Annotated in this window: 59 protein-coding genes and 7 tRNA genes (1 of these 66 running past the window's edge); 53 read left to right on the top strand and 13 right to left on the bottom strand. The window is 43.8% G+C overall.

Translation table 11 applies throughout. The features are described 5' to 3' along the window. The 11 genes from recO to QYF49_RS17575 all read left to right on the top strand — a co-directional run. Nucleotides 1–537, top strand: partial view of a DNA repair protein RecO gene (gene recO / locus QYF49_RS17625; protein ID WP_290400901.1) — the 3' portion only. It extends 207 nt beyond the left edge of the window; only the last 537 of its 744 coding nucleotides appear in the window; its start codon lies beyond the left edge, outside the window; it ends in the stop codon at nucleotides 535–537. 92 nt (nucleotides 538–629) lie between these two features. Continuing rightward, nucleotides 630–1,280: a transcriptional regulator CcpN gene (gene ccpN / locus QYF49_RS17620; RefSeq protein ID WP_290400900.1), complete on the top strand. Its 651-nt coding sequence runs from the start codon at nucleotides 630–632 to the stop codon at nucleotides 1,278–1,280. 22 nt (nucleotides 1,281–1,302) lie between these two features. Continuing rightward, nucleotides 1,303–2,127 carry a pyruvate, water dikinase regulatory protein gene (locus tag QYF49_RS17615; RefSeq protein ID WP_290400973.1) on the top strand — a complete coding sequence of 275 codons (825 nt, stop codon included), beginning with the start codon at nucleotides 1,303–1,305 and terminating at the stop codon, nucleotides 2,125–2,127. Between the two features lie 248 nt (nucleotides 2,128–2,375). Next, nucleotides 2,376–2,870 (top strand): YaiI/YqxD family protein, encoded by a 495-nt coding sequence (locus QYF49_RS17610; protein ID WP_290400899.1) that lies wholly within the window; start codon nucleotides 2,376–2,378, stop codon nucleotides 2,868–2,870. A gap of 68 nt (nucleotides 2,871–2,938) precedes the next feature. Next, nucleotides 2,939–4,750: a DNA primase gene (gene dnaG / locus QYF49_RS17605; RefSeq protein WP_290400898.1), complete on the top strand. Its 1,812-nt coding sequence runs from the start codon at nucleotides 2,939–2,941 to the stop codon at nucleotides 4,748–4,750. Between the two features lie 36 nt (nucleotides 4,751–4,786). After that, nucleotides 4,787–5,911, top strand: a complete 1,125-nt coding sequence (gene rpoD / locus QYF49_RS17600; RefSeq protein ID WP_290400897.1) for an RNA polymerase sigma factor RpoD — start codon at nucleotides 4,787–4,789, stop codon at nucleotides 5,909–5,911. A 289-nt stretch (nucleotides 5,912–6,200) separates the two neighbouring features. Continuing rightward, entirely contained in the window at nucleotides 6,201–7,340 is a 1,140-nt protein-coding gene (locus QYF49_RS17595) for an acyl-CoA dehydrogenase family protein (protein ID WP_290400896.1), read from the top strand. A gap of 21 nt (nucleotides 7,341–7,361) precedes the next feature. After that, entirely contained in the window at nucleotides 7,362–8,987 is a 1,626-nt protein-coding gene (locus QYF49_RS17590; protein ID WP_290400895.1) for an AMP-binding protein, read from the top strand. Nucleotides 8,988–9,159: 172 nt separating this feature from the next. Continuing rightward, nucleotides 9,160–9,507, top strand: a complete 348-nt coding sequence (gene cccA / locus QYF49_RS17585) for a cytochrome c550 (RefSeq protein WP_290400894.1) — start codon at nucleotides 9,160–9,162, stop codon at nucleotides 9,505–9,507. A 114-nt stretch (nucleotides 9,508–9,621) separates the two neighbouring features. Continuing rightward, nucleotides 9,622–10,329, top strand: a complete 708-nt coding sequence (locus tag QYF49_RS17580) for a tRNA (adenine(22)-N(1))-methyltransferase (RefSeq protein ID WP_290400893.1) — start codon at nucleotides 9,622–9,624, stop codon at nucleotides 10,327–10,329. After that, nucleotides 10,326–11,447 (top strand): Nif3-like dinuclear metal center hexameric protein, encoded by a 1,122-nt coding sequence (locus tag QYF49_RS17575; RefSeq protein WP_290400892.1) that lies wholly within the window; start codon nucleotides 10,326–10,328, stop codon nucleotides 11,445–11,447. Before QYF49_RS17580 ends, QYF49_RS17575 begins: the two co-directional genes overlap by 4 nt. Before the next feature lie 100 nt (nucleotides 11,448–11,547). Here QYF49_RS17575 and QYF49_RS17570 read toward each other — a convergent pair whose 3' ends face one another. Together QYF49_RS17570 and vrrA are read right to left on the bottom strand one after the other, a co-directional pair. Further along, nucleotides 11,548–12,492 carry a 4-hydroxy-3-methylbut-2-enyl diphosphate reductase gene (locus QYF49_RS17570; protein ID WP_290400891.1) on the bottom strand — a complete coding sequence of 315 codons (945 nt, stop codon included), beginning with the start codon at nucleotides 12,490–12,492 and terminating at the stop codon, nucleotides 11,548–11,550. A 113-nt stretch (nucleotides 12,493–12,605) separates the two neighbouring features. Then, nucleotides 12,606–13,202: a VrrA/YqfQ family protein gene (gene vrrA, locus QYF49_RS17565; protein WP_290400890.1), complete on the bottom strand. Its 597-nt coding sequence runs from the start codon at nucleotides 13,200–13,202 to the stop codon at nucleotides 12,606–12,608. Nucleotides 13,203–13,380: 178 nt separating this feature from the next. On the opposite strand from vrrA, the gene QYF49_RS17560 reads away from it, so the two are divergent. Next, nucleotides 13,381–14,667, top strand: coding sequence for a DEAD/DEAH box helicase (locus tag QYF49_RS17560; RefSeq protein WP_290400889.1), 1,287 nt, complete (start codon nucleotides 13,381–13,383; stop codon nucleotides 14,665–14,667). 28 nt (nucleotides 14,668–14,695) lie between these two features. Next, nucleotides 14,696–15,589, top strand: coding sequence for a deoxyribonuclease IV (locus QYF49_RS17555; protein ID WP_290400888.1), 894 nt, complete (start codon nucleotides 14,696–14,698; stop codon nucleotides 15,587–15,589). Nucleotides 15,590–15,624: 35 nt separating this feature from the next. On the opposite strand, the gene QYF49_RS17550 is transcribed toward QYF49_RS17555, so the two are convergent. Further along, a complete protein-coding gene (locus QYF49_RS17550) occupies nucleotides 15,625–15,885 on the bottom strand; it encodes a DUF2624 family protein (protein ID WP_290400887.1) in 261 nt (86 codons plus the stop codon). Nucleotides 15,886–15,972: 87 nt separating this feature from the next. Beyond that, nucleotides 15,973–17,256 (bottom strand): NCS2 family permease, encoded by a 1,284-nt coding sequence (locus QYF49_RS17545; RefSeq protein WP_290400886.1) that lies wholly within the window; start codon nucleotides 17,254–17,256, stop codon nucleotides 15,973–15,975. 159 nt (nucleotides 17,257–17,415) lie between these two features. On the opposite strand from QYF49_RS17545, the gene QYF49_RS17540 reads away from it, so the two are divergent. From QYF49_RS17540 to QYF49_RS17515, 6 genes are all read left to right on the top strand, one after another. Then, entirely contained in the window at nucleotides 17,416–18,066 is a 651-nt protein-coding gene (locus QYF49_RS17540; protein WP_290400885.1) for an HAD family hydrolase, read from the top strand. A gap of 84 nt (nucleotides 18,067–18,150) precedes the next feature. Then, nucleotides 18,151–18,915, top strand: a complete 765-nt coding sequence (locus QYF49_RS17535) for a metal ABC transporter ATP-binding protein (protein ID WP_290400884.1) — start codon at nucleotides 18,151–18,153, stop codon at nucleotides 18,913–18,915. 15 nt (nucleotides 18,916–18,930) lie between these two features. After that, nucleotides 18,931–19,785, top strand: a complete 855-nt coding sequence (locus tag QYF49_RS17530; protein WP_290400883.1) for a metal ABC transporter permease — start codon at nucleotides 18,931–18,933, stop codon at nucleotides 19,783–19,785. Between the two features lie 12 nt (nucleotides 19,786–19,797). Next, nucleotides 19,798–20,220: a Fur family transcriptional regulator gene (locus tag QYF49_RS17525; RefSeq protein WP_290400882.1), complete on the top strand. Its 423-nt coding sequence runs from the start codon at nucleotides 19,798–19,800 to the stop codon at nucleotides 20,218–20,220. A gap of 46 nt (nucleotides 20,221–20,266) precedes the next feature. Further along, nucleotides 20,267–20,479, top strand: coding sequence for a DUF1540 domain-containing protein (locus tag QYF49_RS17520; RefSeq protein ID WP_290400881.1), 213 nt, complete (start codon nucleotides 20,267–20,269; stop codon nucleotides 20,477–20,479). A gap of 121 nt (nucleotides 20,480–20,600) precedes the next feature. Further along, on the top strand, nucleotides 20,601–20,993 hold the full coding sequence (locus tag QYF49_RS17515; protein ID WP_290400880.1) for a DUF308 domain-containing protein: 393 nt from the start codon (nucleotides 20,601–20,603) through the stop codon (nucleotides 20,991–20,993). A gap of 45 nt (nucleotides 20,994–21,038) precedes the next feature. On the opposite strand, the gene ispG is transcribed toward QYF49_RS17515, so the two are convergent. Together ispG and QYF49_RS17505 are read right to left on the bottom strand one after the other, a co-directional pair. Beyond that, a complete protein-coding gene (gene ispG, locus QYF49_RS17510) occupies nucleotides 21,039–22,142 on the bottom strand; it encodes a flavodoxin-dependent (E)-4-hydroxy-3-methylbut-2-enyl-diphosphate synthase (RefSeq protein WP_290400879.1) in 1,104 nt (367 codons plus the stop codon). A gap of 97 nt (nucleotides 22,143–22,239) precedes the next feature. Then, complete coding sequence (locus QYF49_RS17505) at nucleotides 22,240–22,569, bottom strand: hypothetical protein (RefSeq protein WP_290400878.1); 330 nt, start codon at nucleotides 22,567–22,569, stop codon at nucleotides 22,240–22,242. A gap of 196 nt (nucleotides 22,570–22,765) precedes the next feature. Here QYF49_RS17505 and QYF49_RS17500 point away from each other — a divergent pair, with 196 nt between their 5' ends. Further along, nucleotides 22,766–23,641, top strand: coding sequence for a DUF1002 domain-containing protein (locus tag QYF49_RS17500; protein WP_290400877.1), 876 nt, complete (start codon nucleotides 22,766–22,768; stop codon nucleotides 23,639–23,641). A 36-nt stretch (nucleotides 23,642–23,677) separates the two neighbouring features. On the opposite strand, the gene QYF49_RS17495 is transcribed toward QYF49_RS17500, so the two are convergent. Then, entirely contained in the window at nucleotides 23,678–24,445 is a 768-nt protein-coding gene (locus QYF49_RS17495) for a DUF1189 domain-containing protein (protein ID WP_290400876.1), read from the bottom strand. 181 nt (nucleotides 24,446–24,626) lie between these two features. Here QYF49_RS17495 and QYF49_RS17490 point away from each other — a divergent pair, with 181 nt between their 5' ends. The 18 genes from QYF49_RS17490 to phoU all read left to right on the top strand — a co-directional run bounded on the left by QYF49_RS17490 (nucleotide 24,627) and on the right by phoU (nucleotide 38,002). After that, nucleotides 24,627–26,231 carry a Na/Pi cotransporter family protein gene (locus QYF49_RS17490; protein ID WP_290400972.1) on the top strand — a complete coding sequence of 535 codons (1,605 nt, stop codon included), beginning with the start codon at nucleotides 24,627–24,629 and terminating at the stop codon, nucleotides 26,229–26,231. A gap of 25 nt (nucleotides 26,232–26,256) precedes the next feature. Beyond that, nucleotides 26,257–26,739 (top strand): DUF456 domain-containing protein, encoded by a 483-nt coding sequence (locus QYF49_RS17485; protein ID WP_290400875.1) that lies wholly within the window; start codon nucleotides 26,257–26,259, stop codon nucleotides 26,737–26,739. 142 nt (nucleotides 26,740–26,881) lie between these two features. Beyond that, nucleotides 26,882–26,956: transfer RNA gene (locus tag QYF49_RS17480), tRNA-Asn, on the top strand. A 6-nt stretch (nucleotides 26,957–26,962) separates the two neighbouring features. Continuing rightward, nucleotides 26,963–27,039 (top strand) — tRNA-Met (locus tag QYF49_RS17475). A gap of 16 nt (nucleotides 27,040–27,055) precedes the next feature. Continuing rightward, nucleotides 27,056–27,131: transfer RNA gene (locus QYF49_RS17470), tRNA-His, on the top strand. A gap of 39 nt (nucleotides 27,132–27,170) precedes the next feature. Then, nucleotides 27,171–27,247 (top strand) — tRNA-Ile (locus QYF49_RS17465). Nucleotides 27,248–27,260: 13 nt separating this feature from the next. Continuing rightward, nucleotides 27,261–27,353: transfer RNA gene (locus tag QYF49_RS17460), tRNA-Ser, on the top strand. Nucleotides 27,354–27,735: 382 nt separating this feature from the next. Then, a tRNA-Met gene (locus QYF49_RS17455) sits at nucleotides 27,736–27,812 on the top strand. A 254-nt stretch (nucleotides 27,813–28,066) separates the two neighbouring features. After that, nucleotides 28,067–28,142: transfer RNA gene (locus QYF49_RS17450), tRNA-Phe, on the top strand. 282 nt (nucleotides 28,143–28,424) lie between these two features. Continuing rightward, a complete protein-coding gene (locus tag QYF49_RS17445; RefSeq protein ID WP_290400874.1) occupies nucleotides 28,425–29,036 on the top strand; it encodes a superoxide dismutase in 612 nt (203 codons plus the stop codon). Nucleotides 29,037–29,184: 148 nt separating this feature from the next. Continuing rightward, on the top strand, nucleotides 29,185–30,462 hold the full coding sequence (locus QYF49_RS17440) for an MFS transporter (protein ID WP_290400873.1): 1,278 nt from the start codon (nucleotides 29,185–29,187) through the stop codon (nucleotides 30,460–30,462). Nucleotides 30,463–30,566: 104 nt separating this feature from the next. Further along, a complete protein-coding gene (locus QYF49_RS17435) occupies nucleotides 30,567–32,579 on the top strand; it encodes a peptidoglycan D,D-transpeptidase FtsI family protein (RefSeq protein WP_290400872.1) in 2,013 nt (670 codons plus the stop codon). A gap of 275 nt (nucleotides 32,580–32,854) precedes the next feature. Then, entirely contained in the window at nucleotides 32,855–33,769 is a 915-nt protein-coding gene (locus QYF49_RS17430) for a phosphate ABC transporter substrate-binding protein (protein WP_290400871.1), read from the top strand. A gap of 110 nt (nucleotides 33,770–33,879) precedes the next feature. Then, entirely contained in the window at nucleotides 33,880–34,791 is a 912-nt protein-coding gene (pstC, locus tag QYF49_RS17425; RefSeq protein ID WP_425589603.1) for a phosphate ABC transporter permease subunit PstC, read from the top strand. Beyond that, nucleotides 34,791–35,678, top strand: coding sequence for a phosphate ABC transporter permease PstA (gene pstA / locus QYF49_RS17420; RefSeq protein ID WP_290400869.1), 888 nt, complete (start codon nucleotides 34,791–34,793; stop codon nucleotides 35,676–35,678). The genes pstC and pstA overlap by 1 nt, the downstream gene beginning before the upstream one ends. Before the next feature lie 24 nt (nucleotides 35,679–35,702). Further along, the gene (gene pstB / locus QYF49_RS17415) at nucleotides 35,703–36,530 is read left to right on the top strand and encodes a phosphate ABC transporter ATP-binding protein PstB (RefSeq protein ID WP_290400868.1); all 828 of its coding nucleotides are present in this window, start codon (nucleotides 35,703–35,705) and stop codon (nucleotides 36,528–36,530) included. Between the two features lie 8 nt (nucleotides 36,531–36,538). Beyond that, on the top strand, nucleotides 36,539–37,321 hold the full coding sequence (gene pstB, locus QYF49_RS17410) for a phosphate ABC transporter ATP-binding protein PstB (RefSeq protein ID WP_290400867.1): 783 nt from the start codon (nucleotides 36,539–36,541) through the stop codon (nucleotides 37,319–37,321). A gap of 21 nt (nucleotides 37,322–37,342) precedes the next feature. Then, a complete protein-coding gene (gene phoU, locus QYF49_RS17405; protein WP_290400866.1) occupies nucleotides 37,343–38,002 on the top strand; it encodes a phosphate signaling complex protein PhoU in 660 nt (219 codons plus the stop codon). Nucleotides 38,003–38,051: 49 nt separating this feature from the next. Here the strand turns inward: phoU and QYF49_RS17400 are convergent, their stop codons facing one another. Together QYF49_RS17400 and QYF49_RS17395 are read right to left on the bottom strand one after the other, a co-directional pair. Further along, nucleotides 38,052–38,513, bottom strand: a complete 462-nt coding sequence (locus tag QYF49_RS17400) for a hypothetical protein (RefSeq protein ID WP_290400865.1) — start codon at nucleotides 38,511–38,513, stop codon at nucleotides 38,052–38,054. Between the two features lie 18 nt (nucleotides 38,514–38,531). Then, nucleotides 38,532–38,726, bottom strand: coding sequence for a hypothetical protein (locus QYF49_RS17395; protein ID WP_290400864.1), 195 nt, complete (start codon nucleotides 38,724–38,726; stop codon nucleotides 38,532–38,534). Between the two features lie 398 nt (nucleotides 38,727–39,124). On the opposite strand from QYF49_RS17395, the gene QYF49_RS17390 reads away from it, so the two are divergent. From QYF49_RS17390 to rpmG, 5 genes are all read left to right on the top strand, one after another. After that, nucleotides 39,125–39,799, top strand: a complete 675-nt coding sequence (locus QYF49_RS17390) for a DUF4912 domain-containing protein (RefSeq protein WP_290400863.1) — start codon at nucleotides 39,125–39,127, stop codon at nucleotides 39,797–39,799. Nucleotides 39,800–39,812: 13 nt separating this feature from the next. Next, nucleotides 39,813–42,590 (top strand): 1,4-alpha-glucan branching protein domain-containing protein, encoded by a 2,778-nt coding sequence (locus QYF49_RS17385; protein WP_290400862.1) that lies wholly within the window; start codon nucleotides 39,813–39,815, stop codon nucleotides 42,588–42,590. Nucleotides 42,591–42,604: 14 nt separating this feature from the next. Next, complete coding sequence (locus QYF49_RS17380) at nucleotides 42,605–45,016, top strand: sugar phosphate nucleotidyltransferase (protein ID WP_290400861.1); 2,412 nt, start codon at nucleotides 42,605–42,607, stop codon at nucleotides 45,014–45,016. Between the two features lie 6 nt (nucleotides 45,017–45,022). Further along, a complete protein-coding gene (locus QYF49_RS17375) occupies nucleotides 45,023–46,990 on the top strand; it encodes a glycoside hydrolase family 15 protein (protein ID WP_290400860.1) in 1,968 nt (655 codons plus the stop codon). A 119-nt stretch (nucleotides 46,991–47,109) separates the two neighbouring features. Further along, nucleotides 47,110–47,259 carry a 50S ribosomal protein L33 gene (gene rpmG / locus QYF49_RS17370; RefSeq protein ID WP_007202187.1) on the top strand — a complete coding sequence of 50 codons (150 nt, stop codon included), beginning with the start codon at nucleotides 47,110–47,112 and terminating at the stop codon, nucleotides 47,257–47,259. Between the two features lie 388 nt (nucleotides 47,260–47,647). On the opposite strand, the gene QYF49_RS17365 is transcribed toward rpmG, so the two are convergent. Next, on the bottom strand, nucleotides 47,648–47,893 hold the full coding sequence (locus QYF49_RS17365; RefSeq protein ID WP_290400859.1) for a DUF2164 domain-containing protein: 246 nt from the start codon (nucleotides 47,891–47,893) through the stop codon (nucleotides 47,648–47,650). 264 nt (nucleotides 47,894–48,157) lie between these two features. Between QYF49_RS17365 and QYF49_RS17360 the strand changes: the two genes are divergently transcribed. From QYF49_RS17360 to QYF49_RS17340, 5 genes are read left to right on the top strand one after another with little or no spacing between them, the layout of a single operon-like run. After that, nucleotides 48,158–48,730 carry a 5-formyltetrahydrofolate cyclo-ligase gene (locus QYF49_RS17360; RefSeq protein ID WP_290400858.1) on the top strand — a complete coding sequence of 191 codons (573 nt, stop codon included), beginning with the start codon at nucleotides 48,158–48,160 and terminating at the stop codon, nucleotides 48,728–48,730. Further along, on the top strand, nucleotides 48,727–49,521 hold the full coding sequence (locus QYF49_RS17355) for a DUF92 domain-containing protein (protein WP_290400857.1): 795 nt from the start codon (nucleotides 48,727–48,729) through the stop codon (nucleotides 49,519–49,521). The genes QYF49_RS17360 and QYF49_RS17355 overlap by 4 nt, the downstream gene beginning before the upstream one ends. Beyond that, nucleotides 49,512–50,114 carry a molybdenum cofactor guanylyltransferase gene (locus tag QYF49_RS17350; RefSeq protein ID WP_290400856.1) on the top strand — a complete coding sequence of 201 codons (603 nt, stop codon included), beginning with the start codon at nucleotides 49,512–49,514 and terminating at the stop codon, nucleotides 50,112–50,114. Before QYF49_RS17355 ends, QYF49_RS17350 begins: the two co-directional genes overlap by 10 nt. Before the next feature lie 58 nt (nucleotides 50,115–50,172). Beyond that, on the top strand, nucleotides 50,173–50,349 hold the full coding sequence (locus tag QYF49_RS17345; protein WP_290400855.1) for a hypothetical protein: 177 nt from the start codon (nucleotides 50,173–50,175) through the stop codon (nucleotides 50,347–50,349). A 28-nt stretch (nucleotides 50,350–50,377) separates the two neighbouring features. Then, nucleotides 50,378–51,124: an HAD family hydrolase gene (locus QYF49_RS17340; protein ID WP_290400854.1), complete on the top strand. Its 747-nt coding sequence runs from the start codon at nucleotides 50,378–50,380 to the stop codon at nucleotides 51,122–51,124. On the opposite strand, the gene QYF49_RS17335 is transcribed toward QYF49_RS17340, so the two are convergent. Then, nucleotides 51,105–51,971, bottom strand: a complete 867-nt coding sequence (locus QYF49_RS17335) for a hypothetical protein (RefSeq protein ID WP_290400853.1) — start codon at nucleotides 51,969–51,971, stop codon at nucleotides 51,105–51,107. The two genes, QYF49_RS17340 and QYF49_RS17335, sit on opposite strands and share 20 nt — an antisense overlap. 137 nt (nucleotides 51,972–52,108) lie before the next feature. Here QYF49_RS17335 and QYF49_RS17330 point away from each other — a divergent pair, with 137 nt between their 5' ends. The 5 genes from QYF49_RS17330 (at nucleotide 52,109) to QYF49_RS17310 (ending at nucleotide 56,158) form a co-directional block, all read left to right on the top strand. Then, entirely contained in the window at nucleotides 52,109–53,149 is a 1,041-nt protein-coding gene (locus QYF49_RS17330) for a M42 family metallopeptidase (protein ID WP_290400852.1), read from the top strand. A gap of 96 nt (nucleotides 53,150–53,245) precedes the next feature. Next, nucleotides 53,246–53,437 carry a YqgQ family protein gene (locus QYF49_RS17325; RefSeq protein ID WP_290400851.1) on the top strand — a complete coding sequence of 64 codons (192 nt, stop codon included), beginning with the start codon at nucleotides 53,246–53,248 and terminating at the stop codon, nucleotides 53,435–53,437. A gap of 27 nt (nucleotides 53,438–53,464) precedes the next feature. After that, complete coding sequence (locus tag QYF49_RS17320; RefSeq protein ID WP_290400850.1) at nucleotides 53,465–54,442, top strand: ROK family glucokinase; 978 nt, start codon at nucleotides 53,465–53,467, stop codon at nucleotides 54,440–54,442. A gap of 114 nt (nucleotides 54,443–54,556) precedes the next feature. Further along, a complete protein-coding gene (locus tag QYF49_RS17315; protein ID WP_290400849.1) occupies nucleotides 54,557–55,747 on the top strand; it encodes a M14 family metallopeptidase in 1,191 nt (396 codons plus the stop codon). Nucleotides 55,748–55,849: 102 nt separating this feature from the next. Beyond that, nucleotides 55,850–56,158 (top strand): MTH1187 family thiamine-binding protein, encoded by a 309-nt coding sequence (locus tag QYF49_RS17310; RefSeq protein ID WP_290400848.1) that lies wholly within the window; start codon nucleotides 55,850–55,852, stop codon nucleotides 56,156–56,158. 47 nt (nucleotides 56,159–56,205) lie between these two features. On the opposite strand, the gene QYF49_RS17305 is transcribed toward QYF49_RS17310, so the two are convergent. Both QYF49_RS17305 and QYF49_RS17300 read right to left on the bottom strand, forming a co-directional pair. Further along, on the bottom strand, nucleotides 56,206–56,388 hold the full coding sequence (locus QYF49_RS17305) for a DUF2759 domain-containing protein (RefSeq protein WP_290400847.1): 183 nt from the start codon (nucleotides 56,386–56,388) through the stop codon (nucleotides 56,206–56,208). Between the two features lie 125 nt (nucleotides 56,389–56,513). Beyond that, a complete protein-coding gene (locus tag QYF49_RS17300) occupies nucleotides 56,514–56,996 on the bottom strand; it encodes a hypothetical protein (protein ID WP_290400846.1) in 483 nt (160 codons plus the stop codon). Nucleotides 56,997–57,023 lie beyond the last annotated feature (27 nt).

Here is a 57,023-nt window from a genome sequence, read left to right as displayed (position 1 = left end):
AGTCAAGGGGAGATCATTGAGTCGTTCCGAGGCATTAAGGAAGACTTATTCAAAACCGCATATTGTGCTTATATGGTCGAATTTCTTGATAAGGTAACAGAAGAGAAAACACCGCAGCCCTATTTATTTGAACATCTTTGGCAATCTTTTAATCTAATAAATGACGGTGCAGATCCAGAGGTGATTACGTTTATTTTTGAAATGAAGATGCTGCAGCAAGCAGGCATTGGGCCCCAGGTAAACCATTGCGCGAACTGTGGCAGAGCGGAAGGTGAATTTGCCTTTTCCATACGGGAAGGCGGATTTCTCTGTGACAGATGCCATCAAATGGATCCAAACCTCATTCCTCTTACGCAAGCGACAGCAAGGCTACTCCGCTTGTTTTATCATTTTGATCTAAACCGTCTTGGAAATATATCATTAAAAAAACAGACGAAGGACGAGATCAGGTTCGTTCTTTCTACCTATATCGATGAATACTCGGGATTGTACTTCAAATCTAAAAAATTTATTGATCAATTGAATAAATTTGAATAATCATGCTGCTTTTATACCTTTTAGCTTCGTTTGCTCCCATAATTAGTATATAATGTTTAATAAAGAGTATAACACATTTAAAGTTTGCTAAGGTGGTGCGAACAATCGAACTGAATAAAAGGCAAGAAACAATATTGCAAATCGTAAAAGACCATGGCCCTATAACTGGAGAACATATTGCAGACCGTTTGCATTTAACGAGAGCAACGCTGCGGCCTGACCTTGCTATTTTGACCATGGCCGGTTATTTGGATGCCAGACCGCGCGTCGGCTATTTTTACACAGGGAAAACAGGTTCCCAGCTGTTGACTGAGAAGATCAAGAAGATACAGGTCCATGAATTCTCTTCAATCCCTGTCGTTGTTGCTGAATCGGCGACGGTATATGAAGCCATCTGTACCATGTTTCTCGAAGACGTGGGAACTTTGTTCATCGTGAATAAAAACTCTCATCTTGTAGGCGTCGTCTCGAGAAAAGACTTATTGCGAGCCAGTATGGGAAAACAGGAACTGAACGCCATTCCGATCAATATTATTATGACCAGGATGCCGAACATCACATATTGTTTTAAAGAAGACCATTTATTGGATGTAGCCCAAATTCTCATTCAAAAGCAGATCGATGGGCTGCCGGTCGTAAAAAAAGCTTCCAACGACGAAGGTTATGAAGTTGTTGGAAGAATCACGAAAACGAATATTACCAAGGCCTTTGTTGAATTGGCCAGGGATGAAATGATTATATGATCTTCGCAATCAGGAGGTAATGATGACTGACCAAATAAATCGCCCAATGATCTATGTTGTATCTGATTCTGTTGGTGAGACTGCAGAGCTTGTTGTAAAAGCCGCGGCCAGCCAATTTAATTCAACGGCCATTGAGCTAAAACGAGTTCCTTATGTAGAAGATAAGGAAACCATCAAAGAAGTTGTAGCGTTAGCGAAAGAGCATCATGCGCTGATCGCGTTTACATTGGTTATACCTGAGATGAAGGAATTTCTCCTTCAGCAGGCACTTGGATCCGGAGTGGTTGCAGTAGATATCATCGGACCAATGATGAATCAGATGCAGCAGCTTCTTCAGCAGGTTCCCCGATATGAACCGGGAATCGTCCATCAGCTCGATGATGATTACTTCCGAAAAGTAGAGGCCATTGAGTTTGCGGTAAAGTATGATGATGGAAGGGATCCGCGGGGCATATTGAAAGCGGATATTGTCTTGGTAGGAGTATCGAGGACATCAAAAACGCCTCTTTCCCAGTATCTGGCTCACAAACGGCTGAAGGTCGCCAATGTACCTCTTGTTCCAGAAGTAGAACCGCCTGACGAACTGTTCAAAGTGTCTGCAAAAAAATGTTTCGGATTAAGTATTACACCTGAAAAATTAAACGATATCCGCAGAGAACGACTGATGGCTTTAGGACTGAACTCGGAGGCGAACTATGCCAATATCGACCGCATCAGACAGGAACTCGACTATTTTAATAAAACGATAGACCGAATCGGCTGCAGGGTGGTTGATGTTTCTAACAAAGCCGTAGAGGAATCTGCCAATCTCATTTATAACATTTATATAGGCAAGAACTACCGATAAGCATTCTGCGTACAAAATCCAAAGATTTTGTACGCTTTTTCTTCGGCAGTTATTTTTCTGGCATTATTATAAATTTTTAGCTATAATATAAAATTGTGATTAAAAGTTAACAATGGAACCTAGAATAGGATAAGAATGTTCTTTCCAACGCACGGGAAAGACTGATTTCTATGAAATATCATTCTTCTGCACGAAGGAAAAACAAAAAAAGGTTTTCTTCGACAAGCTTATTTTGTAGAAGGATTCTAATGGAGGATGTAGAAATTTATTTTATGCCTAATTCTAAACGAAAAGTATGGATAGACGGAGATGCATGCCCGGTTCCGATTAAGAACGTGATTATCGAACATTGTCGGGAATTTAATTTATCGGCATTTTTTGTCATTTCATACGCCCACTACACGGCTCCTTCACCAGGTGTAGAATGGATTCTGGTTGATGCGAATCGTGAAGAAGTCGACTTGTATCTCATGAATCATTCAACGAAGGGGGATATTGCAGTTACACAGGATTTTGGCCTCGCCAGTATCCTGGTTCCAAAAGGTGTGGTTACGTTCCATCCCCGCGGCTTTATATACCGGGAAGAAGAAATGGAAAAAATGCTTTTTGAAAGGTACATTTCCGGGAAAGAAAGAAGAGCCGGTCATCGTACAAAAGGGCCAGCGAAGTTTCAGGAATCAGATCTTGAACGCTTCACTGGACAATTTAAAAAAATGTTGTCGAATATTGAAGGAATTCATTAATTCCTAACGAATAACTATAACCTGTGTGATTTTTCACAGTATGGAAAGAAATAAAGCGGTGTTTAAACATGGCAGAAAGAATTCCGGACGAACTGATCGAAAAAGTTCGAACCTCGCAAGACATTGTTGAACTTGTCAGTGATTATGTGACCTTAAAAAAACAAGGTCGAAATTACTTTGGTTTATGCCCTTTTCACGGGGAGAAATCCCCTTCCTTTTCTGTTTCGCCTGATAAGCAGATCTACCACTGCTTCGGATGCGGAGCAGGCGGAAATGCCTTCTCTTTTTTAATGAATATTGAGGGGTTTTCTTTTCTTGAGGCGGTAAAGCATATTGCACAGCGAACAGGAATAGATTTACCTCAGCTGGAACGTCAGCCTGGAAACAGCAAGTCAACGGATAACCGGGCAGTCATGGGTGAGGCACATGAGCTTTTGGCGAAACTATTTCATCATTATCTGCTCAATACTGAGCAAGGTTTAAAAGCACTCGACTATTTAAAGGACAGAGGGTTTTCGGATGAAGTGATCTCCCGCTTTCAGATCGGGTTTGCTCCTGATTCATGGGATGCAGCCACTAACTTCCTGAGCAGAAGGAATTTCTCACTGGAATTATGTGAAAAAGCTGGATTGCTGGGCAAACGGGATTTCGACGGAAAATATTTTGACCGGTTTCGAAACCGTATCATGTTTCCCATCTGGGATAAGAACGGTAAAGTCATCGGCTTCGGAGGCCGGATTTTAGGTGAAGGTGAACCGAAATATTTAAACAGTCCTGAAACGATGCTGTTTAATAAAGGGAAAAACCTGTATGCCCTGCATCTTTCTCGACCAGAAATGCGAAAAAAGCAGCAGGCTGTTCTATTTGAAGGCTATGTTGATACGATCGCTGCCTGGAGAGCAGGCGTCGAAAATGGGGTGGCTACGCTCGGCACCTCTTTGACAGAAGATCAGGCTAAACTCCTGAAACGAAATGTACCTTCCGTGGTTATCTGTTATGACTCCGACCATGCGGGTGTAGAAGCTACCTTTCGAGCTTCTTCCATTTTGTTAAAGGCAGGCTGCAATGTGAAAATCGCGAAGATGCCAGATGGTCTTGATCCCGATGACTATATCCAAAAATATGGAGCCGAGAAGTTTAACAGGGATGTAATAGGGGCAAGTTTAACCGTAATGGCTTTTAAAATTCAATACTACAGAAGAGGGAAAAATCTCAGCGATGAAGGAGAACGGATGCTCTATATCGAAGAGATAATCAAGGAAATCAGCCAATTGCCCAATGCCGTTGAAAAAGATCACTATTTAAGGCAGCTGGCTGATGAATTCAACCTCTCTCTGGAAGCTCTAAAACAGCAGCAATTCTACACAGCAAAGCAGCAAAGGCGAAAAAAGGATAATGTTGACACAAACAGGAATAATAATCCTAGGTATAATACTTACTACAACAAACCCCTTTTGCCAGCCTATCATAATGCTGAACGGATTCTGCTTGCGCATATGCTGAAAAATACAGACGTTGCCATCAGGATTCAGGAGTTACTCGGAGCATCTTTTAACATTGAAGAACACAATGCGGTCGCAGCTTATTTATATGCCTTCTATGAAGAAGGAAATTTGCCCAATGTTGGTTTGTTCCTGCAGCGCATTGAAGATGACAGGTTAAAGGAGATTGCTTCTGAGCTGGCGATGCTGACTGTCAATGAACATCTTTCCGAAAAGGAAATGAGTGATTATATAAGACAGATCACCAACTATCCAAAGTGGTTGGAGATACAGAGTAAAGAAAAGCACAAAAAGGAAGCGGAACGCGGGCAAGATTTTGCCAGGGCGGCCCAAATAGCAATGGAGATACTTCAAATGAAAAAAGAATTAAAAGGCTGATTATTTTTTTGTTGAAGTGTGGAAGGAGGGGATCGAATGGCTGAGAAACCGAACCGTCGCGAGACGGAGGGCGAATTAACCATCGATCAAGTAAAAGAGCAGTTAATTGAAGCAGGGAAAAAAAATGGAGTACTGACTTACACGGTCATTACAAACAAGCTCGCGCCGTTTGATCAGGATTCAGAGCAAATGGATGAGTTCTACAACTTTCTTGAAGAACAGGGTGTAGAAGTAACCGATGAGTCCGATTCAGACGAGGAAGAGCCAAAATTTGAAGCAGGCAAGGAAGAGGAGGAATTCGACCTCAATGATCTCAGCGTTCCTCCGGGGGTAAAAATTAATGACCCTGTACGAATGTATTTAAAAGAGATTGGCCGTGTTGATCTTCTTTCTGCAGAAGAAGAAATTTCCCTTGCTAAACGAATTGAAGACGGTGATGAAGAAGCAAAGCGCCGCCTTGCTGAGGCAAACCTTAGGCTCGTAGTAAGTATCGCCAAGCGTTATGTAGGCCGCGGCATGCTCTTCCTTGACTTGATTCAGGAAGGCAACATGGGACTTATTAAAGCGGTAGAGAAATTTGATTATCGCAAAGGTTATAAGTTCAGTACGTATGCGACTTGGTGGATCAGACAGGCTATCACACGAGCCATAGCTGACCAGGCAAGAACCATCCGTATTCCTGTCCACATGGTGGAGACGATTAATAAACTGATCCGTGTCCAGAGACAGCTGCTGCAAGACTTAGGCCGTGAACCGACGCCTGAAGAAATAGGTGCGGAAATGGAACTTACACCCGATAAAGTACGTGAGATCCTGAAGATCGCTCAGGAACCTGTTTCACTTGAAACACCGATTGGTGAAGAAGATGACTCTCACCTAGGTGATTTTATTGAAGACCAGGATGCACTTGCTCCTTCTGAAGCTGCAGCTTATGAGCTGTTAAAAGAGCAGCTCGAAGATGTACTCGATACCCTCACCGACAGAGAGGAGAATGTTTTGCGTCTAAGATTTGGTCTTGATGACGGCCGTACCCGTACGCTTGAAGAAGTAGGTAAAGTTTTTGGTGTAACACGCGAACGGATTCGCCAAATCGAAGCTAAAGCACTCCGAAAACTTCGTCACCCGAGCAGAAGCAAGCGATTAAAGGATTTCTTGGAATAGAATAAATATTAAGTCTGCCCTGTCCGGCAGGCTTTTTATTTTGCCGGTAGCGGAGGTCATGTGCTCGAAATAAATAGGATAGAATAACATTTTTACCAGTTATTATTATATATTTTACTGATAAATTTTACTGAATGCAAATCGTCTTTCCGAAATTAAACTTCCAAAAGAAGGAAAACACACCCGAAAATAATAATGTTAATGTTGTAAAAATTCTGCCTTTATATCTATAATAAACTTGAAAGCGATTACACACAATGGTGAAATTATACAAAAGGTGGGGTCATCCATGAATTATGCATTGACAGATGAGCAAGCTATGATTCAAAAAATGATGAGGGAATTTGCAGACGAAGAGGTAGCTCCTGGAGCCGAACAAAGAGATAAAGAGAAAAAGTTTCCTGTGGAAATTTTTCAGAAGCTAGGGAAGCTGGGGATCATGGGCTTGCCATTCCCTGAAGAGTATGGGGGCGGAGGGGCCGATACGATTTCCTTTGCGATTGCCGTTGAGGAACTGAGCCGGGCTTGCGGATCTGCCGGTATAACGTATTCAGCACATGTTTCTCTTGGCGGCGCTCCTCTCTATTTGTTTGGAACAGAAGAGCAGAAGCAAAAGTATCTTGTTCCGATCTGTACTGGAGAATCAATGGGTGCTTTTGGTCTCACTGAGCCGAACGCTGGTTCAGATGCAGGAGGAACGCAAACGGTGGCGGTGGAACAAGACAATCAATGGGTCATCAGCGGAAGCAAGTGCTACATCACCAATGCAAGCTATGCCAAGCATCTCGCACTCACAGCGATTACAGGGAAAAAAGATGGGAATAAAGAGATCAGTGCGATTATTGTTCCAACGGATGCTGAAGGGTTCAAAGTGATCGATAACTATGAGAAGCTGGGGCTCCATTCTTCAAATACAACGGAACTGATTCTTGATCAAGTAAAAGTTCCGGAGGAGAACCTGCTTGGAAAGCGCGGCGATGGCTTTAAACAGTTTTTAATTACACTTGATGGCGGACGGATAGGCATTGGGGCCATGGCAGTCGGGATCGCACAGGCGGCCTATGACAAGGCGCTTTCATATTCTAAAGAAAGAAAACAGTTTGGGACAGCCCTTTCTAAGTTCCAGGCCATCCAATTTAAACTTGCTGATATGGCCATGAAAATTGAGCTTGCTAGAAACATGGTGTACAAAGCGGCCTGGTTAAAAGACCAAGGGAAAAAGTTTTCAAAGGAAGCTGCCATGGCGAAGCTTTATGCATCAGAGGCTTGTATGCAGATCTGTTCGGAAGCTGTACAGATCCACGGCGGATATGGGTACATGAGAGACTACCATGTGGAGCGGTATTTCCGTGATGCAAAGCTGACAGAAATCGGTGAAGGAACGTCCGAGATTCAAAGGATGGTAATATCCAGAGAAATAGGCTGTTAATTCTAATTATTGGGGTGAATTATGACAGAGCTGCAATCCGTAACTATTGGAAAATATCTTGAAGAGCAAGTTAAGAAATTCGGCTCTCGTGAAGCTGTCGTATACAGCGATTTAGGAATTCGGTATTCCTATAAAGATTTTTACGATTTAACTGCGAAAGTAGCTAAAGGATTAATGTCACTCGGTATTAAAAAAGGAGATCACATCGCCGTCTGGGCGACCAATGTGCCGGAATGGATACTGCTGCAATTCGGTTCTGCAAGGGCAGGAGCAGTGCTGGTAACGGTTAATACCAGCTATCAGCAGAATGAATTGGAATATCTTCTTAAACAGTCTGACGCAAAAGCTTTGTTCCTCATTGAGGGATTCAAGAACACTTCATATGTAAAAATGGCCCACCATATTCAGTCCAAAAGTGAACAGTTTCCGCTGCTGGATCAGCTCGTCTATATGGGCAAAGGCCAGCCAGAAGGTATGTCAAACTGGGAAGAGATGCTTCGTTCAGGAGAAAACATCACAGAAGATGAGCTGCTTGAGAGAGAATTAAGCCTGGAGCCATCCGATGTCATTAACATGCAATATACCTCTGGAACGACTGGTTTCCCAAAAGGAGTTATGCTGACACACAGCAATATTCTTGGAAACGCTCACCGGTTGGCAGCAGCAATGAGGCTAACACATGAAGACCGTTTATGCATACCGGTACCGTTCTTTCACTGCTTTGGGTGTGTAATCGGAACGTTGACTGCGGTTTCCGCGGGCGCGGCTATGGTTCCTATCGTACAATTCAGTCCTAAGGAAGTCCTTGAAACGGTGGAAAAAGAAAAGTGCACCGCTCTTCATGGTGTACCGACGATGTTCATCGCAGAGTTGAACCATCCAGAGTTTGACCAATATGATTTAAGTTCTCTGCGAACAGGTGTCATGGCGGGTTCCACATGTCCGATTGAGGTCATGAAGAACGTCATCAGCAAAATGGGAATGTCAGAGATAACGATTGCCTATGGGCAGACGGAAACCTCTCCGGTCTTTACTCAAACGACACCGGATGATCCTATTGAAAAAAGGGTTGAAACGGTTGGAAGGAAACATCCAGGTGTTGAAATCAAGGTGATTGATCCTGCCACAGGTAAAAGGGTAGCTCCTGGAATACAGGGGGAACTCTGCACAAGGGGTTATCACGTGATGAAAGGATATTATAAGATGCCAGACGCGACCAAAGAGGCCATTGACCATGACGGCTGGCTCCATACAGGTGATCTGGCTGTTATGGACGATGATGGCTATGTAGCGATTACAGGCCGGTTAAAGGATATGATAATCCGCGGCGGTGAAAACATCTATCCTCGGGAAGTGGAAGAGTTCCTGTATTCGCATCCTTCTATTCTAGATGTTCAGGTAATCGGTGTTCCGGATGAAACCTTCGGTGAAAAAGTTGCTGCTTGTATACAGGTAAAGGAAGGGCACAGCATCGGTCAAGAGGAATTGGCTGCCTTTTGCCAAGGCAAGATTTCTAAGTTCAAAATTCCTGAATACATGATAATTGTCGACGAATACCCGATGACGGCATCCGGTAAGATTAAAAAGTATAAATTGCGTGAAGAGGCTAGACAGCGTATTGAAGCAGAAAAGGGTATCGTTACGTGATCGTCCGCATCTGCGGACGGTTTTTCTTTTGAGGGGCATTTTACAAAACCAGTAAAAGTTTAACTTTTTCTTTCCTTCGACTCTTTTTTCAAGTAAAATAGGATATGGATTGTTAGCACTTACATAAGCAGACAAAATGTACATCAAATGTAGAACAGATGAAGGAGGAAAAATGATGAAACGTAATCCGCTTATTCCTTTTGTCTTTACGGGAGTAATTGGCATTATTCTCGTTATCGGCATGTCATTTTGGGGAATACATAATCAGGAACAAGCGAAAAAGGAAAAAGAACAGGCTGCCCTTGACCCTGCAGCAATTTTCAAACAAAACTGTTCTTCCTGCCATGGCCAAAACCTGGAAGGCGCGGTTGGTCCTAACCTTCAAAAAGTCGGAGCCAAATATTCAAAAGAACAAATCACGGATATTATTAATAACGGTAAATCTGGCGGAATGCCAGCTGGTGTCGTAAAAGGTGAAGAGCAGCAGATCATTTCGAAATGGCTTTCAGAGAAAAAATAAAAAGGAGCTGGCTCCAATCAACTGCCTCATGGCGAATGATTGAGTCAGCTTTTTACTTTTGTCCGGTGACATGATTATAATAGTAGTACGATAATAAAAACAGGTGGATTTAAAATGAAACGAGATAAACTTTCCCTAAGACTTAAAACAGTAGCAGATTATGTGCACCGTGAGTCAGTAATGGCTGACATCGGTTCTGATCATGCTTACCTACCGTGCTATTTAGTGCTTGAAAACCAAGTGGCATATGCAATTGCAGGTGAAGTGAATGAAGGACCCTATCAATCGGCATTAAAAGAAGTGCAATCAGCAAATCTCCAAACGAAAATATCCGTCCGCAAAGGAGACGGCCTTGAAGTGATTTCTCCGAATGAGGCGGACGTTATTACGATTTGCGGTATGGGTGGCCAGCTGATCACCAGTATATTGGAAAATGGCAAATCGAAGCTGGCAGGTGTTAAAAGGCTGGTGCTCCAGCCGAATGTGGGGGCAGATTCGATCAGAAAGTGGTTGATCAAAGAAGGCTGGACGTTAACTCATGAAGAAATTTTAAAAGAAGACGGCAAGATTTATGAAGTTCTGGTGGCCGACATCCAGGAGGGCGTTCAGCCCTATACGAAGGATGAATCCCTTGAATTATTGCTTGGACCATACTTAATGAAACAAAAGAATAAAACGTTCATTGAAAAGTGGAAGGGTGAGCTTGAGCAGTGGAATAAAATTATGCTGCAAATGGAATCAAGCCAATCTCCTGATTTGATGGAACGAAAACAGCAACTGCTAAAAAGGATTGAATCGGTGGAGGAGGTACTGAAATCATGAATAAATTCGCCAACGGGCAATCAGTCATTGCTGAATTGAACACTCTCGCCCCTAAGCACCTTGCGGAAGAAGGAGACCCGATCGGGCTGCAGGTCGGAAATTTGAACAAGCCTGTAAAGAAGGTCATGATTGCCCTGGATGTTCTGGAAGAAGTAGTAGATGAAGCGATTGAAACAGGTGCAGAATTGATTATAGCTCACCACCCGATGATTTATCGCCCGCTCAAGAAAATTGATCTTTCCATGCCGCAGGGCAGGATCATTGAGAAGCTTATTAAAAATGACATTGCCGTATATGCGGCTCATACAAATCTGGACGTCGCTAAAGGCGGTGTGAACGACTGGCTGGCTCAAGCTTTAGGGCTTGAACAGACGGAAGTTCTTAAGGGCACCAGAGAAGTATCGCTCGTCAAGCTGGCGGTTTATGTACCGGAAGACTATGCTGATACAGTCAGAGTGGCCATGTCGGCTGCTGGAGCAGGTCATATCGGCCAATACAGCCATTGTACCTTTAACACAACTGGCGAAGGTACGTTTAAACCCCTTGAAGGGACAAAACCGTTTATCGGTACGCAGGGGCAGATCGAAAGGGTAAAAGAAATCAAGGTTGAAACAGTCATTTCTGAAGACCTCGTGAAACCGGTTGTATCCTCTATGAAAAAAGCTCACCCGTATGAAGAGGTGGCCTATGATCTTTATCAGCTTGAAAACCAGGGAGAAACCCTCGGTATCGGTAAAATCGGCCGTCTGGCTCGGGAGATGTCGTTCGAACAATTTATTCAGCATGTGAAAGAAACTCTGGATGTTCCTTCTTTGCGTGCTGTAAAAGGCCATTCAGGGCCCATCAGAAAAGTCGCAGTGGTCGGCGGTGACGGAAACAAGTTTATTTCTGCTGCGATTATGAAGGGAGCTGATGTGCTTGTCACAGGAGACATGTATTATCATAATGCCCATGATGCACAGGCTGCTGGACTTTCCATTATTGACCCGGGACATAACGTGGAGAAAATCATGAAAAGAGGCCTGTGTGAGTATTTAACGGATGAAATGAAGAGAAAGGGATATGCCACGGAATTCTTTTCTTCGGAAGTTCATACTGATCCTTTCTTATTCTTTTGAAAAAATTGACGGTCTCAACCCGTTGCCCATTAGGAATATCATCAATGGGCATTAACAATAATAAAGGCTGACAAAACCGTTCGTTTCGTCAGCCTTTTTGTTATTGTTTCGTTTTCACTTTTGGCAAGATCTTACTTAAACCAACCTTTCGTTCTTTATCCCAAGTGGAAGGATCTTTTTGATCGTACTTTTCTAGAAAAGATATGACTTCCTTCGTAATGGGGGTGGGTGTAGACGCGCCGGATGTAATTCCCACAATGTTCACATCTTTAAGCCAATCCAGGTTGATCTCTGTAACATCAGCAATTCGGTAAGCCGGTGTCCCCGCAATTTCTTGTGAGACTTGAGCCAGACGATTGGAGTTGTTGCTTTTCGGATCGCCCACGACCAGAACAAGGTCACATTCTTTCGCCTGCTCAGCCACGGCTTCCTGACGAACTTGTGTAGCCAAACAGATCTCTTTATGAACTTCCGCGTTTGGATATTTAATCAGCAGCTGTTTAATGATCTCAGCTACGTCCCATTGGCTCATTGTCGTCTGATTCGTAATGAGAATCTTTTGTTTCTCAATCGTCAAATTGGCAATTTCCTGAGTGTTTTCAATGAGATGAACCGCATGCGGAGCGATTCCAATCGCACCTTCCGGCTCAGGGTGGCCTTTTTTGCCGATATAGATGACTTCATACCCTTCTTTTTCTTTTTCACGGATTAAGTCATGAGTTTTGGTAACGTCTGGACACGTAGCATCAATTTCGATCAGCCCTTTTTCATGAGCGATGCGTCTGACTTCTGGAGACACTCCGTGCGCTGTATAAATAACCGTGCCAGATTCGATGTTGCGAATGATGTCCAGACGGCTCTTCCCGTCCAGTGTAATGATTCCCTCTTCTTCAAATGCGTCAGTAACATGTTTATTATGAACAATCATGCCCAAAATATAGATAGGTCTGGGCAGTGATGGGTCTTTAGCCGCCTGTCTTGCTAATACCATGGCGTCTACTACGCCATAGCAGTAACCTCGAGGAGATATTCTAACAACCTTCATTTTCATCTCTCCCTTATAAACTAAAAAAGTCAGCTGTTCAGATGATTGTAGTCTGAACATCTCTTATCATTATAAAGGAGAGTGTTTAAGAAAACAATGAAGCGCACTTAAGGCTAAATGAACAGCTTCGGTGGTGGCTGCACGCGTTTGACCGGCCTCTTCTTTACTGTTTTCGCAGGCAGAGATTTGTTTTTCACTTTGCCCGCTGCAGGACCGATGATTATTTTAGCGTCTTCAGGCGTTCCTGCCGGTATATCATAAGGAAAGCTGCTTTCATCCAGCATTTCACTGTCCAGTTCAATTTTTACTGGCTTGGGCTTTGCTTCGGCTTTTGGCTTCTCTTTCTTTTTAGGCTTGCTTAAACCAGCTACTGCCTGTGCTTCTTTTTTTTCTTTTGCTTTTTCGTTTCTGGCTTCCTTTTTTTCTTTCAACGTTTTATTTGTGTTATCTTTGAATTCTTTTAATGACTTCATCATGTCCGGCAGATTTTTCACCATTGGACCGTATTGTTTGAACATCGGCCCCATTGTTTCAGCGATCTGCAGCATTTTTTGAACGTTTTCAACCATCGTCAGCACGTTCAACGGAGATCTTGCTGCACCGCCTAGACCAGCAAGAGACCGCATTCCTGCTGGAGCAGCAAAGCGCTGCCCTGGGGGCATACCGGCCGACCGGCCGCGTTGAGGACCTATAGGGGGATATGGATGCATCGTTTGACCCTCCCTTCAAAAAAATACCCTTCACTTAAAGATATGAAAGTTTGGCTCAGGAGGTGTGCGAATGTCATGGCAAAACCGCCGAATTCCTTTTCTTCATAGCTAATTTCAAAGACTTCATCTATAATACTAAAAGTAGACAATACAAATGGAAAAAAGTCAGGTGATAAAAATGAAAACAGCGTTTGACCGTTTAAATATAAAACCGTTTTTATTAAACGCAATGATCGAGCAAGGATTCAAAAAACCAACAGATATTCAGGAGCGGGTTGTTCCGGGTATACTGAATGGTTATGATATTATCGGCCAGTCACAGACAGGTTCAGGTAAAACATTGGCATTTCTTTTGCCGGTCCTCAACAAGATCAATACCGAAAAAAATGAAATTCAAGCGATCATCACTGCGCCTACCCGAGAACTCGCACAGCAGATCTTTGATGAGTATGAAAAGCTTTCGGAATACTTTCCTGAAGACGAGTTTATCCGTGCTAAGACTGTCGTAGGCGGGACCGACCGAAAAAGAATGGCTGACCGCCTGAAGAATGCACCTCATCTTATTATTGGAACACCGGGGCGTATTAAAGATCTGGTGAACAATGAGGGAATTAATATCTTTACTGCAACCACCCTGGTGGTTGATGAGGCAGATCAAATGCTTGATATGGGATTCATCGAAGATGTTGACCAGGTGGCTGCGCGTATGGCAACAGAAATTCAAATGCTTGTTTTCTCTGCGACCATTCCGGAAAAGCTCCAGCCGTTGCTTAAAAAATATATGAACAACCCACGCCATGTTCACGTGAGTCCGGAACAGGCAACAGCAAAAGAAATTAAACACGTATTGATACCACTGAAGCATAAAGACAAAATCAAGACGTTGATTGAGGTAGCTAAAGCATATAATCCTTACCTCTGTTTAATTTTCGTGAATACGAAGAAAACCGCTGATGAAGTAGCCGACGCCATGCTGGCAGAAGGTATGAACGCTGAACGCCTGCACGGAGATGTTCCTCCGCGTGAACGAAAGAATATTATGAAGCGTGTGCAAAAAGCAGAGTTTCAATATGTCGTAGCTACCGATTTGGCTGCAAGGGGAATCGACATTAAAGGAGTCAGCCATATCATAAATTTTGAGCTGCCGTCTGACCTCGATTATTATATTCATCGTACGGGGCGGACTGGCCGTGCAGGAATGACTGGAATAGCGGCAACTATTACGGAACCGTCTGACCAGCTTGCCATCCAAAAGCTGCAGCAGCGTAAAATTCCGTTTGTTCAGGAAGAACTGAAGAACGGAGAATGGAAAGAGATGCCTCTTCGAACGAAAAAGGCTTCTGTTCAAAAGGGAAGCTCCGGTGTAGGTGTCCAAAAACCTAAAAAGGTTAAGCCTGGTTATAAAAAGAAGATGGCAGAAGAAAAGAGAAGATTAGAAAAAAGGCAATACCGAAATAAAAAGTAATGATTAAGGTTAGAGAGGGAGAAGGATTATGCTGAAACTAGGATCACACGTATCGATGAGTGGAAAGAAAATGCTCCTGGGTGCAAGTGAAGAAGCTGCTTCCTATGGAGCAAATACGTTCATGGTGTATACTGGCGCGCCCCAAAATACCCGAAGAAAAAAGATAGAAGATCTGAACATTGAAGCGGGGATCAAGCATATGCAAGAGAACGGCATAGCCGAACTTGTCGTCCATGCACCATACATCATTAACATCGGAAATTCCGTTAAGCCGGAGACCTTCCAGCTGGGTGTTGATTTTCTGCGTTCAGAGATCGAACGTACAGCTGCGATCGGCGGGAAGCAAATCGTTCTTCATCCTGGAGCCCATGTTGGCGCAGGAACCGAAGAAGGAATTAAGAAGATCATCGAAGGTTTGAATGAAGTGCTGACACCGGAGCAAAATGTTCAGATTGCTCTGGAGACAATGGCAGGCAAGGGGTCTGAGTGCGGTTGTACGTTTGAAGAACTGGCTGCAATCATCGAAGGGGTACACCTTAACGATAAGCTTTCAGTCTGTTTCGATACGTGTCATACTCATGATTCAGGCTATGACATCATCAATGATTTCGATGGGGTTCTGAACACGTTTGACCACTTGATTGGTCTCGACCGTCTGAAAGTCCTTCACATCAATGACAGCAAAAATGAGCGGGGTGCCCGAAAGGACCGCCATGAAAATATTGGATTCGGAAAAATTGGTTTCGATGCGTTAAACTATATCGTCCACCATCCGCAGCTCGGCGATGTGCCTAAAATACTGGAAACTCCTTATGTTGGGACGGATAAGAGCAACAAAAAACCTCCATACAAGCTGGAGATCGAAATGCTGAAGAGCAAAGAATTTGTTCCAAGCTTGCAGGAGCAGCTCCTAACCGTATAACCGTATAAAAAAGAGGCGAACCCTTCGCCTCTTTTTTATCTGTTTAAATAATTGTTAATTAAGTATTGGATATAATTTGCCTTCTCGCGGCTGACTTCTGAGGCAATGGCTTCAATGATTTCAGCACGCTGGGCCGCATTCGTTATGTTTATGTTATATCTTCTTAAAATCCCGATCACTTTTGTGGCTTCCTGCATGGAAACTGGATACTGATACTGTCCTGCCAGCTGAACGAGTTCCTGGGCAGTCAGCTGATTAAGTTTCGTGTTGACCATGTGGACCATAAAAGGATTCATGTTATCCCCTCCTGTTCACCCTATCCTATGAAAGAGCGGAAAAAAAGTGAACAAAAAAAAGCCGCTCGAAGCGGCTTTTTTAAATATTTATATCACAGAATGAAACATGAAATTAATCAGGAATAATAATGCAATAACATAAAGAGGAGCAGGAATCTGCTTACGCTTTCCTACGGCCATTTTTAATACCGGGTAAGCGATGAATCCAAAAGCCAGCCCGTCAACGATACTGTAGGTTAAAGGGATGAGCGCGATGATCAAAAATGCAGGAAATCCTTCTGTAAAATCGGAAAGGGGAATATGCTGGATGTTCTGCACCATCAATCCGCCGATAATGATTAAAACAGGAGCGATCGCCCCGTTGGGAATCATGCTCAAGAATGGTGTGACAGCAATCGAGGCAACGAACAGGATTCCTGTAACGACACTCGTCAAACCGGTTCTTCCTCCTTCGGAAATTCCAGCAGCACTCTCCACCGTTGAAATGGTAGGGCTTGTACCGAACATACCGGAAATGAGCGATGTGACGGCATTAGCCTGAAAAGCTTTAGGAAATTTTTTGTGATCCGGCAGCAGGCCATGAAGGAGCCCCATATTTTCAAATGTAACAATCATTGTAAGAGAAAAAGTGGCAATCCAGAATGGAAGGCTGAAGACGCCTCTAAAATCCGCACCGAAAAAGAGCTGCATAAACGGTTCTAATTCAAGCGTATTATGGTCATCTTCTGTACCATGTGCCCATCCTGTAAGGTAACCGATCAGGCATGTAATCGCAATCCCAATCAAGAAGCTGCCTTTTACATTTCTTGAAAAAAGGAATAGAGTAACAACTAGCCCGATGATGGTGAGCAATGTGGCCGGATTTCCCAGGTAGCCAAGCTTTACAAATGTAGTAGAGCTGGCTTCAATGATTCCGCCTTTTTGCAAGCCGATAAAGGCGAGGAATAATCCAATTCCAACCGTTATACTATGCTTTAAAGAAGCAGGAATACTTTCAGACAGTACATCTTTCAGACGGGTGGATGCGACAATGAGAAATAAAATACCGGAGATGATAACAGCTGCAAGCGCTTCTCTCCATGAGAGTCCCATTCCTTGTATGATCGTATACGTAAAAAAGGCGTTGACTCCCATACCCGGTGTCAAAATAATCGGGGCGTTTGCATAGAACCCCATAAAAAAGCATCCGGCAACAGAGGTCAGAATGGTGGCCAGAAGTACACCGTAATAGGGCATACCAGCATCAGCCAGTATTAGCGGATTGACAATAATGATATAAGCAACGGTGAAAAATGAAGTCACACCTGCCAATACTTCCTGTTTTATGGAACTGCTGTATTTCTCTAACTGAAAAAATTTTGATACGTTCAAATGTTTCCCTTCTTTATTTACTTATCCCTCTCCCACCCAGCAGCTGAAGAGCTGCCAATTAAAAATTATAACGCAAGGCCTTCTTCTTGACTACTCCTTCTTTTTTAAGTTATTAACAGTAGGGGGGCAGACATTTAACTGAGAAAAGGAAGATACATCATGACTTATAAAGCAGTATGTTTTGATATGGACGGAGTTTTGGTGGATACGATGAAAGACCATGCGAAAGCATGGAATTATGCTTTTGGGGAACAGGGTTATAACATCAGTGAAGATTATTTTTATGAGCTGGAAGGCATGCCGGGCATGCAGACCATCACTCATGTTGATCAACATCGTTTTCTTCAATTATCTGAACTTGAACAGCAGTCTATTTATCATATTAAACGGGCGTTTTTTGTACAGCATTCGCAGTATTCCTTTTATAAAGATACGGTTGAGGCCATAAAGGCTTTAAAGGAAGCAGGAATTCCGATCGCCCTTGCTTCAGGAAGCAGAAAAGAGTTTGTTCATGAAGTGCTTAAACAGCTGCCGGTTTCATTTGATGCTGTCATCACGGGAGATGATGTAAAAAAAGGGAAGCCCTCCCCAGAGCCTTATGAAAAAGTATTCAAACAGTTCCCCTTTGCAGCCGATGAATGGATTGTCGTTGAAAATGCACCACTCGGTATTCAATCCGGCGCTGATTCAGGTGCTCATGTTCTTGCGCTCTTGACAACAATGCCAAAAGAGAAGCTGTCTCGAGCAGATGAAATTCTTCATGATCACGGAACTTTAAAACAGAACTTGTTGAAAAAGTTGAGAGGATAATCGTTCTATTTTACAAAATGAGGGGTTTCTTGTATAATTTATTGGAATTTAAATCGTAACCGTTACTATTAGATGGAGGCGCGTATGTCAAAGCAATATAAACCTGCCGTTAGAATAGAGGACCTTTCATTCCATTATCAAGACCGAAACGTTCTTGAACATATCACTTTTGAGATCCCCGTAGGATCGTTCATGGGCTTGGTTGGTCCGAATGGCTCTGGCAAATCCACTTTGATCAGATGTCTTTTAGGACTTTTAAAACCGCAATCCGGCAATGTATATTTGTTCGGACAGCCATTGAGCCTATTTAAAAATTGGGATGAAATCGGGTATGTATCACAAAAAGCCAACAGTTTTAATACGGCCTTTCCAGCGACGGTCTATGAAGTAGTATCGATGGGTCTTTTTGGAAAGGTTGGCCTTTTCCGTTTTTTGAACAAAGTGCATAAACGAAAAATTGAGCAGGCGATTGAAACCGTAGGCATGGCAGACTATATGAACCGGAATATCGGGGAGCTTTCTGGAGGACAGCAGCAAAGGGTGTTCATCGCGAGAGCGCTTGTTAGCGATCCGAAATTGTTAATACTGGATGAGCCCACGGTCGGTGTAGACGCTGCATCCGTTGCCGGCTTCTATCAGATGCTGAAGAACTTGAATCGTGAGAAAGGCTTGACGCTGCTGCTCGTTACTCATGATATAGGAGTCATGTCTGACTTTGTTACCCATGTCGCTTGTTTGAATAAACAGCTGCACTTTCATGGCAATACTGCCGAGTTTGAAAAGGTCTCTAAAGAAGGATTTTCACAAATGTATGGGCATCATGTCCATGTACTAGAACATCAACATTAACCGGAGGAAGAGTGGATGTCATTCCCGTTTTTTCAATATGAGTTTTTGCAAAATGCGTTTATTACAGGAATTATGATCGGCTTATTGGCCCCTGTACTTGGCGTATTCATTGTTGTTAGAAGGCAATCTTTAATCGCGGATGCACTTTCCCATATTACATTGGCAGGCATCGCAGCAAATCTGATGCTTGGCCGTAATGTCGGATTCTTCAGCGGGCTGAATCCGATTTATATGGGGATGGTCTTCTCGGTAGGAGGTGCAGTAGGGATCGACCAGCTGCGCAAGGTGTATAAGCATTACGAAGAACTTGCCATACCAATCATCATGTCAGCCGGAATAGGACTGAGTGTGATCTTTATTTCACTTGCCAATGGATTCAATACGGACTTGTTTAATTATTTATTCGGAAGCGTGCTGGCTGTAAAAAAATCTGATGTATGGACGATCTTCTTTATTTTGCTGATCGTATTTGCCTTTGTTATCTTTTTATATAAAGAATTATTTGTTCTTTCTTTTGATGAAGAACAGGCAGCGGTTTCTGGGATCAAAGGAAAGTGGATAAATTTTTTCTTTATTGTTTTAGTGGCTCTTGTCATTGCTTCATCCATGAAGATTGTAGGCATCCTTCTTGTGTCCTCATTAATGACCCTGCCGGTTGCGGCGAGTATCAGGCTCGCGAATGGATTTAAACAGACCTTTCTGCTGTCCGTCGTCTTTGGTGAAACAGCCGTCATTCTTGGACTGATTCTTTCGTATTACCTGGACTTCGCACCAGGAGGAACGATCGTTATGTTCTCGGTCATCATTTTATTACTCTCTCTTCTGTGGAAGAAGCTGCGTTCCAATAGAAAAATTGCAATTAACCAATAGTGGAGGTGCAGTATGGACGTTTCAACCGCCATTGATTTATTAAAAAGGAAGGGCTATAAATACACCGATAAGCGAAAAGATATGCTTCAGCTGTTTTCTGATGAAAAAAGGTATTTAAGTGCCAAAGACGTTCAGGATTCGCTGAAGGAGAACTATCCGGGATTGAGCTTTGACACGATTTACCGGAATCTTTCCACCTTTTCTGATCTGGATATCTTAGAAGAGACAGAGCTGGAGGGAGAGAAAAAGTTTCGTTTCACGTGTCCAACAAGGGAGCACCATCATCATTTAATCTGCTTAAAATGCGGAAAAACAAAAGAAATCAATGCCTGTCCAATGGAAAATGTAACTTCAGACCTGTCTGATTTTACAGTAACCGGCCATAAATTCGAAATTTACGGAGTCTGTCAGGTATGTGAACTGAACGTTGTATGAGTCCCTTGCAAATGTGGCATCCTATCTGTAAAAGGAGGGAGTCATTTTGCCAACAGTAAAATGTAATGTAGCCAACTGCACGTATTGGGGAGAAGGCAACAACTGTGTTGCTGACGCCATCTTGGTTGAAATCGATAAACACGCGAACAATAAATATGACATGGAAGCAAGCGGTGATTTAATCGGCGACGCGAAGCATAAGGATAGTGCCCATAAATCAGCTGAAACATGCTGCCATACCTTTAAACGGAAACAATAATGAAAAGGAGCGTACACCGCTCCTTTTTTGTTTGCTCAGCTTTTCATTAAATTAACAACTATATTTACCTTTATTAAAGCCATACTAAAAACGCTCCACCAAAGAAAGTGAGGGATTTGGTATGGCAGAAGATAAAGAATTTGAATCGGAATACAGTCGAGAACCTGTTAACCGGGATTCGGATTACAGAGAGGAAATGGCTGCTGATGTTGTTCCGATCACAAGCGGAGCAGCCCTTCCTGAGTATGATCGTCCCCGAGACGAGCGTGAGCGTACAGCAAGAGAAAGACATGAAGAAAGAGATGGCGGCGGCCAGGCAGGAAGGGTAATCGGAATGTTCTCCGTTATCCTGTCTGTCCTGTCATTGTTTATTCTTCCTGTGCTTTTCGGAGCTGCCGGGATTATCGGCGGTTTTATTGCAGCGAGGCGCGGAGCAACCACTTCTGGTTACTGGGCAATCGGAATCGGGATTGCTTCCATTGTCATCGGTTTATTGTTTGCCCCCTTCTTTTAACTATCGGAGCAAAAAAGCCTGCCGGACTTGCCGGCAGGCTTTTTGTTAATTTACTAATTCTGCTTGTTGTTTAGCATGATGCTCTTCAGCCAACTTATCAATTTCCTTTTTCAGCTCATCAAGCAGCTGATCTTCTGGGATCTTGCGTACTATTTCTCCATGGCGGAAAAGCAAACCTTCGCCTCTTGCGCCTGCGATTCCAATATCGGCTTCTCGCGCTTCTCCTGGTCCGTTAACAGCGCAGCCGAGCACAGCAACCTTGATCGGCGCACGGACTTTGGAGATATATTCTTCTACTTCATTGGCGATCGAAATCAGGTCAATTTCAATCCTTCCGCAGGTAGGGCAAGAAATCAATGTAGCCGCATCAGAGAGCAATCCGAACGATTTCAAGAGTTCTCTTGCTACCTTTACTTCCTCAACTGGATCCGCACTTAACGATACACGCAGTGTGTTTCCGATTCCTTTGTTAAGAATAACACCCAATCCAGCCGCACTTTTTACGGTTCCGGCAAAAAGAGTTCCGGATTCGGTAATGCCGAGATGAAGAGGATAATCAAAGGCTTGGGCAGCTTTTTCATAAGCTTCGATCGCTAAGTTAACATCAGAAGCCTTCATCGATACGATAATGTCATGAAAATCGAGGTCCTCTAGAATCTTAATATGATCAAGCGCACTCTCAACCATGCCTTCTGCTGTCGGATATCCGTATTTTTCAAGATATTTCTTCTCAAGTGAACCGGCGTTAACACCGATACGGATCGGAATTCCTTTAGCTTTCGCCGCTTTAACGACAGCTTCTACTTTTTCTTTGCGCCCGATGTTGCCCGGGTTGATCCGGATCTTATCAGCGCCTCCCTCAATCGCTTTAAGTGCGAGCTTATAATCAAAGTGGATATCTACGACAAGCGGAATGGATATTTGTTTTTTTATATCGGCAATAGCCTCTGCTGCGCGCATGTCAGGACAGGCGACACGGACAATTTGGCATCCTGCCTCTTCTAAGCGTTTAATTTCTGCAACAGTGGCTTCAACATCATGTGTTTTTGTTGTCGTCATGCTTTGAACGATGACCTGGTCACTGCCGCCGATCGTTAATGGGCCGACTTTGACTGGTCTCGTTTTTGAACGATGCGTAATTTCACTCATTGGTGAACCGCTCCTTTAATTTCAAGTATGACAGATATGAATCAACATCTGTACAGTAGTACATTTTATCAAGGGTTCCTTTAGTTTGGCAAGAAATCTAGTGTTTTACTTGCTTGTAGACCGGAAAATTATACATTTTTCCAACTTGAATGCCTTCCGGCCGAATATTGTGATTATATCGTTGAAAGTCCCTGATGATTTCAGGAATCGGCTTTGACAGTGATTCAGGATTGACTTTTTCAATGATGGAGAGAACGGTATCTCCAGAAGAAACTTTGACTTTTTTATAAGGTATGCTATTTTTTATACTAACTGCAGCAACGGGGGCAGGTTTTGAACTGTAGGACTGTAGGGTTCCGATTTTGAGATCATAGGCGATCGTATAGACGATTAATAAAGACAGGCAGAAGAGCAGAAACTTTTTCACTGGCTTGTCCCCCTTTTGATATATGGAGAATATATATGCTGCAGCCGCGGGGGTTATTCCTTTTTTACACACTTCATTTTCAAGTTAGAAATTGCTCCCTGAAAGTTGTGTGGTGTAAAATGGAAATGTGTCTGAGAAGAAAGAGACACAGATAGTGGAGAAAAGGGAAATACGAACAATGAGGTGGAGAATAAAGATGAAATGGAACGCAAAATGGGTAGTGCCAATAATGGTTGTACTTACGTTGATGGTACCTTTAAAAGCATTTGCTGATGCAGCGCCAGGAGATGTAATCGTAACACTTGGCGAAGATTTGAAACCGGACCAAAAGAAACAGATATTGAATGAGATGGGTGTAGACTCCAACGTGGATACTGTAACGGTGTCGAATGAAGAAGAGCACCAATATCTAGGGAAGTACATTTCCAAAGCACAGTTAGGAACCCGTGCCATCTCTTCTTCAAAAATTACACTTGCTGAGAAAGGCAAAGGGCTTCATGTCGATTCAAAAAACATCAACTGGGTAACGGACAGCATGATCGTTAATGCGCTTGTTACGGCTGGGGTTAAGGACGCGGATATTTATGTCACCGCGCCGTTTGAGGTATCCGGCACCGCTGCTCTTACCGGTATCCTGAAGGCCTATGAACAAAAAGCCAACATAAATATTTCTGAAGAAAAAAAGCAAGTGGCTAATGAAGAGGTTGTAAAAACTGCACAGCTTGGTGACAGAATCGGCACAAAGGAAGCAACACAGCTGATCACAGAAATTAAACAAGAGCTGGCCGATCATCCGGTTAAAAATGAAGACGAACTGCGTGACTTGATCAAACGTGTCGCTGAGCGGCTCGGCATTCAGCTGACAGATGAAGAATTAAACGGACTTGTGTCCCTGTTTAATCGAATGAAGGATCTGAACATCAACTGGGATAACGTTCAAAATCAGCTTCAGAATGTTCGGGATAATTTAGATGGTTTCTTGAATAAAGAAGAAACCCAATCGTTTCTGCAAAAGTTTATCGATTTTATCATTTCTATCATTGATGGGATAAAAGGTCTTTTCCAAAAATAGAAAGTCAAAAGAAGGAGCCGTCCGGCTCCTTCTTTTTTATCCTTTAGGCAAAGGTGTTTCTTTTATAGAAAGATGAAGAAATATAGATGCAACTGCCCAGTAAATGAGGAAAGAAAACGGCACCTCTGTATGTAAAACTTTCATGATGGCGAAGAATACAGTAGGAAGTGTGACGGCATAAGCAGACATCACCCATAAATGTCTGTAAGATAGGTTTCGATGGCTGATATTCTGCAGTACCAAACCGATGACGGCTAATACCGTGACACCGATAAACTTTAATGCGACCGTAAACACATAGATAAACAAAAATAACAAAGGAAGCAGTATAGGCAGAAGATCGACCAAGGTGTTGGTCCAGGAGCTGATGTCCTTTTTGGTCAGACTCAAATCCCCTAAACTGTTATATGGGACTTTCTGTGTCTCACCGCCGGATATAACGATAGCTTCATTATGCAAGAGAGCAATGACATTTGTATAATCTGAAAGGTCATCCTCTTTGATCGTTCCGGTTGTGTCAAAAATAAAGGTATCGCTGCTGTCGGTATGGATAACCGGCTTTTTAAGATCGGAGGCAAGCTTTCCATTTTGAAGCGTAAAATCAGGAATCTCGGAGGTCATTGATTGCTTGAACTCTTCGAGGCCTGATTTAAAGGATAAGGAAAAGCTGATGCCCACGGGGATCGAAGTCAGCAAGATTAAAAAAAATACATAGCCGATGGCTTTGCCGATTCCCTGATAACGGAGACGGGCAATTGTCGGAGGTGAATACAGGCTTTTGAAAAAATGGCTGAAAATTTTCATTGAACTCCTCATTTCATGAATGGTCTGTTTTTAATTTTAGCGAATAATGGGGAAACAAACAATGCGCAGACCATTCCTTTGTAAAGGTTTTGCGATGCATCTTTACATGTCCTTCATAAAACTAGATAATGACATAAGGAGATTAGATAAAGGGGTTGTCAATTCATTGGGCGTTCAGGATATGCTGTTTCAATTCATAGGCGGGCTCGGCCTTTTTCTTTTTGGAATTAAATATTTAGGTGAGGGTCTGCAAAACTCAGCGGGCGACCGGCTGAGAAATCTTTTGGACAGTCTGACGACCAATACGTTTACCGGGATACTGGCGGGTTTATTCGTGACCATGCTGATTCAGTCCAGTTCAGCCACCACTGTTCTGACGGTAGGGCTTGTGAATGCAAGGATGCTGTCACTACGCCAGGCTGTTGGCATCATAATGGGGGCCAACATCGGTACAACATTTACTGCGTTCATCATTGGATTTGATGCTGCGAGTTTCGGTCTTCCGCTGCTTGCTGCAGGGGCATTCTTTGTGTTTTTTATCAGAGATTACAAATATGTATTTATCGGAAGAATCCTGTTCGGTCTTGGCGGGTTATTTTACGGCCTGCAGCTGATGGGAGCAGGGATGGAACCTTTGCAGTCCTCCATGGATTTTAAAAACATCACTGAACATTTAAACCATCAGCCGTTTTTGGGCATCGCCCTTGGAACTATAGCTACAATGATTCTGCAGTCCTCCAGCGCGACCGTTGGCATCCTGCAGCAGATGTTTTCCATGGACCTTATTCATTTAACAGGTGCGCTTCCCGTTCTTTTTGGAGATAATATCGGAACGACGATCACAGCTGTTATTGCAGCGGTCGGCGCCTCTCAGAACGCGAAGAGAGCAGCACTGGTCCATGTACTGTTTAATGTGATTGGGACGATTATATTTGTGATTTTCTTTGTTCCATACAAAGGGCTGATCGAATGGATTTCAGGCAGCCTCCAACTGCAGCCGACCATGGAGATTGCTTTTGCGCATGGTATCTTTAATGTAGGGAATGTGATCATCTTATTTCCGTTTATTTCGCTGCTCGTCTTTACTGTTTCGAAACTGATCAAAGATGATGAGTGGTCTGTCGACAATAAAACGGTCAAATTGGACCAAAAAGTCATCAACAGTTCGCCGGAATTTGCCTTGCATCAAGCACGGCAGGAGCTGCTGAAAATGGCAGCCTATTCACGGGAAGGGCTCAACCAGGCGCTTCTTTTCTTCCAAACACGGAAAAACAAGCATGCGGACATCGCCATGCAGTATGAAGAGGAAATCAACCGGTTTGACCGACAAATCACGAAGTTTCTCGTTAAATTATCCATTCATTCCTTGTCAAAGAACGAATCAACAGAGCACACAATGCTTCTCAATCTATGCAAAGACATTGAACGAGTCGGTGACCATATAAAAAATATGATTGATATGGTCTGTTTCATGGCCAGGAATAACATTAAGCTGTCGGAAGTTACAACACGTGATTTTGAGAACATGATGATGCTGACTCAATCCTGTCTCACCAAGGCCATCATATCTCTTGAAACAAATGATAAACGGATGGCAGAAGAGGTTTTAACGATTGAGGATGATATTGATGAAATGGAGAAAACACTGAGAAAGAAGCATATCCAGGACATAAACAACAATTTGAGCACAGGACAAGAGAGTGTGGTGTATGTTGACTTTATAAGCAACCTTGAGCGGATCGGTGACCATTCGGTAAATATTGCTGAGGCTGTGCTGGAACGGTAAACTGGATGGTGAAGGGGGCATTATTTTGGATTTTCTTTATTGGATATTGATCGGCGTGTCATTTCTCCTGGCATTTGCCGCCTTGATTTTTCCCATTCTGCCTGGAGCTCTTTTTATGGTGCTCGGGTTCGTGCTTTACGGTATCTTTTACTCCTTTCAGCCATTCACGGTCTTCTTTATCGCAGTTCAAGTATTTTTGCTGGCGAGTTTGTTCGTTGTCGATTACTTCAGCAATTTGTACGGTGTAAAAAGAAGGGGAGGGTCTAAAGCGGCCATCTGGGGAAGTACGATGGGTTTGCTCGTCGGCCCTTTTATCATACCTGTAGCCGGTATCATCGCCGGCCCGTTTTTAGGTGCATTCCTTGCGGAATTGCTGATCGGGCGCAAATCAATGGGAGAATCCGTAAAGGTGGGATTTGGATCTGTCCTTGGTTTCTTGGGGGGTACTGTTGCTAAAGTCATCATTCAGGCGGTCATGATTGGATATTTCCTATTTGTCGTAATTTAAAAAATGGCTTGCTATAATGTTGGGGACGTGCTATATTTATGTCTGTCTCACCAAGGTATTTCGCAAAAAGCGAAAAAAAGGTTGACTTACATAGCGGAAAAATGGTATAGTAATTCTTGTCCCTAAGAGGACAGCATATTGTTCCACAGTAGCTCAGTGGTAGAGCTATCGGCTGTTAACCGATCGGTCGTAGGTTCGAGTCCTACCTGTGGAGCCAAAATATGGCGGTGTAGCTCAGCTGGCTAGAGCGTACGGTTCATACCCGTGAGGTCGTGGGTTCGACTCCCTCCGCCGCTACCATATTTTTTAGGCGATGGCGATCGTGGCGAAGTGGTTAACGCACCGGATTGTGGTTCCGGCATTCGTGGGTTCGATTCCCATCGGTCGCCCCATTTCTTACATACATACCCATATATTCAACTTTACCACATGGACCCTTAGCTCAGTTGGTCAGAGCGGTCGGCTCATAACCGATTGGTCGTAGGTTCGAGTCCTACAGGGTCCACCATTTTTCTTCAAGTGGAGGTATACCCAAGTCCGGCTGAAGGGATCGGTCTTGAAAACCGACAGGGGTGTAAAAGCCCGCGGGGGTTCGAATCCCTCTACCTCCTCCATTTTTTATTTGAATAATTGCTCACTTGTCTCGACGCTTGAACCTCCAAGAAAATGCACGCAGAGGAAGAGACAGTCATATACTCGGACACATCGTCCACAACCTTTCATATCATCGCGGGGTGGAGCAAGCCTGCGGCGTTGATATAACATCTAAGCTGGCTTGTCTCGACGGATACACTTCAAAGTTAACTAGTAGAGGAAGAGACAACACACATGGACGGCATCGTCCACAACCTTTCATATCATCGCGGGGTGGAGCAAGCCTGCGGCGTTGATATATAACATCTAAGCTGGCTTGTCTCGACGGATACACATCAAGGTTAACTAGTAGAGGAAGAGACGACACACATGGACGGCATCGTCCACAACCTTTCATATCATCGCGGGGTGGAGCAGTCTGGTAGCTCGTTGGGCTCATAACCCAAAGGTCGCAGGTTCAAATCCTGTCCCCGCAACCAATTTTGTTCGATAGCTCAGTCACGAGCAACACATCGTGATTAGGCGGCGAGTTGTCTCGACGGATACCCAGCGTCAGCTTCACTTGTAGAGGAAGAGACAGGGACCGACGGACAGAAATACTAAATCTTGGCTCGATAGCTCAGTCACGAGCAACACATCGTGATTAGGCGGCGAGTTGTCTCGACGGATACCCAGCGTCAGCTTCACTTGTAGAGGAAGAGACAGGGACCGACGGACAGAAATACTAAATCTTGGCTCGATAGCTCAGTCGGTAGAGCAGAGGACTGAAAATCCTCGTGTCGGCGGTTCGATTCCGTCTCGAGCCACCATGTTCATACATATCCAACCTTCACCATTCATGGTGAAGGTTTTTTGTTTGTACAAAAAAGCCGTACAATTCTAACGACACGGGGATAAAAGGCATCACGAAATGTACATAATAAGCTTTGGATTAAAAAGGGTTAAATCGTTGAAAGTTCCGGGTAAATCTGATAATGTATGAGTTGGGATACTTATTAAACATTATTGTTGCTTAACTATGTTTTCAATTTTGGGGTTTTTTCTCCAAAATGAAATATAAAAAATGCTTACATACCAAGGAGGAGATTAACATGGCAAAGTTTGAACTGCCTGCTTTACCTTATGCTGCAAATGCACTAGAACCACACATCGATGAAACTACAATGAATATTCACCACGATCGTCACCACAAAACGTATGTGGATAACTTGAACGCAGCGCTTGAAGGCCAAGCTGAGTTTGAAAGCAAAGGCCTCGAGGAGCTTCTCTCTAACCTGGATTCACTTCCTGAGAACATCCGCACTGCTGTTCGAAACAATGGCGGCGGCCATGCGAACCACAGCTTATTCTGGGAGATCCTGAAGCCAGGCGGATCCAACGAACCTACTGGTGAAGTAGCTGAACGCATCAACAGCAAATTTGGAAGCCTTGATGTATTCAAGGAACAATTTGCAAATGCCGCTAAAGGCCGTTTCGGATCCGGATGGGCTTGGTTAGTCGTTAATAACGGTGAGCTTGAAGTAACAAGCACACCAAACCAGGATAACCCTGTGATGGAAGGCAAAACCCCGATTTTGGGCCTTGATGTTTGGGAGCATGCCTATTACTTGAAGTATCAAAACAAGCGTCCTGACTACATCAATGCTTTCTGGAACGTAGTAAACTGGGATGAAGTTGAAAAACGCTATAACGAAGCAAAATAATGCTACATGGACCGGCCAGTGTCTTTTTAAAAAGACACTGGCCGGTTTTTAATTTACCGATATACAATAAAAACCAATTCTCTGATTGGCGAATAGCCCCTTTCAAGTTGTGAAAACTACATGTGAATTGCAAAGGGGCGAGAACAAAATGAAGTTCAATTTGTTTGGAGACACGGACAGAAAGAAAGAACTGTTATTGCTGCTTGTCGTAGGCGGGCTGTTTTCATTGAGTACGGCGCTGTCTAATACATTTGTTAACATTTATTTGTGGAAACAATCGGGTGAGCTGAAGGATATTGCTCTCTATAATTTGTCGATTGTGTGCATTCAGCCGGTTGCCTTTTTTATTGCAGGGAAGCTCACGAAAAAAATTGACCGGGTGATTGTACTTCGGATCGGTGTTACCATTTTATCCTTTTTTTATTTATATGTACTTTTTCTCGGAAAAGAGGCAAGTGACTACCTGCTTATACTGGGCGGCCTGCTCGGTGCCGGGCTTGGCTTTTATTGGCTCGCTTTTAATGTCCTAACCTTTGAAGTGACAGAACCGGATACACGGGATAATTTTAATGGCTATCTTGGCGTGCTCACCTCTCTATCAGGGATGGTCGGCCCGATGACCTCGGGATTTTTAATTTCCCAGCTGGATAAGTTTACGGGGTATCGCATCATCTTCAGCATTTCATTGGTCTTATTTTTCACTGCGGTCGTCATAAGTTTTTTCTTGAGCAGGCAGAAGGCAGAGGGGAAGTTTTTTGTCTGGCAGGTATTGAAATCAAGGACAACCAACATAAATTGGGGACGCATTTTAAATGCCCACTTTTTTCAGGGTTTCAGGGAAGGGACGTTCGTTTTTTTAATTGTTATTTGGGTGTACATCATTTCAGACAGTGAATTTGCGCTCGGAACTTTTGGGCTTGTTCAATCTGCCGTATCGTTCGTCGGTTATTTTATCGTTTCACGGATGATGACCAAAGAACGGAGAAAAAAATCAATCTTTGCTGGCGGATTGATCCTTTTCCTGTCGCCTTTCCTTTTTCTGCTGAAAGTGACGTTTCCCCTGCTTCTCTTTTATGGAGTCGTAATTTCGATCGCTTACCCTTTGCTTCTTGTTCCCTATGTATCACTGACTTACGATGTGATCGGCCGGTCGGAAAACGCGGGACCGATGCGGGTAGAATATATTGTGGTAAGGGAATTGCACTTAAACGCAGGACGAATTCTTTCCATTGTGGTTTTAATGGTAACCATAACTTATTTTAACGGAGACTATTGTATTCCCGTACTGCTTCCTGTTTTAGGAGCAGGACATTTTATCATTTATTTTTGCGTACGTTCCATACGGTTTCCCACCCTTCAAAAAAAAGACATTCTGGCGAACTATTCACAGCACAATAAAGACACGGAAGATCGAACTAGGATATGACATTTTTCTTTCGGAAACATTGATTAACTGTTAAAATTATTTTAGTAAATCAATTTGTCGAAAATGGAAACGACGATTTCCATACATAAGTAAGGGTGGAATGAATGACTAAAGAAAAAAAGAAAAGAAATCATGTACCGATGCGTTTGAATGCGCTGTTTCTTGCCGTGTTCTTTTTGTTTTCGGTATTGATCTTCAGGCTGGGTTATGTACAGATAGTTCAGGGTGAAGAGTATCATCGATCGGCGGACAAAAAAGAAAACGTAACTGCAAGGCTTGATGCACCGAGAGGAAAGATGTTCGACACGCAGGACCGGGTCGTGGTGGATAATAAGCCTCTTTATTCTATTACGTATACACGAACACAAAAAACGAGTCCCGAGGATCGGCAGGCCGTCGCAAAAAAACTGGCGCGCTATATTCAAAAGGATACAAAAAGTGTGACAGAACGGGACAAGAAAGATTATTTTATCTTTTTAAACAAGAAGGAAGTAGAAAGCAGGATCAGTAAAAAAGAGAAAAAAGGTCTCAGCGATGATGATTATTACAACCTGATGCTGGATCGGATAACAAAGAAGGATCTGAATAGCTTTACTCCCCAACAGATCGGGGTACTGGCCATTAAGCGGGAGATGGACAGGGGATACGCCCTGACGCCTCAGCGAATTAAAATCGGCGCCACGCAAAAAGAGATCGCGGAGATAAGTGAGCATTTGGGTGAATTGCCGGGGGTGGATATCAAACCTGATGCCAAGCGGGCATATCCATATGGCGACACGTTCAAAGCTCTTTTTGGACAGGTAAAACAGATCCCTCAGAGTAAAATGGATTATTACATTTCTCGGGGAAACGAACGCAATGATTTAGTAGGAACGAGTTTTCTTGAACAGCAGTATGAATCATTGCTTAGGGGACAAAAGTCAAAAATGCAGTTTGTCACAGACAAATCGGGCAACCCGGTAGGCGATCCGGTTGAAGTGGAAGGTTCCAGGGGGAAGGACCTGATACTTACCATTAACATGCAGCTTCAGCAAAAAGTCGAACAAATTATTGAAAAAGAACTGAAGAAAGCCAAGTCCGGAGGGTCAGCTTACGCAAATCGTGATTTGACGGAAGCATATGTGGTGATGCTGAATCCGGAGAATGGTGAAGTGCTTTCCATGGCAGGTAAAGAATATGATAAAAAGACAGGGAAGTACAAGAATGCCCCATTTGGAACGGTGTATAATTCCTTCGCCATGGGTTCTGCGGTTAAAGGAGCAACAGTACTAACGGGTCTCCAGCAGGGTGCCATCACACCAAACACTCATTTTTACGATGCACCGCTGACGTTTGGAGACGGAAGAAAGATGAAATCCCACGAAAACTTGGGAAGCATCGGTCCGGTAAAAGCACTGGAAGCTTCCTCGAATGTTTATATGTGGAATATTGCCATGAAGCTTGCCGGATATGACTATTCACATAAGCGTTATATTGACCGCCATGTGGACGAAGCATTTAAAGTATTAAGGGATTCATACAGCCAGTTCGGTCTTGGTGTTCCGACCGGGATCGATCTCCCTTCTGAAGCAACCGGTTATAACACAGGTATGAGTGACCAATTGGCACAGGCTATGTTCTTTTCGATTGGACAGTTCGATACGTATACACCTCTTCAGATGGCTCAATATGTCTCCACCATTGCCAATAATGGATACCGTATGCAGCCTCATCTCCTGAAAGAGGTTCGTGAACCGTCAGTTCAGCCGGGTAAAATGGGTAAACTCGTCTATAAGTTTGAACCAAATGTCATGAACAAAATTGAAATGAAGCAAGAATACCTTGATGTTGTTCATCAAGGATTCCGACAGGTTATGGTCGGCAGCAGGGGAACGGCGGCAGCCTTTTTCAAACATAAGTCTTATAACCCGGCAGGCAAGACCGGAACGGCCGAGGTGGATACGAAATCCGGTTTAAACAACAAAACACTGATCGGTTATGCACCGTATAATCATCCGGAAGTTGCTTTTGCCGTTGTCGTGCCAAATGTACGTGAAGGCTCGATCAACAATGAGATCGGTGCAGCTGCTCTAGATGAATACTTTAAGCTGAAAAAAGACGGAAATAAGAAAAAATAACTAGATAAGATGAAGAAAGAACGCGTCCTTTGGGCGCGTTTTTTCATTTGTATAATTCATTCTAGTTAGAAAAACATAGTACTGTAGTCTTGTTTTATTTACAATCTCTTTACATTCCATTCAAACAGCGTTAATAATCGTCGCTTATTCTAATATTGTGAAGTGATTAACAGAACTTGTTGGGGGTGTGCGATAGAGACAAGGACATACCGAATAAGCAAAATCTCTATCAAATGCAAAATTCTTTTAAAATCATTCTAGGGGGATCTAAAACAATGAAGAAAATGAAATCCGCTTACCTTTTAGCAGTATTGGCTATGCTCCTCGTGTTCGCTACAGCATGTGGAAACAAAAACAATGAAGGTGCTTCAACAGATGGAAATAAGGATGGCAAAAAAGCATCTGGATCCATCGTAATCTCTGGTTCAAGTGCAATGCAGCCGCTTGTTGCAGCAGCAGCAGAACAATTCACTCAAGAAAACCCTGACGCTGATATCCAAGTACAAGCAGGCGGAAGCGGTACTGGTTTGAGCCAAGTTGCTGAAGGTGCTGTTAAGATCGGTAACTCAGATGTTTTTGCTGAAGAAAAAGAAGGAATCCCAGCTGACAAGCTTAAAGATCACCAAGTTGCTGTTGTTGGTATGTCTGCAGCAGTTAACCCGGAAGTAGGCATCAAAGATATTTCTAAAAAAGATCTGATTAAAGTATTTACAGGAAAAGTAAAGAACTGGAAAGAGCTCGGCGGAAAAGACCAAAAGATTGCTCTAATCAACCGTCCTGATTCTTCTGGTACTCGTGCTACTTTCGTAAAATACGCTCTTGACGGCAACGCACCTGTTGAAGGCGCAGCTACAGAAGATTCTTCAAACACGGTTCAAAAGCTGATCAAAGAAACTCCTGGTGCGATCGGATACCTTGCTTTCTCTTACTTCACAGATAACAGCGGTGTAACACCACTTAGCATCGACGGAGTTAAACCAACTGATGAAAACGTACAAACAGGTAAATTCCCAATTTGGGCTTACGAGCACTCTTACACTAAAGGAGAGCCAAAAGGCTTAGAAAAACAGTTCCTTGATTATTTAATGAGCGATGAGATTCAAAATAAACTTGTCCCTGATCAAGGATATATCCCTGCTAGCAAAATGGAAGTTAAACGTGATGCTCAAGGGAAAATTACGAAAAAGTAATAACCAAACAGAAAGTTAAGAGGCCTAAATCAGGGTAAGTGTCCCCGTAGAAGTGGATATTTACCCTGTTAGGGCGTTTTGGGGAGGTACGAAAAATGGATAACAAGACAATGACAGCCAGTCAAAGGCTGCTAAAAAAATCAAATAAATCTTTACTCCAAATGGAATTGCGGGGGAAATCCATCGTATTAATCAGTGCGCTCATCATCATCACTGCCACGATTTCCATTACGATTTTCCTGGGTACGAAAGGTTTACAAGCCTTCTTTAATAATGGGGTAAGTTTATATGAATTTCTAACCAGCACGAACTGGAATCCAACCAATGCAGAGAGTCCGGCGTATGGTGCCGTTCCATTTATAGTAGGTTCTTTTGCTGTTACTTTTTTATCTGCTCTAATCGCAGCTCCACTCGGTATCGGCGGTGCGATCTTTATGACGGAAATTGCGCCTTCCTGGGGAAAAAAGATCCTTCAGCCAGTCATTGAATTACTCGTTGGTATTCCATCTGTTGTTTATGGATTCATCGGCCTTTCCGTTCTTGTTCCGTTCCTGCGTGACTCAGTGGGTGGACAAGGATTCAGTTTGCTTGCGGGTATGATTGTCCTTTCCATTATGATTCTGCCTACGGTTACCAGTATTGCGACAGATGCGATGAGTTCTCTGCCAAAAGGTCTGAGAGAATCTTCCTACGCGATTGGTGCGACAAGATGGCAAACCATTTGGAGAGTATTGATTCCTGCGGCTATGCCAACCCTTTTGACCGCGGTTGTTCTTGGGATGGCTCGTGCGTTCGGTGAAGCACTTGCTGTTCAGATGGTCATCGGCAACGTTCGTACACTTCCATCTGCAATCACTGATCCATCAGCTACATTAACGACGATCATTACGCTGAACATGGGGCATACCACATTTGGAAGTGTTGAAAATAATGTCCTCTGGTCATTGGCACTTATTCTTTTAGCGATGTCATTTATCTTTATTATCTTAATTCGTTATCTTTCTTCTAGGAGGCAGTTCTAATGAACAGCAAAGTTACAGACCGTATTGCTACCTCTATTTTTTACTTGATCGCAGCAACCATTGTTACGGTTCTAGTGGGACTGCTCGGCTATATTATCTTTCATGGATTTTCAAAGCTTAATCTTGAATTTTTAACCTCGCCATCCAGCTCGTTCAGAGCAGGCGGAGGAATCGGAAACCAGCTGTTTAACTCGTTCTACATCTTGTTCCTTACTATGGTGTTCACTGTTCCGCTTGGTCTTGGCGGCGGTATTTACATGGCGGAGTATGCCCGTCCAGGCAGGCTTACGAACGCGATCAGAACGTGTATTGAAGTATTGGCTTCATTGCCTTCAATTGTTATTGGCATGTTTGGATTATTGATGTTTGTTAATCTGACAGGCTGGGGTTACTCCATTCTTGGAGGTGCTCTTGCGCTTACCGTGTTTAACCTTCCCGTTATGGTTCGGGTTTGTGAAGATGCCCTTCGCACGGTTCAAAGAGATCAAAAAGAGGCAAGTCTTGCTCTTGGCATCACCCACTGGCATACGATCAAAACCGTTCTGCTGCCTGCAGCGTTCCCAAGCATTCTAACTGGTGCGATTCTTGCATCAGGCCGTGTATTTGGTGAAGCGGCAGCATTGCTCTTTACAGCGGGACTTACCACGCCAACACTTGATTTTTCAAACTGGAACCCGTTCGATTCGACTTCTCCTCTAAACGTGTTCCGTCCAGCCGAAACACTTGCTGTGCATATTTGGGCTGTGAACACACAGGGCTTAATCCCGGATGTGCGTGAAGTGGCAGACGGATCATCGGCTGTGCTGATCATCTCCGTATTAATCTTTAACTTGCTTGCCCGATGGATCGGCAGTGCCGTTCACAAAAAGATAACGGCTTCTAAATAAATGTTAGAGAATAGGTGGGGGACCATGAAAATTGTGATGGAACAAAAAAAAGATTCAAAACCATTAACAAAACAATCGAACATAGAGAAAGAGAACAAACCGGTTGCGTTGAATATTAAAAAACTGAATATTTACTACGGAGACAACCATGCAGTAAAGGACGTCAGTTTTTCCATTGAAAAAAATGCGGTTACAGCCCTGATCGGCCCGTCCGGATGCGGAAAATCAACGTTTCTTCGTTCCATTAACCGTATGAATGATCTGATTCCCGGCGCCCGGAGCACCGGAGGAATCATCTATGAAGATGTAAACCTCATCGGAGATGACATCAATGTTGTCGCTCTTCGGAAAGAAATCGGCATGGTGTTCCAAAAGCCTAACCCATTTCCAAAATCCATTTACAATAATATTACGCACGCTTTGAAGTTTAATGGTATCCGTTCGAAGAAAAAGCTCGATGTAATTGTAGAAGAAAGCCTTCGCAAGGCAGCTTTATGGGACGAGGTAAAAGACAGGCTTCATGAATCTGCGCTTTCCCTTTCAGGAGGCCAGCAGCAGCGTCTTTGTATTGCCAGAACTCTCGCCATGAAGCCAAGTATTCTGCTCCTTGATGAGCCGGCATCTGCATTGGATCCCATTTCTAATGCCAAGATAGAGGACTTGATCATGGAACTGAAAAAGGAATATACCATTATTATTGTGACGCACAACATGCATCAGGCTTCACGTATTTCAGATAAGACCGCCTTCTTCTTAAACGGAGTGCTGGTTGAGTTTGATCAAACAGACAAGATCTTTACCAATCCATCGAAAAAGGATACGGAAGACTATATAACAGGCCGCTTCGGATAAGGGGGATAATGATGGGACAAGCAGTATTGACAGAAGAGAAAACCGTTTTTGACATCAAGAACTTAAACTTATGGTACGGAAAAAATCTGGCGCTGAAAGACATCGATTTCGCAATCTACAATAATGAGATCACAGCCATCATCGGCCCGTCTGGATGCGGAAAATCAACGTTTATCAAAACGCTTAATCTAATGATTCAAAATATCCCCGGTGTCAGGATGTCCGGTGAGATCAATTATGACCATCAGAACTTGATCAATGGAAAAGTAGACCTTGTGGATCTGCGGAAAAAAGTCGGCATGGTGTTTCAGAAAGCGAATCCTTTTCCAAAATCCATTTATGAAAACGTCGCGTACGGCCCTAAGATTCATGGACTCAAGAAAAAAGGGAAATTGGATGAGATTGTAGAACGTTCTTTAAGAGATGTGTTTTTGTGGGATGAAGTAAAGGATCGTCTTAATACTTCTGCTTTAGGGTTGTCAGGAGGCCAGCAGCAGCGTTTGTGTATTGCCAGAGCCATCGCCACTAAGCCCGATGTCATCTTAATGGATGAGCCAACTTCTGCGCTTGATCCGATCTCAACCATTAAAATTGAGGAGCTCGCTCTTCAATTGAAAAAAGATTATTCCATCGTTATGGTTACGCACAACATGCAGCAGGCGGCAAGAGTTTCTGACCGTACGGCGTTTTTCTTGATGGGAGAACTGATTGAATATGCTCATACGAGCAAAATCTTTTCCGCTCCTTCTGACAAAAGAACTGAGGACTATGTAACTGGCCGCTTTGGATAATAACTTGAGGAGTGAAGCGAAATGGTAGTACGTGAAAACTTTCAGATCAAATTGAATGAACTCAAAGAAATGCTCGTTGAAATTGGTGAATTAACAGAGTTTGCGTTAAAAGAGTCAATAGAAGCATTGAAAGAACAAGACGTCGACAAGGCACTTGAAGTCATTGAAAACGACCAGAGGATCAACCAGCTTGAAGACGAGATCAATGATGCGGCCATACTGCTGATCGCCAAGCAGGCTCCTGTCGCTTCAGATCTTCGAAGAATCATTGCAGCGATTAAGATTTCCTCCGATGTTGAGCGAATGGCTGATTTTGCCGTCAACATCGCTAAATCAACGATTCGGATCGGGGAAAAGCCTCTGATCAAGCCTCTTGTTGACCTTCCGAGGATGGCTGACATCGCGATCGGCATGCTCTCGGACTCCATCAGAGCATACATTGATGAAGATGTAGTACTGGCGAAAAACCTTGCAGATACAGATGATTCAGTAGATGATCTTTACGGCAAGATTATTCAGGAGCTTTTAGAGCTGATGACGAAGCATCCTGAGTCGCTCGCTCAGATCACCCAGTTATCTTTCGTTTGCCGTTATATCGAAAGAACGGCAGATCATGCAACGAATATCGCTGAAAACATTATCTTTCTCGTAAAGGGTAAACGCTACGGTTTAAATGAATAGCCAATAAAAAGGGAGCCAGCTGTAAAAGCCGGCTCCCTTTGTTTATACCTTATGTGAGGGTATCTGCAAGTTTTTTGTAATCCATCTTGCTGTTCACCTTGTAGGTTCCAAACCTGACTTCTCCTTCGAGTTTATGGCTGCGCAGGTATTTTAGAAACGATTTGCTGTCTTTGATGATTTTCTCTTTCTCAAGAAAATCACAAACCTCTCCTGTGCTCATTCCTCTGGAAACGTGCACAGTCGCATTGTAGACAACTTTTTCCTCGGATTTTGCCTTAGGAGCAGGAGCACTCGTTTTTTGAGCTGCAGCAGCCCGGCTGGCTTTCAGGGTTTGAAGTTCTTCAGTAGTGATCGCGGTCATATTTTTGGAGTGTAGGTATGTATTGACTGTATTATCATTTAATTCAGCTTCTTTCTCCGGCGGTGCCTGTGTAAAATAAACGATTGCTATTAAACCGGCGGACAGGATCATACCGGCCGAGAAACCTCTTAATGTATTATTTGTCATCATGAATCCCTCGTAATCAAATTATTTAGCTTTCTCGTTGATCATCATTTCATCTTCAAGCACTTTGAGCTTTTTCTTCACTTGATACATTTCTTTCATCAATTGAATCGAGAAGTTTTCCAGCTGCACTTCCAGGTTATTGCTTTTGTCCTTACGGAACGAGACGGCGAGTAAAATGATTCCTAATGCCAATAGGGAAAAAATGATAATTTCCATAGTATCCTCCTTTTTTAAAAACATTCCACTTATTTTTATACCATAGTATTCATAGGAAGAATAGATTTTTCGCCAAATCATCCGCCTTTTTGTGTAAATTCGACAAACAAATACCTTCTTCCATCAGTTGAGCCTTTAAAAATCCTTTGCATTTTGTAGAAAATTGGCGGTTTTCGAAAGTTTTTTGCAAATAGTTTGTAAAGCAAACGTTTTCAAAAAATTTACACAGCCTATTCTATTAGACATGCTAAGCAACCTACATTTTTCTACAAATTTCGTTTATTGTGAAATGAATTTTGTGATGATACGATTACTTCAAATTAATCGGGAGGCATATAAATACTATTCTGCAAGATGGATTAGACCTATGTCTTTACTAAACGACCGGGGTGAAAAAAATGATTAATGAGATCGTTAAAATGAAGGAAAAGGGCCTTACCCTTCAGCAGATCGCCGAAAAGATGAACATGTCGCTCGGAAAAGTCCAGTACCGGTGGAACAAATATCGCCAGGAAGCCGGAAAAGTGAGGGAAGACGAGAAAGAGAAGCAAGAGAAGCAAGCCATTCCCGCCGATCCCCCAAAACAGGAACAGACCATCCAGTGGGTGATGCCGTATGAATTTGATGAAGATACACTGTTTGCCATGGTTCAATCTCCCACAAGTATTTATGTCTACTGGAGCATTTCATCGATGAAGCGCAAGATGGTTGAACACCATTTTAGAACTCCATGGAGTGAGTTGCCTAAACGAATGAAAATCTATGATGTTACAGACATCACATTCCAAGGGCACAACGCCCATCGAAACTTTGAAATTGATATACCGGAGATGACCAACAATTGGTTTATTCAGCACCTGGAACCCGATCGTTCGTATGTCATCGACATCGGGACGAGAACGTTTGATGGCAGCTTCTTTACGGTCCTTAGGTCCAATCCGGTTGAGACACCGAGGGACCAATCGAACGAACACCGTACCAGCAGCGTGATGAACTGGAAGAATGGCAACGCGGAAGTTCCAGAATGGATGGAGAACTTCAGCAGTTATTCTTACTATCAAAAAATCAGATAGGAGCTTTCAATCGATGAAAAGTGGCTATTTCACATTTATCCTGCATGCCCATCTTCCTTACGTAAAACATAGAGAGGCCAACCGGCTTGAAGAACGATGGGTGTTCGAAGCAATGACAGAGACGTACATCCCGCTGCTATGGGTTCTTGAACAACAGCCTGAAGGATTCACCTGGAATATTTCTTTTTCTCCGCCGGTGATGGAAATGCTGTCAGACCCCGTCCTTCAGAGGAGATATCTTGAGTATTTGGACAGCACCGAAAATCTCATAAAAAAAGAAAAGGTGCGCTCTCTCGATCGGGAAGAAGCAAAGGTAATCCGATTTTACAGTGAACGATATAAGAATATTCGTGATACGTTCTTCAAATGGGATCAGAATCTGCTGAATGGTTTCAAGCATTTTCATTCCCGAGGAGCGGTGGAGTGCTTCACGACAGCGGCAACGCACGCGTTTTTGCCTTATGTTCAAACCCATGAAGCTCTGCAAGCTCAAATCGACATGGGCATCTCCACATTTGAACAGCATTTTGGTGAAAAACCTAAAGGCTTCTGGCTTCCTGAATGTGCCTACACTCCCGGCATTGACAAATTGCTGCATCAAAAAGGAATCTTGTACACATTTGTTGATGAACAAACGCTCTTGAACAGCAGCCCCAAATCTGCAAGAGGAATCGGTTCCCCCGTCTTTTCGCCGCATGGAGTCGCACTGTTTCCAAGAAACCGTGAAATATCAGGAAAAGTATGGAGCTCAATGACGGGTTATCCAGGTGACGTTGATTACCGTGAGTTTTACCGGGATATCGCCTATAATCGTGAGCTTGATTATATCCTTCCTCATATCCATCCTGAAGGAATCAGGATTGATACTGGCCTCAAATATCACCGCATTACAGGCCAAGTTGAAGAGAAACAGATTTATGTCCGTGAATGGGCGGAAGGAAAAATAAAGCAGCATGCGGAGGATTTTACAGAAACGATTGAGGCCCGTCTCAGCGAAAAAGAACACGAATGCTTCCCGCCGCATCTGATCACGGCACCCTTTGATGCAGAATTGTTCGGTCACTGGTGGTTCGAGGGTACGGATTGGATCGCTGCGTTTCAGAAAGCGAGCTTAGGCAGAGTCGAATGGATAACGCCTACTGAGTTTATTAATCGCCATTACCAGGACCTTGAAACCGTCCACGCCTCTTTTTCAACATGGGGGCGCAATGAATACGGCGAGGTTTGGTTAAATGAGAAAAACGCGTGGATGTATCGGCATCTGCATAAATGTGAAAGAGAGATCATTTCAGCGGTAGCTCTCCATTCTCCTCTGACACCTGTTGCCAAGCGTTACGTTAAACAGATGATCAGGGAATGGATGCTTGCCGCCAGCTCAGACTGGGCGTTTATCGTCGACAATGAGACGTCGGCACAATACGCCAATGAGCGTTTTAAAACCCATATCGAACGTTTTCATACCATCAAAGAACTGTTCAAGCAGAATCCTCAAACTACAGCATCAATCGAAGTTTTTGAAAAAGATTTTCCATTTTTAAAAAGCATTGATACGAGCTATTTTGAAACTCCACATGACCTCTATATACAGCAGCAATACAACCAGCATTCCGAAAAAGAAAAACAAAAAATCCTGATGTTATCGTGGGAGTTTCCTCCGATGGTCGTAGGAGGCCTCGCGAGGCATGTCTTTGATCTGGCAAAGACGCTTGTTAGGCAAGGGAACGAAGTACATGTCGTCACTTGCCATGTGGATGGATACCCTGAACATGAGATCAACCAAGGAATACACGTCTATCGAGTAAGGTCAAACCAGCCTCAGACAGAGGAGTTCTTCCATTGGACAGGCAGCCTCAACCTGGCGATCGCCGATCAGGGGAGAGAGCTTGCCAAAAAAATAAAGTTTGATTGCATCCATGCCCACGACTGGCTTGTCAGTGTGGCTGCAAAAGGGTTAAAGCACGAACTGAACATCCCGCTGATTGCGACGATCCATGCGACTGAACATGGCCGCAATAATGGCATTTATAATGATCTTCAGTATGAGATCAATCAAAAAGAGTGGGAACTCTGCTATGAGGCAAGCGAAGTAATCGTGTGCAGCCCTTATATGAAAGAGGAAGTGGCTAGAGTATTCAGATTGCCAGAAGAAAAGATACACATTTTGCCCAATGGCGTCGATCCTGAATTGATTCAGACAGAAGATGTCACCGAGGGATTCCGTTTTAAGGATCCACATGAAATCCTTGTATTCTCTGTAGGGCGAGTTGTAAAAGAAAAAGGATTTCAGACGATCATCGAAGCAGCTCATCTTGTTAAACAGCGGATGGGCAGCATCAAGTTTATCATCGCTGGAAAAGGCCCGATGCTTGACGAGTACAGGAGCATGGTTCATAACGAAGGGCTGGAAGGACATGTCACCTTCACGGGTTTTGTATCCGATGACGACAGAAACAGGCTGCTGTCTGAATGCGATATTGCCCTGTTTCCGAGCCTATATGAACCGTTTGGTATAGTCGCCCTGGAGGGTATGGCGGCTGGAAAAGCTACCGTTGTTACAGACACCGGCGGATTGAAAGACATTATCCGCCATGAAGAGACCGGGCTTAAAATCTATCCCGGTAATCCAGAAAGTCTCGCATGGGCAGTCCTGACGCTTGCTCAAGATGAACAGTTAAGGCGCACTCTCGCCATCAACGGCAAAAGAGAAGCGGAAACCGTATTTAACTGGAATGAAATTGCTCAGCAAACAAGCGCATTGTATAAACAATGTTTACAAAAAAATCCGGTATAAGGGGCTGTGTGTAAATGAAAGGTGTAATTATGGCTGGGGGAAAAGGAACCCGTCTTCGTCCACTGACTTGTAATCTGCCAAAACCAATGGTGCCGCTGCTGCATAAACCAGTAATGGAATACAGCATAGAGCTGCTGAAAAAATACGGCATCACCGATATTGCGGTGACTCTTCACTACATGCCAGAAGCCATAAAGAATTATTTTGGAGATGGCAGTGATTTTGGCGTAAATCTGCATTACTTTGAGGAAACAACACCGCTCGGGACCGCAGGAAGCATTAAAAATGCAGAGGACTTTTTGGATGAACGATTTATCGTAATCAGCGGAGATGCATTGACTGATTTTGATTTGTCACAGGGTATCCGATACCATGAGGAAAAGGACTCTCTCGTTACCATCTTTATGAAACAGGTGGAATCCCCGCTTGAATATGGGGTGATCATGACCAATCAGGATGGAGAGATCATCCGTTTCCTAGAAAAGCCAAGCTGGAATGAAGTTTTCAGCGATACAGTCAACACCGGCATTTATGTTCTTGAACCGGAAATCTTTCAGTACATGGAAAAGGATGTCCAGACGGACTTCAGCAAAGATTTGTTTCCTCTCCTGATGAAGGAAGAGCGTCCGCTGTATGGCTATCCTGCTGACGGGTACTGGTCGGACATCGGGAGCCTGCATCAGTACAGACAATCACACCGTGATATGCTTGACGGAACAGTGAACCTGCCATTTTCAGGCCATGAGATCGATCAGGGTATCTGGGTGGGAGACAATGTGGTCATTGAAGATGGTGCAAAGCTGGAACGCCCTGTTCATATTGCCGATGGAACAGTGATCAGAGCGGGAGCAGATATTAAGAGCTATTCAGTTATTGGCCGTAATAATGTGATTTCCTCAAAAGCTTCAATAAAGAAAAGTATCCTATGGCATGACGTCTACGTTGGATCTGAAAGTGAGCTTCGTGGGGCTACCCTTGCGAACGGTACGATGGTTGAACAGGGAGCGGCAATTTACGAGCACGCGGTTGTCGGCAATCACTGCAAGATCGGAAAACGGTCCACTTTAAAACCGGAAGTTAAAATCTGGCCGGAAAAAGAGATCTACGATGAAGCACTCGTTCATACTTCACTGATCTGGGGAAGAAAAGCAACGAAGTCTTTATTCGGCAGCCGCGGTGTTTCAGGGATCGCCAATGTAGAAATTACCCCGGATTATATCGCTAGACTTGCTTCTGCTTATGGAGCAGTGCTGCCTTATGGATGCAATATCGCCATCGCCAGCGATTCCCATTCATTCTCCGGTATGATCAAACAGGCCTTTATCCAGGGACTGCTGTCAGCCGGAGTGAATACCCTTGATACAAGCCCGACGGTTGCTCCGGTCGTCCGCTTCGCTATCGAGATGGATAATCTTCAAGGCGGCGTCTATATCCGATTCTCAAATCGGGGCGGAGAGAAGCAAGTCTTCATCGAGTTTTATGACCATAAAGGCCTTCCCATTCACCCTGATCTGGAAAGGAAGATCGAGAATGCGTATTGGCAGGAAGATTACCGCCGCGCCGCATTTGATATGATCGGGAAAGGCACCTACAACAATTACAAGAACGAAGAATACATCGAAGCCCTTTTGCAGACCGTTAACAAAAAAAGAATCAGAAATTCAAAGTTTCGCATCGTTGTAAACTACAACCACCAGCCGTATCTGAGTTTTATACCGATTCTTTTTCATAAATTGGATTGTGAGTTTTTAACCGTTCCTTCAGAGACTGGACCCGAGGAAATGGCATCCTTTGTGAGAGTGACAAATGCCAATCTCGGAATTTTGGTCGGTGAGGCAGGGGAAACGCTCAGCCTGATCACAGAATCCGGAAAGTTGCTCGATGAGGAAACGATGCTTTCTTTATACGTACTCGTTACATTTTATGAGGGAAAACAAAACGAGATGGCGATCCCCGTCTATGGCTCATCCGATCTGGACAGCCTGGCCGGCCGGCTGAACGGAAGGCTCATCCGCACAAAAGCGAACCCGCGTTCTATCATGGAAGTAGGCAGCGGTGTGATGAACTTTCAGTACGATGCCCAGTATGCTCTCATTCATATCCTAGAGATGATGGCTACACAGCAGATCGCATTGTCAGAACTGGTTGAGTTGCTGCCAAATGTAAATATGCTGAGGGAATTTGTACCTTGTCCGTGGGATAAAAAGGGCAAGGTCATGAGAAAGCTTATGGAGGATATACGGGACAATAACGTGGAGCTTGTTGACGGGATCAAGGTTTTTCATCCGGAAGGCGGCTGGACTCTTATTCTTCCGGACGTTGAACAGCCGGTTTTCACGATTTATTCGCAAGGGTCGAACATGGATGAGGCAAAAGAAGCTGCGGCGGAGTTCATCGATAAAATCCGGCAGTACCAGAAGGTATAAACGATCATGCCAAGGCAGCTTGTAGCCGGAAACGGCAAAATTCTCGTCAACATTGATCAGCATCTTCAGATAAGAGACATTTATTATCCTTATGTCGGACAGCAAAACCATGTGCAGGGACACGCCAACAGAGTGGGGATATGGTCAGATGGCCATTTCTCCTGGCTGTCTTCAGGCGCGTGGGATATCCACACGGATTACCATAAAGATTCTCTTGTTACCTGCTGTACGGCTGAGAACAAACAGATGGGCATACGTCTGGTTTTCGAAGACGGTGTACATCAGCGTGAAAACATGTTTTTGCGCAGGATAAAAGTAACGAATACCTCAAATAAGGAAAAGAAGATCCGTCTCTTTTTCCATCAAGATTTAAACATTTATGAAACAGAGGTTGGCGATACAGCGTATTTCGCACCTGATTCCCAATCGCTCATTCATTATAAAAAGAACCGCTATTTTTTGTTTAATGCTCTTTTTGGTGAACAAGGCATATCACAATATACGACAGGGATCAAAAGGTTTCAAAGTGCTGAAGGAACTTGGAAGGATGCTGAGGATGGGGCATTGCATATCAATCCGATCGCCCAAGGATCTGTTGACAGCACTTTTTCTGTAGAACATGAAATAGGCGGCCAAGAGAGCGTTGATGCTTTTTACTGGATGACCATCGGCCGGAACCGGGAAGAGGTTCTGGCACTGAATGAATACATTAAGGAAATCGGCCCGTCACTGACTCTGGATAAGATTATGATCTATTGGCGAAGGTGGGCGAATAAATCCACTTTAGCGGAAACCGATCTGGAGGAAGAGATCATCACACTGTATAAGCGGAGCCTGCTCGTCGTAAGGACGCAAACAAATGAGAATGGCTACATCATGGCGGCCAATGATTCGGATATCCAGCAATATAACCGTGACCATTACAGCTACATGTGGCCGAGGGATGGTGCGCTGGTGGCAGCGGCGATCGCTAAAGCGGGTTATCAGGGTATGGTCAAAAATTTCTATAGAAGATGTGCAGATGTACTGACAAAGGAAGGCTTTCTGCACCATAAATACAATCCGGACGGTTCGATCGGATCAAGCTGGCATCCGACTGTCGGAAATGATGGCAAAAAACAGCTGCCGATACAAGAAGATGAAACGGCTTTGGTATTATGGGCGTTCTGGGAGCATTATAAAGAGACAGGAGACATCGAATTTGCCCAGTCGCTCTATCGTTCGCTTGTAAGGCCAGGAGCTCGTTTTCTTCTTCAGTTCATGAATGAAGGGCTGGACCTTCCTAAACCATCCTATGATCTGTGGGAGGAAAGAAGGGGAATCTTCACGTTTACGTGCTCGGCAGTTTATGGCGGACTGATAGCTGCACACTCTTTTGCTCTTCTATTCGGGGAGGATGACAGGGCGGCAAGGTATAAAGCGGGAGCTGAACGCATAAAAAAAGGCATGGAAACCCATCTTTATGATCCTGAATCCGGCCGATTCCTCCGGGGGATTTATGTCGATGAAGATAACGGGGAAATAACGAAAGATTATACGATCGAAAGCAGCATGTATGGCCTGTTCGCTTTTGGTGTTTTTTCTGCCGACGATGACAGAGTGCGGTCGACGATGGAAGCGATTGAGCGGGAATTGTATATCAAAACACCGATCGGCGGAGTCGCCCGGTATTTTAATGATTATTATTTTCAACAGACACATGAAGTGGAGAAGGTGCCCGGAAATCCCTGGCTGATCTGTACGCTGTGGCTCGCCAAATGGAAAATTGCAGCAGCAGCTGACAGACATGATCTCAAGCAATGCAGGGAATATATGCACTGGGTGGTCTCCCATGCATTTTCGAGCGGTGTCCTGCCTGAACAGCTTCATCCCTTCTCTGGCGAGCCGCTGTCTGTTGCCCCTTTAACCTGGTCACATGCCACCTTCGTGGATGTTGTTGTCGATTATATTCAAGCTTACGAGCGTCTTGAATAAATTGCACTTGCTGAAATGAAATGTGTCTGGTATTATATTAAAGTATGAATTAATTTGGAAACAAATCAATCAAAGCAGTACGCCATTTTTGAAATGGTTAAGGTTTGGAGGGAAAATACATGCGTGTAAACATCACTCTTGCTTGCACTGAAACTGGTGATCGCAACTATATTACGAAAAAAAACAAACGTAATAACCCAGAGCGCTTAGAGCTTAAAAAGTACAGCCCAAGACTAAAAAAATATACATTGCATCGCGAAACGAAGTAATGTGAAGAAAAGCCGTCTAAAAACCTTGCAGGACAAGGGATTAGGCGGCTTTCTTGTTTTTTCGTTTTGGTTTTAATCATACAGTACTAAAGAATAGCCCTGCTGAAAGGGGTGTCAAAGCAGAGTTATTCTTTAGCGGTAAAAGTTGATACTCCCCATATCTATATGCAACAGGAAGCGAAATGTTATCGCACACTTGTTTTTTAAGTTTTGAAAAAGGTTAAGGATCGTTTATCGGTATTCATAGACGGAAAAAACGTCAGAACCTTTGTCAGATAAGGGTTTAGGCGGCTTTTCTTATTTCATCTTTTGCTGTCGGCGGATTATGTGATAAGGTGTCTATGTTGATGATTCCAAGACACTCCCTTATTCACGAAAATCAGGAGCGTTATCTTTTTATTGGACGCTCCAGAGTAAGTATTTCATCTTCCATGGAGGAAAATTGCTGTTCAATCACATGTTTAGCATCCAGGATGGCAGCATTATAAAAGTGAGGTGCAAGGGACTCCTTAACAAGATCAAGAACTCTTTCTGCAGCAAATTCTGAAATGTCTTCACCTCTTTCTTGGGAGAAAAACGATTGAATATCACCAATCATCATGTCTTTCTGTTCCTTTGTAAGCTTAATAAACATTTTGTATCACTCCTTTATAGTTGTATGCTGTAACTATACAAGGTAAGGTTTGGCAATTACAGACTACATTTTTTGAAAAAAGTATGTACAAGAAATATGGAGGAAGCGGATCGGGCTAATGGTAGCGAAGCCACTCGTAAAGGCTTACGGGGAAACGATCTGGGTCACAAGTGTCTTGAAACGGGAACCACAGTATTTATACATTTGCCGTTCGATCGGTAGCTGGTGAAATAAGAAATAAGAAGATTCAAGAGGAGATGCGGCATGGAGACGAAAAAAAACTTAAGAAAAGAAATGAAAAATAAACTGCTGACTATGGACGCAGCGTCACATGAAGCGAAAAGTAAAAAAATTGCCGGACAGTTGTTCAATTTGCCGTTATGGATGGAATCAAATCATATCGGAATTACCATTTCAAGAGAGTTTGAAGTCGATACTAGGGGGATTATAACAAAGGCATGGGAAGAAGGGAAAGACGTCAGTGCTCCAAAGTGCAGCACGGATGGTGAGCGGAGGATGGATTTTTACAGAATCACCTCTTTTTTGGATCTTGAAAATGTATACATGGACCTCTATGAACCAATTTTATCGAAAACCGAGCTTTCCTCTCGTGCTGATATCGATTTGATGATCGTACCTGGCTTAATCTTTTGTCCACAGGGCTACCGAATCGGTTTTGGCGGAGGCTTTTATGACCGGTATCTCGCATCCTACGAAGGAAGTACGGTCTCTCTTGCTTTTGACCTTCAGCTCTTACGTTCCATACCGGTAGAGCCGTTTGATGTCCCAGTCCAATGGATTGTAACCGATCAAGGTGTTCATAAGGCGGAATCATGATGGCATGGTTCGTCTTTGGTTTCATCCTGGCCGGGTTTGTTTTGGCGGCCTATAAAATAAACATGCTCACACTGAGCGGGGGATTGGCCAGCTGGGGACTGGGAATGGTTGTTTACGGGGCTTTTGGTTTTAAAGGTCTCGGATTGCTCCTTCTTTTTTTTATCACCTCCTCACTTTTAAGTAAATGGGGAAAAGTAAAAAAGCTGCAGATGCGGACTATCGTAAAAGAATCGAAAGGGAGAGATTCCGGCCAAGTCCTTGCGAATGGCGGCGGTGCATTTTTTGCAGGAGCAGGCTATTTATTACTTCCGCATCCTTTTTGGCTGCTTCTCTTGATCGGCAGTTTAGCAGAAGCTGCAGCGGATACATGGGCTTCTGAAGTGGGAGTCCTTTCAAGAGCAGAACCGTACCACATTCTAAGAAGGAGGCGAGTGGAAAGAGGGATATCGGGTGCGGTGTCATCTCTTGGCCTCACGGCGGCTGCAGTCGGTTCATTTTTGATCAGTGCGGCAGGTTCACTGATGTTTTTTAACGGCACGCAGTCTCTTATCGTTTTCTCCCTGGCGGGCTTGGCAGGGTTTCTTGGCAATATGCTCGATACCGTAATCGGCGGGACCGTACAGGTTTCATACAGATGTAAGAGATGTGGAGCTGAAGTGGAAGAGAGGTTTCATTGCGGAGTGGAATGTGACAAGCTAAAAGGCTGGTCAGTCATCACGAACAATGCGGTGAATTTTGCTTCAAGCACAGCAGCGGGACTAACAGCAGGAGTTCTAATTTTATGGATCTAAAGAAAATGTGTAAGGGAGTAGTTCTTGCCGGAGGAGAATCGTCGCGCTTTCCCTTTCATAAAGCATTCGCCTGTATTGATGGGGAATATTTTTATAAACGGGCGGTCTCTTGTTTGAAGCCTGCTGTATCCTCTGTGGATCTCGTCGCGCATCCTTCAATCGCTCATAAACTGTCCGATTCGTCTGCAAAGGTGATCATGGATCTATCATACATACAAGGACAAGGGCCGCTGGCAGGGATCCTCACGGCGATGAACAGCAGTGAGCAGGCTGAATGGTATGCGGTGATCACGTGTGATATGCCTTTTATGAAAACTGAAATATATGACATGCTCTTAACCGCCGCGGCGACAACAAAGGGTGTTCAAGCAGTCGTGCCTGTCGTGAAAGAATGCCGGCAGCCGCTTGCGGCTTTGTACCATATAAGCTGTAAGCCAGTCATAACCCGGGTTCTTTCTGAAGGGAAGCGGAGCATGTATAGTTTGCTGCAGAATGTAGATACGAAGTTCATCACAGAAGACTCCGGCCATTGGAATCCCCATGATTTTATCAATATTAATACACCGGAAGATTACTCCCTTTATATTGAATAAAGCTCAGGGAATAATTTGTACAATCAAGGCAAAAAGTAAGAGCAAGGAGGAATGCTCTGTGACTAGATTTGTATTTAAGCTTGTCTTTGTTGTTGCCTTGATTCTGATAGGTTATCAGTACAGATATCGGCTGCTCAATGTCATATTGGGAGTCCCTTTGCTCCGTAGATTCGCGGTTGGCAGAATGATGTCGTTCCCGGGTGTGCGGGATAAATTTATGAAGGAAATGTTTTGAGGCGCTGTTCGCGCCTCTTCTTTTTGGAATGAAAGCAAACGGAATCTTTTTTGACCTTGATAACACACTTTTTAATTATGACCGTGCTTTTGGACTTGCCGCTGTGCAAAGCTTCTCAGAATTATGTGAAGAACAGATGATTCTGGGTTGCGCCAAGGAGAATATGAGGCGTGAGTGGCTTAAAGTTTTCAAAACGAACTGCGACCGTTTTTGGGGTGACTATGAGTGCGGCGCTCTATCCCGTCTTGCCTATCAGAAAAAACGGTTTATAGCTTCTTTACGGTCATGCGGTCTAGAAGCAGAATCAAATAGGGCTGCCCTCGGATTTGAGGAACGTCTCCGAGAGTACATCCCCTCGTATTGTCAGCTGTATGCAGGGGTGTCCGAAATGCTGCAAGACCTTTTTGATCGTAATATGCTGATCGGCATCATTACCAACGGAGCGGAAACAGTCCAGAGAAAAAAAATAGAGGCATTAAACCTGACGAAATGGATTATGCCTCAACATATCTTCATTTCAGACGAGATGGAAGTGCAAAAACCTGATCCTGCCATCTTTTTCAAAGTTCAAGAACAGACGAATTGCGGCCTACCTTTATATGTTGGTGATTCTTGGGACCAGGATATTTACCCAGCCGCTAAATCTGGCTGGAAAGCGGTATGGCTCACAACAAGCGAAAGTGAATCGTTGAAAACACGAAGCCGTCTTTTAGATTATAGAAGAGCCTTTTCAATTTATCAGTTGAATCAGCTTATTATCTCGTATATTGAATGAGCTGGATATACTCACCGTCTTTGAGTCTAAACAGGACGATAAGATGGGTCTTATCCTTGCTGAACAGGATAAGCGGCATGCTGCTTCCTATCGGGCTTGCCTTTGAGCCATTGCTTCTCCTAACACCAAGAAAATAGTTTTTGTACAGCCCTTCCCACAGGCTGCCGATAATTTTATTGGTTTGGCCTTGTGTAAAACCAGGGAGCGGACGTTCTTGGAATTGGGGCAGATCGTTCAGCGCCACAGCATGATAGTTCGCACCATTTATATTGTAGAACTGTTTAGCTCCCATCCAAGTCTTTTGAAGATATTGATAGGTCTTAACATCCAGCTTGGTTTTTACAGAACGATCCTTGCTTTTCTTTGCGATTTGGAAAGAAGTGTAGGAACTGCCATTGTTAAAAACATAAAGATAGTTTTTGCTCATTGCCTGTGCGCTTCGGTAGGTATCCTCATTTCTATGAATTTCAGCATAGTGATAGCTGACGCTATGAGCCAATTGATCGTTCCTGCCGCTCACTTTTTTCGACTGTTTAAGTGTTCTGGTGTCCTGTTCCCACTTGTTCATCGTGCTGCTTAATACACCGTTCGCATACAGCAAGGAGATATCCTGACGAAGATAAGCAGGCTTGTTCGTTTCTGAGGATACTTGCCAATCGAGCGTGTAGTTTTCAGCAGTCGAGCCGCCTAAAGAAACATTTGTATTTGCTTTTGTGAAGGTCACTTGGGTGTCAATGGGAAAAAAGATGATACTTTCTTTGACAGGTTCCTTGCCAAAATGATACATAAAAAAGAGTATCGCAAAAAAAACAGGCAGAACGACACCAAGCCAATTTCTCATTTTCATAGGAATTAACCACCCCGCTGGACATACTGTTGTTCCATGTTTATGCATGGCCAGCACAAGAAAGAAGAAGGAATTTAATGAGAAGGAAAGAAATTGTTATAGTGATGAATTAGACGATTATAGGAGAGAGGCACATCATGATCAATGAACAAGAAATACTGCAGAATATCAAGGATCTAGTAAGCATTCCGAGTCCGTCAGGTTATACGGAACAAGCGATTTCCTATGTGAGTGATTTTCTGAAAAAGGTAAACGTTCCGTATTACATTAACCATAAAGGAGGGCTTATAGCGACGATCAAAGGAAAGGATGACTCCAAGCACCGCTTGCTGACAGCGCATGTGGATACACTGGGGGCCATGGTGAAAGAGATCAAGGGAAGCGGGCGCCTGAAACTGGCCATGATCGGGGGATTCCGCTGGAACGCAGTCGAAGGGGAATATTGCAGCATACATACTGTTGACGGAAAAATTTATACAGGGACGATTCTTATGCATCAAACATCTGTCCATGTTTATAAAGATGCCGGAGATGCAAAAAGGGACGAAGTAAATATTGAAGTCCGGATCGACCAGCCGGTGAAGACAAAAGAGGATACTGAAAAGCTCGGTATCTCGGTGGGCGACTTTGTATCCTTTGAACCGAGGGTAGAAATCACAGAGAGCGGTTTTATTAAATCAAGGCATCTGGATGACAAAGCAAGTGTCGGTATTTTGATGCATCTGATCAAGGTGATTAAAGACCAAAGCATTGAACTTCCTTATACCGTGAATTTCCTGATTTCAAACAATGAGGAGATCGGGTACGGCGGAAACTCCAATATATCAAAAGAAACCGTAGAATACATCGCGGTCGACATGGGCGCGATAGGCGACGGGCAGGCGACCGATGAGTATACGGTTTCGATCTGTGCGAAGGATTCAAGCGGTCCGTATCATTATGGACTGCGCAAGCATTTAGTCCAGCTCGCAGAAGAGCATAGTGTCAACTACCGTGTGGACATCTATCCTTTTTACGGCTCTGATGCCTCTGCTGCCATTAAAGCAGGCTATGACATTAAGCATGGGCTGGTCGGAGCTGGAATTGATGCTTCCCATGCCTATGAACGCACACACGTTCAATCATTGCGCCATACCGCAACTTTACTGCTGCACTACATGCAGTCAGAACTTGCATGATCTCTTTACAGTTACATCTAAAAGAAATTGAAAGAAACCGCTGTCTTTTAAGCGGTTTTTTTCGTCAGTCTCTGCTATAATAATCAGGGTGATAAAATGAAAACGCTATATGATGTGCAGCAGCTCTTAAAAAGGTTCGGCATATTTGTCTACACCGGGCATCGGTTGGCTGACCTGGAGATGATGCAGGATGAAATCAGGACTCTCTATGATTCAGGACTAATTGACCAGCAGGAACTAAGAATGGCGCTCCTAATCATTAAATCGAATGTTCAAAAATTCAGCTAGCAAAATTGAGATAAAAGGGTGACAGCTATGGATGAGAAATGGTATGTAGGCGTAGATCTTGGCGGAACAACAATTAAGATGGCGTTTATCAGCGACTATGGCGATCTGATCAAGAAGTGGGAAATCCCGACTGACATCTCGGATAAAGGGAAGAATATCACGACAGATATCGCAAAAAGCATCGACTCTGTATTGGAAGAGTTTGGCGAAAAGAAGTCCAGGCTGAACGGAATTGGCATGGGGGCGCCGGGCTTTATTGATCTGTCCCGCGGTTTCATTTATCATGCGGTGAATATCGGATGGGAAAACTTCCCGTTGAAAGAACGGCTTGAGATGGAAACCGGGCTGCCGGTTGTTGTTGATAATGATGCCAATCTAGCGGCTGTCGGAGAAATGTGGAGAGGCGCAGGTGATGGAGCGAAGGATCTGCTTTGTGTGACGCTTGGAACAGGAGTTGGAGGCGGGATTGTAGCCAACGGAAAAATCCTTCACGGAACGAATGGAATGGCGGGGGAAATCGGACACATCACAGCCATTCCCGAGGGAGGCGCTCCGTGTAATTGCGGCAAGACCGGCTGTATTGAAACCATCGCTTCTGCAACAGGAATCTGCCGTCTCGCCCGGGAAGGACTTGAGAAGTATCCAAATTCCATTCTGCATAAGGAACAAGAAAAAGAAGGCGGGATCACTTCCAAGGATGTTTTTGATGCAGCAGATAAAAAAGATGAACTTGCACTTTACGTTTTAGAGCTTGTTGGCTACCACCTTGGATTCATGATTGCGAGCCTCGGAAATGCCATCAACCCTGGGAAAATTGTTCTCGGCGGCGGCGTTTCAAAAGCAGGGGACAAAATTCTCCAGCCTGTTAAACAGAACTTTGATAAGTTCGCACTGCCGCGTGTCAAAGAAGGAGCGGAATTTGCCATTGCTTCCCTCGGAAATGATGCCGGAGTATACGGCGGCGCCTGGATGGCGAAAAAACTGCATGAGGAAACGGTTCTTTAATCGCACGTACTCTCGAAAACCATGCGCAGCATGGTTTTTTTCATTTCATACATGACTGTGCATCTATATGAATACATTGAAAGGCAGAGGTTACATGAAGATGAGGAGGAGCTTATGAAAATAACGGTAAGAAAGGGAGATACTTTTTCCTATTACAGCCAATTATTTGGACTCCCCTTACAGCTGCTGCTGGATTCCAACCGGGAAACGGACCCCGATCAGCTGCTTCCCGGATCTACGGTGCTTATTCCTGGTTATTTTCATCAAAAGATTACGATAAAAAAGGGAGACAGCCTTCACTCTCTCGCCCGTAGATACAATGTTCCGTTAGATGGGCTGTTTTTAATGAATCAGCAAGTAAGTGCACAGCTGCTTGAAGAGGGGATGGTTGTGAACGTTCCGGAACGAGCAGTAAATCGTGTGGTTTCTGCAGGTGTACCGTATGATTTCACTTTGCTGAAAAACGACCTCCAGCGTTTATGTTCTCTTTATCCCTTCATTCGCTCGGATTGTTTTGGTCAGTCGGTTTTAAACAAGGAACTTATCCAGCTGAAATGGGGAAGAGGACCAAAGAAAGTGCATATGAATGCCTCTTTTCATGCTAACGAGTGGATTACGACCGGCATCTTGATGGTGTTCTTAAATGATTATCTTTTGGCGCTGACGAACAATGTCCCTATTCGGGGAATCAATATGCTCTCCCTTTATGAGCAAACGACGCTCTCTGCCGTTCCTATGGTCGATCCTGACGGTGTCGATCTTGTATTGCACGGCCCGCCGGATACGGAGCCTTACCGAAGCCTCGTAAAGACATTAAATAAACAAAATCCTGATTTCAAAGACTGGAAGGCGAACATCCGGGGTGTAGATTTAAACAACCAGCTTCCGGCACGGTGGGAGATTGAAAAAGCACGAAAGCCGGCAGAACCTGCGCCAAGAGATTACCCAGGAGATTATCCGTTATCAGAACCAGAAGCGAAAGCGATGGCCAATCTGACGATCGATGAGAATTTTCACCGGGTGATCGCTCTTCATACCCAAGGCCAGGAATTTTATTGGGGCTTTGAAAAGGAAGAACCCGATGAGGCTGAAAAAATCGCTGAGGAATTTCAACGGGTGAGCGGTTATAAAGCGGTTCGCTATGTAGACAGCTATGCGGGATATAAGGACTGGTTCATCCAGGAGTTTCGAAGACCCGGTTTTACGATCGAATTGGGGATAGGTGTTAATCCTCTCCCGCTCTCCCAATTTCAGCAAATCTATCAAGATACGCTTGGCATTTTTCTGGCCAGCCTTTACATGTAAGATAGGGAGGAACCAGCACTTCACAGATGCTGGTTTTTTCTTATGGTGTAAACCATGATACACTGTTACTATTCTCAAAACTATTTTTTGCTGGAGGTTAACATGGCCATTATCGATATTACCGTTATACCGATCGGGACGGAATCCCCGAGTGTCAGCTCATATGTTGCAGGAATACAGCGAGTTCTGGAAAAATATGAAGATCAGATCAATTACGAGCTGACTCCAATGAATACGATTGTGGAAGGCGATCTGGATGTTTTATTAAACGTCATTAAAGAAATGCATGAAGCGCCTTTTCAGGAGGGGATCCAGCGGGTGGCGACGAATATCCGCATCGATGACCGAAGAGACAAGCATTCGACCATGAAATCCAAACTCGAAAGTGTTCGGAATAAATTACAGGGATAAACAAAAAACCATCAGCGAATGAATCGCCGATGGTTTTTGCTGTTTGGTTAGTGGCCTGTAGATCCACCGCCAGTGAACACATCAATAAAGGTCATGATGGTAAACCAGCCAAACACGGCAAATGTAAGAAATGCAAAACCGGAACCTAACATATTTTTAATTTTTAATGAACGCAGTAAACCTAAAGCAGCAAAAATTGTAACAAGTGCGAAAATAATGGCTAAAGCCATATCCTATGCCCCCTTACTCTGGAGTAATGAAATTTCTTACTGTATTACCTATGTATAGCAAATAAACCGTGTACTGCCTTGTACTATTTTACTTGTTTTGTTAACTTTTGTACAGTCTCCATTTTTTAAGAACGGGCTGTAATGATTACATTGTAAGCACTTGCATATTTTTGTATGAGCTCTTTTTCCTCTCTGTCAACAAAGTAGTTGGAGCCGTCATCCTCTTGATCTGTGCCGATTAGATGTTCGTCGAGCTGAAAGAGAAACATGCTTATCTCCTGGTCCGTTCCTCTGTTTACCCTAAAGGAGAGAACAGTGTCTTCAAAAAGATAATGGCGCTGAGAAACGGATTGAAATCCATAGTCCTGAAAACGGCCGGTTGGCTGGAAGTGAGCTGGAGAGAGCAAGGGATGCAGCTCTTCGAACAGGTTTTGAGTTTCATAGTACTCCTTTAAGGCGAGTGCTTCCTCCATTGTTTTTACAATAACGATCGTTTCACAGCGGTCAATTACCTTTGCCAGTTCCGCCGTTTTTCGTACGATCTGGGCCGAGGTGGCAGGGAGTTTTTTCTCAGCGGGTTTCATCTCGATTCCATAAAAAAGCGACAAGCCATCACCTCCGCATCTTTTTTTATT

It is taken from the genome of Fictibacillus terranigra, assembly GCF_030412265.1.
GTDB lineage: Bacteria > Bacillota > Bacilli > Bacillales > Fictibacillaceae > Fictibacillus_C > Fictibacillus_C terrinigri.
Note: the sequence above shows the minus strand (reverse complement) of the source record. Positions and strands in the feature narration are given on the sequence as shown.

Coding starts and splice junctions, on each gene's coding strand:
- QYF49_RS17595 (WP_290400896.1), top strand. CDS start 6,201: ATGAATTATGCATTGACAGATGAGCAAGCTATGATTCAAAAAATGATG.
- QYF49_RS17580 (WP_290400893.1), top strand. CDS start 9,622: ATGAAACGAGATAAACTTTCCCTAAGACTTAAAACAGTAGCAGATTAT.
- QYF49_RS17430 (WP_290400871.1), top strand. CDS start 32,855: ATGAAGAAAATGAAATCCGCTTACCTTTTAGCAGTATTGGCTATGCTC.
- QYF49_RS17315 (WP_290400849.1), top strand. CDS start 54,557: ATGAAAATAACGGTAAGAAAGGGAGATACTTTTTCCTATTACAGCCAA.
- QYF49_RS17575 (WP_290400892.1), top strand. CDS start 10,326: ATGAATAAATTCGCCAACGGGCAATCAGTCATTGCTGAATTGAACACT.
- QYF49_RS17500 (WP_290400877.1), top strand. CDS start 22,766: ATGAAATGGAACGCAAAATGGGTAGTGCCAATAATGGTTGTACTTACG.
- QYF49_RS17305 (WP_290400847.1), bottom strand. CDS start 56,388: ATGGCTTTAGCCATTATTTTCGCACTTGTTACAATTTTTGCTGCTTTA.
- QYF49_RS17400 (WP_290400865.1), bottom strand. CDS start 38,513: ATGATGACAAATAATACATTAAGAGGTTTCTCGGCCGGTATGATCCTG.
- QYF49_RS17390 (WP_290400863.1), top strand. CDS start 39,125: ATGATTAATGAGATCGTTAAAATGAAGGAAAAGGGCCTTACCCTTCAG.
- QYF49_RS17540 (WP_290400885.1), top strand. CDS start 17,416: ATGACTTATAAAGCAGTATGTTTTGATATGGACGGAGTTTTGGTGGAT.
- QYF49_RS17490 (WP_290400972.1), top strand. CDS start 24,627: ATGCTGTTTCAATTCATAGGCGGGCTCGGCCTTTTTCTTTTTGGAATT.
- ispG (WP_290400879.1), bottom strand. CDS start 22,142: ATGAGTGAAATTACGCATCGTTCAAAAACGAGACCAGTCAAAGTCGGC.
- QYF49_RS17360 (WP_290400858.1), top strand. CDS start 48,158: ATGGAGACGAAAAAAAACTTAAGAAAAGAAATGAAAAATAAACTGCTG.
- QYF49_RS17550 (WP_290400887.1), bottom strand. CDS start 15,885: ATGAATCCTTTTATGGTCCACATGGTCAACACGAAACTTAATCAGCTG.
- QYF49_RS17385 (WP_290400862.1), top strand. CDS start 39,813: ATGAAAAGTGGCTATTTCACATTTATCCTGCATGCCCATCTTCCTTAC.
- pstB (WP_290400867.1), top strand. CDS start 36,539: ATGATGGGACAAGCAGTATTGACAGAAGAGAAAACCGTTTTTGACATC.
- QYF49_RS17440 (WP_290400873.1), top strand. CDS start 29,185: ATGAAGTTCAATTTGTTTGGAGACACGGACAGAAAGAAAGAACTGTTA.
- QYF49_RS17570 (WP_290400891.1), bottom strand. CDS start 12,492: ATGAAGGTTGTTAGAATATCTCCTCGAGGTTACTGCTATGGCGTAGTA.
- pstB (WP_290400868.1), top strand. CDS start 35,703: ATGAAAATTGTGATGGAACAAAAAAAAGATTCAAAACCATTAACAAAA.
- QYF49_RS17525 (WP_290400882.1), top strand. CDS start 19,798: ATGGACGTTTCAACCGCCATTGATTTATTAAAAAGGAAGGGCTATAAA.
- QYF49_RS17535 (WP_290400884.1), top strand. CDS start 18,151: ATGTCAAAGCAATATAAACCTGCCGTTAGAATAGAGGACCTTTCATTC.
- vrrA (WP_290400890.1), bottom strand. CDS start 13,202: ATGCATCCATATCCCCCTATAGGTCCTCAACGCGGCCGGTCGGCCGGT.
- pstC (WP_425589603.1), top strand. CDS start 33,880: ATGACAGCCAGTCAAAGGCTGCTAAAAAAATCAAATAAATCTTTACTC.
- QYF49_RS17350 (WP_290400856.1), top strand. CDS start 49,512: ATGGATCTAAAGAAAATGTGTAAGGGAGTAGTTCTTGCCGGAGGAGAA.
- rpmG (WP_007202187.1), top strand. CDS start 47,110: ATGCGTGTAAACATCACTCTTGCTTGCACTGAAACTGGTGATCGCAAC.
- QYF49_RS17560 (WP_290400889.1), top strand. CDS start 13,381: ATGAAAACAGCGTTTGACCGTTTAAATATAAAACCGTTTTTATTAAAC.
- QYF49_RS17555 (WP_290400888.1), top strand. CDS start 14,696: ATGCTGAAACTAGGATCACACGTATCGATGAGTGGAAAGAAAATGCTC.
- QYF49_RS17615 (WP_290400973.1), top strand. CDS start 1,303: ATGACTGACCAAATAAATCGCCCAATGATCTATGTTGTATCTGATTCT.
- QYF49_RS17530 (WP_290400883.1), top strand. CDS start 18,931: ATGTCATTCCCGTTTTTTCAATATGAGTTTTTGCAAAATGCGTTTATT.
- pstA (WP_290400869.1), top strand. CDS start 34,791: ATGAACAGCAAAGTTACAGACCGTATTGCTACCTCTATTTTTTACTTG.
- QYF49_RS17320 (WP_290400850.1), top strand. CDS start 53,465: ATGGATGAGAAATGGTATGTAGGCGTAGATCTTGGCGGAACAACAATT.
- QYF49_RS17445 (WP_290400874.1), top strand. CDS start 28,425: ATGGCAAAGTTTGAACTGCCTGCTTTACCTTATGCTGCAAATGCACTA.
- dnaG (WP_290400898.1), top strand. CDS start 2,939: ATGGCAGAAAGAATTCCGGACGAACTGATCGAAAAAGTTCGAACCTCG.
- QYF49_RS17365 (WP_290400859.1), bottom strand. CDS start 47,893: ATGTTTATTAAGCTTACAAAGGAACAGAAAGACATGATGATTGGTGAT.
- QYF49_RS17515 (WP_290400880.1), top strand. CDS start 20,601: ATGGCAGAAGATAAAGAATTTGAATCGGAATACAGTCGAGAACCTGTT.
- QYF49_RS17340 (WP_290400854.1), top strand. CDS start 50,378: ATGAAAGCAAACGGAATCTTTTTTGACCTTGATAACACACTTTTTAAT.
- QYF49_RS17310 (WP_290400848.1), top strand. CDS start 55,850: ATGGCCATTATCGATATTACCGTTATACCGATCGGGACGGAATCCCCG.
- QYF49_RS17325 (WP_290400851.1), top strand. CDS start 53,246: ATGAAAACGCTATATGATGTGCAGCAGCTCTTAAAAAGGTTCGGCATA.
- rpoD (WP_290400897.1), top strand. CDS start 4,787: ATGGCTGAGAAACCGAACCGTCGCGAGACGGAGGGCGAATTAACCATC.
- QYF49_RS17395 (WP_290400864.1), bottom strand. CDS start 38,726: ATGGAAATTATCATTTTTTCCCTATTGGCATTAGGAATCATTTTACTC.
- QYF49_RS17435 (WP_290400872.1), top strand. CDS start 30,567: ATGACTAAAGAAAAAAAGAAAAGAAATCATGTACCGATGCGTTTGAAT.
- QYF49_RS17355 (WP_290400857.1), top strand. CDS start 48,727: ATGATGGCATGGTTCGTCTTTGGTTTCATCCTGGCCGGGTTTGTTTTG.
- cccA (WP_290400894.1), top strand. CDS start 9,160: ATGATGAAACGTAATCCGCTTATTCCTTTTGTCTTTACGGGAGTAATT.
- QYF49_RS17380 (WP_290400861.1), top strand. CDS start 42,605: ATGAAAGGTGTAATTATGGCTGGGGGAAAAGGAACCCGTCTTCGTCCA.
- phoU (WP_290400866.1), top strand. CDS start 37,343: ATGGTAGTACGTGAAAACTTTCAGATCAAATTGAATGAACTCAAAGAA.
- QYF49_RS17335 (WP_290400853.1), bottom strand. CDS start 51,971: ATGAAAATGAGAAATTGGCTTGGTGTCGTTCTGCCTGTTTTTTTTGCG.
- QYF49_RS17375 (WP_290400860.1), top strand. CDS start 45,023: ATGCCAAGGCAGCTTGTAGCCGGAAACGGCAAAATTCTCGTCAACATT.
- QYF49_RS17330 (WP_290400852.1), top strand. CDS start 52,109: ATGATCAATGAACAAGAAATACTGCAGAATATCAAGGATCTAGTAAGC.
- QYF49_RS17610 (WP_290400899.1), top strand. CDS start 2,376: ATGGAGGATGTAGAAATTTATTTTATGCCTAATTCTAAACGAAAAGTA.
- QYF49_RS17590 (WP_290400895.1), top strand. CDS start 7,362: ATGACAGAGCTGCAATCCGTAACTATTGGAAAATATCTTGAAGAGCAA.
- QYF49_RS17495 (WP_290400876.1), bottom strand. CDS start 24,445: ATGAAAATTTTCAGCCATTTTTTCAAAAGCCTGTATTCACCTCCGACA.